Here is a 55,268-nt window from a genome sequence, read left to right as displayed (position 1 = left end):
GCTCGAGGTGACGCCGACCAGCCTGCACCAGCGCGTGCCGGTGTTCCTCGGTTCCAGGAACGAGGTCGAGACCGCCACCCGCTACCACCTCGAGCACGACGCCGCGACCTTGCCGGCGGCGGTGGGCTGAGGCCGTGGACGCGCGCGTCGGCGACTTCATCGAGGTCTACCCCGACGCGCTGTCGCCCGCGCAGTGCGCGGCGCTGATCGAGCGCTTCGAGGCGAGCAGTCTCAAGGCGCCCGGCGCGGTCGGCGGCGGCGTCTACACCGAACTCAAGCACAGCAGCGACATCAGCATCGGCGGCCGGCCCGAATGGCAGGACGCCGAGGCCGCTCTCAACCAGGCCATGCTCGGCGGGCTGCTGCGCTACATCCGCACCTACCGCTACGCCCTGATCGCGCCGCTGATGCTGCAGATCGCCGATCCCGAGACCGGCGCGCCGAAACGCCTGGAGGCCGAGGACTTCGACCGCCTCGACGACGCGCGGCTCGCGCCCATCGTGCAGCACATCTTCCGCCCGGGCGCGATCAACCTGCAGCGCTACACCGCCGGCGAGGGTGGATATCCGTACTGGCACTGCGAGCTGTATCCGCGCGACCCGCAGGCCGAGACCCTGCACCGCACCCTGCTGTGGACGATCTACCTCAACGACGGCTTCGACGCCGGCGAGACGGAGTTCCTCTACCAGGCCCGGAAGATCGCGCCGCGCACCGGCAGCCTGCTGATCGCCCCGGCCGCCTTCACCCACACCCACCGCGGCAACCGCCCCGAGGGCGGCGACAAGTACATCGCCACCAGCTGGGTGCTGTTCCAGCGCGCGGAGCGGTTGTATGGGGGAGGGGGTTAGGGCTAGGGCTAGGGCTTGGGCTTGGGGCTTAGGGCTTAGGGCTTGGGGTTAGGGGCTTGGGGTTAGGGCCTGGGGCCTGGGGCCTGGGAGAGTGAGGGAGCCCTCGTGCCCAGTGCCCAGTGCCCTCTGCCCAGTGCCCTCTGCTCTCTAGCCTGAGCCCTCTGCCCTGTGCCCCCTCCTCCTAGAACAACTCCCCCTGCGGCGTCTCCGGTCGCGGCGGCACGAACCGGCTGCAGTCCAGGGGCGGGGAGCCGGGGAAGCCGAGCCGACGGCGGGCGACGTGGAAGCGTCGGGCCAGCAGGTCGGCGAAGGGGCCCTGGCCGCGCAGGCGGGTGCCGAAGGCGCTGTCGTAGTCCTTTCCGCCGCGCATCTGCTGCACGACGCTCATGACGTGGGCCGCGCGCGCGGGCATGTGCAGGTCCAGCCATTCGCGGAACAGGCCGGCGACCTCGTGCGGGAGACGCAGCAGCACGTAGCCGGCGGAGGTCGCGCCGGCCTCGCGCGCGGCCGCGAGGATGGCCTCGAGCTCGCGGTCGGTGACCACCGGGATCACCGGCGCCACGATCACGCCGACCGGAATGCCTGCCTCACTCAGACGGCGGATCGCGCGCAGGCGCGCGTGCGGCGCCGACGCGCGCGGCTCCAGGCCGGCGGCCAGGCGGTTGTCGAGGGTGGTCACCGAGAGCGCGACCTCGGCCAGGCCCTGTGCGGCCATCGGGGCGAGAAGATCGATGTCGCGTTCGATCAGCGCGCTCTTGGTGACGATGGAGACCGGATGCCGGGTGTCGTGCAGCAGCTGCAGCAGGTCGCGGCTCAGGCCGAGGCGGCGCTCGGTCGGCTGCCAGCCGTCGGTGTTGATGCCGAGCGTGATCGGCGAACAGCGGTAGCCGCGCGCCGACAGCTCGGCGCGCAGGCGCTCGACCGCGTTGGTCTTGGCGTAGAGGCGGGTCTCGAAGTCCAGCCCGGGCGAGAGGTTCAGGTAGGCGTGCGAGGGCCGCGCGAAGCAGTACACGCAGCCGTGCTCGCAGCCCCGGTACGGGTTGACCGACTGCTGGAACGGGATGTCGGGCGACTGGTTGCGGCTGATGATGCTGCGCGCGCGCTCTTCGGTGACCGTGGTGCGCGGATGCGGCGGCGCCTCGCCATCGTCGCGGAACCAGCCGTCGTCGACATGCTCGACCGTGGTCGATTCGAACCGGCCCTCGCGGTTGGAGCCGGCGCCTCGGCCCTTGAGGCGTTCGGGGGCGGGACGGGGTTCGCGCATGGCGCGATGCTGGCACGGCGTCGTCTCAGGCGCTGCGACTGCGGCCGCGCGGGCAGGGCCGGGGGAACGGCCGGTGAGGTCGCCCCCGGGCCGCATCCGCGCCGCGCTCACCTCGAAGTCCGTGGCGCGCTCTAGACTCGGCCGCATGCTCGACGCGCTCGCCGCAGTCCCCTGGTGGCAACTGCTCTCCATCGCCTGGGCGATCCACATCGCCGGCATCGTGGTCTGGATCGTGCTGCAGAAGCGCGATCCCGCCGCGACCCTGAGCTGGATCTTCGCCCTGGCCCTGCTGCCGGTGCTGGGCTTCCTGGTGTTCTACCTGGTCGGGCCGCAGCGCATCCGCAGGCAGCGCCAGCGCCGCCTGCGCAGCCGCAACGCCACCCAGCACGGGTTGCCGGAATCGCAGCTCGACGCCCACGACGGCCTGCCGCGGCTGGCTTTCGCCTCGGGCGAGTTCCCGCCCAGCAGCTGCACGCAGGTCGATTTCCTGCAGGGCGGCGGCAGCAAGTTCGACCACCTGCTCGAGGCGATCGCGAGCGCCGAGCACCACGTGCACATGGAGTACTACATCTTCGAACCCGACGACACCGGCCGGCTGGTGCGCGACGCACTGGTGGCCCGGGCGCGGGCGGGCGTGCGCGTGCGCCTGCTGCTCGACGGCGTGGGTTCCGCGCGGCTCGGGCGGCGCTTCCTCCGGCCGCTGCGCGAGGCCGGCGGCGAGGTCGCATGGTTCCACTCCCTGCGCCACGGCCGCATCCGGCGCCGGCCGCGGATCAACCTGCGGACCCATCGCAAGATCGCCGTGATCGACGGCCGGATCGGCTTCACCGGCGGGGTCAACATCTGCGACGACGGCAACGAGCGCCTCAGCACGACGGCCTACCACGACCTTCACGTACGCATGGAGGGGCGCGTCGTGCACTGGCTGCAGCAGGCCTTCTGCGAGGACTGGCACTACGCGACCCGCCAGGCCATCAACGGCAAGGGCTACTGGCCGGAGCTGCCGCCGGGGCCGCATCTCGCCCAGGTGGTGCCCTCCGGGCCGGACACGGTGTGGGAGCCCCTGCATCGCCTGCACGTCGACGCCATCGCCCGGGCGGACCGCCGCGTGTGGCTGGTGACGCCCTACTTCGTGCCCACCGCGGCGGCGCGCATGGCGCTGACGTCGGCCGCGCTGCGCGGACTGGACGTGCGCCTGCTGGTCCCGCGCATGAGCGACTCGCGGCTGGTGACCTGGTGCGCGCGCTCGTACTACGACGAGCTGCTGGACGCCGGCGTGCGCATCTTCGAGTTCGGCCCGAACATGCTGCACACCAAGGCCCTGCTGGTGGACGAGGAGATCGCCCTGGTCGGCAGCGCCAACTTCGACCCGCGCAGCTTCCGGCTCAACTTCGAGCTCAGCACCCTGTGGTGCGACCGCACCATCGCCGCCCGCCTGGCGGAGCTGGTCCTGGCCGACCAGCAGGCCGCCGCGGAGCTGCCGCGGCGGCGACCGCACCAGCCCCTCCGCTGGCGGCTGGCCGAGGCCGGGGCGCGGCTGCTCTCGCCGCTGCTGTAGGCCATTGGCGGCCGTCCCTGCGGGCGTGCACGGAGGCGTGCGCGCCGGCGTCGGCCGTCGGCGACCGGGCGCGCGTCACATCATCCGGCGCCCGCAGGCGCTTAGACTTCGCCGGACTCCCTCCGCCGGCACCGCCATGCCCTGGATCCTGCTCCTGCTCGCCCTGCTCTGCCTCGCCGTGGGCCTCACCACGACCTCCATCGCCCTGGCGTGGATCGGGCTGCTCGCCGCCCTCGTCCTGATCGTGGTCGGGGTGCTGATGCTGGCGGACCGGCGCATCGCGGCCCGCAGCCGGGACGCCTCGACGATGTTCGACGCCGACGCGCTGCAACGCTTCCGCGCCCAGGCGCAGGCGGCCCGCAATGGCGATCGCGATGGCGCCGGCGCACGGCCCGACCCGTCGGCCGGCGAGGGCCCGCAACCCTGACCCGCCTCCATCGCCCCGCGCGGTCGGCGTGCTAGTGTCGCGGCGCCGGCTTCCGCCGGATGCCGCGGACTGCCCGGCGCCCTGCCGACGCCGGGGCGGACGCGGCCGACGGGCGACCGGCCGCCACGTCCGTTTCCGCCGACCTCACGAAGGATCCGCGCATGTCCCTCGAAACCCTGCTCGTCATCCTCCTGATCGGCGGCGTCGCCGGCTGGCTCGCGGCGCTGCTGGTCCGGGGCGCCGGTCTGGGCATCCTCGGCAACATCGTCGTCGGGATCCTCGGGGCCTTCCTCGCCTCCTGGCTGCTGCCGCGGCTTGGCGTGCCTGCGCTGGCGGGCGGCATCGGTGGCGCCATCCTCCACGCCTTCATCGGCGCGGCGATCCTCCTCGTCCTGATCGGCCTGATCCGCCGCCTGTGAGGGCTCCGGAACCCCCCTGGCCGCGGCTCGCGCCCGAGGACGCCTCGCGTCCCGCGCTGGACGCGGGCGACATCCAGCTCTGGTGGTGGCCCGAGTCGGCGATGCCGGAGCTGCCCCGACGCGAGCGCATCGGGCAGTTGCTGCGCCGGACGCTTGCGCCCTGCCTCGGCGTCGCGCCGGAGGCGCTGGCGTTCGGCCGCGAGCCGCGTGGGCGGCCCTTCCTGGCCCATGCGGACGCACCCGACTTCAACCTCACGGACACCGGAGGCGGCACGCTGGTCGCCGTCAGCCGCGCAGGGCGGGTGGGCGTGGACATCGAGCGCCACGACCGCCGGGTGCGTGCAGCGGCGCTGGCGCGCCGCTGGTTCTCCGCGGACGAGGCCGCCGCCGTGGCGGCGCTCCCGGACGAGGCCGCGTCCCGCCTCTTCCTGCACCTGTGGACCGCGAAGGAGGCCGCCTGCAAGGCGACCGGCACCGGCATCTTCGACAACCGCCTGGCGCAGTGGCGCTTCGCGCCGGCGGAGGGAGACCCGCAGGTGCGTGCCCTGCCCCCGGAGGCGGGCGGCATGGCGGCGTGGCGTTTCCTGCGTCTCGCGCCGACGGCCGCGCATACCGCGGTGGTCGCGCTGCGCGGCGACGCACGCGCGCTGCACGCCTTCCACGCGCTCTACCGGGGCCCGTGGCCGTCGCGGTAGGCTGCGGGAGCACCGGGGCACGGCGGTTCCGCCCACACGGGCGCCGACGGCGTGCCACACTCCGGCTGCGACGCGGATGGCCGTTCGTCCGTAGTGGAAACCGATGCAAGCGGACGGCGTAGCGCACGACGAAGCAGACCTGCTCCGGCGCGCGCGACGCGGCGACGGCGAGGCGTTCGCGGCCCTGTACCGTGCCCATGCGGACGCGGTCTATGGGCTGGCGCTGCGGCTGACGGCACAGCCGGCGGCGGCCGAGGACGTGACCCAGGAGACCTTCCTGAAGGCCTTCCAGGCCATGCCCCGGTTCCGCGAAGGCGCGCCCATGCGGCCGTGGCTGAAGCGGATGGCGGCGAACGCCGCGATCGACCGCCTGCGCGCGGAGCGGCGCCTGCGCCCGCTGGACGACGCGGGTGCGGACCCGGGCGAGGCGGCCGGCACGCCGGCCGATCTCGCGGAGGCGCTCGGCCTGCTCTCGCGCCTGTCGCCGGAGGCGCGGGCGCTGGTCTGGCTGCAGCAGATGGAAGGCTGGACCCATTCCGAACTCGCCGAGCGCTTCGGGCGCAGCGAGAGCTGGTCGAAGTCCCTGCTTTCACGCGCGCTGCAGAAGCTGCGCTCGGATCTTGATGGAAACGACGACGATGGCTGACATCGACACGCCCCCTTCCGATGCGCGTCTTCGCGCCTACCTGGCGTCGCTGCCGGCGCCGGCCGCCCCGCCCATCGCCGAGCGCATCCTCGGGCTCCACAGGCGCCGTCAACGCCGACGGCGCCTCGCCTGGGTCGGAAGCGCGGCGGCCTGCGCGCTGGCCGTCGCCGTCGTGCTGCCGCTCGTGCAGCAGACCGCGCCCGCGGCAGGCGACCTGTCCGCGGAGGCGACCGCTCCGCCCCAGGCAGTGCCGACGCCCGCCGCGCTGCGCCAGCTCGACCGCGCGCTCCAGGCGGCCTATGCGCGCGACGCCGATCCCGCCGAGCTCGAGGCGCTGTGGCGTGCGCGCGAGGCCGCACTCGCCGCCGCGGACGCCGTTCCTCCTGCGCCGGTGCGCATCTAGGAGACGCACCATGCTTCGACACAGCCTCTTCCTGCTCGCCGCCGTCCTCCTGGCCCCCCTCGCAGTGGCGGACGAGCGCCCGGCCGCCGCCCTGCTGCGCAGCGAGATCGACGCGGCGCTGCTGCGGGTCGCCGATGCCCATGCGCTCGCCGACGACGCCGACGGTCCCTTGTTGATCGAACAGCCGGCGCGTACCCGCTACGAGCTCGGCGCGGTGATCGACGTGCGTGAACGCACTGGCGACGGCCTGCCCGTGCTCGCTGTGACACCGGGCGGCGCGGCAGAGCGCATGGGCCTGCGCACCGGCGATCGCCTGCTCGCGATCAACGGGCACCGGCTCGCCGGAGGCGTGGACGCGGAGGCGCTGGCGGACGCGGTCGGTGCGGACGGCGGCCCGCTGGATGTCGAGGTGCGCCGCGACGGTGCGGCGCTGCGCCTGCACGGCGCGGCCGAGCGGGTCGAACTCCCGGCCTATCGCCTGAGCGTCGGCGGCGCCTCCGGCGGCGATTCGCGCTGCGGGCGCATCAATACCTTCGACGTGGCGCCCCGTGGCCGCCACATCTATCCCGCCATCCTGATCGCCGTCGACGGCCGCTCGCCCGGACCGACGACCGCGGACAGCTTCCGCGTGGAGCCCGGCCGCCGCACCCTCACCGTCGCCGAGAACATCGACGTCCGGCAGCTCTCGACGCTCACCCAGCAGCTGCGGAGCCGCGGCGGGCGCGCCCGGTACAAGACGCTGGAGGTGGACGTCGAGGCCGGCACGACCTATCTGCTCGGCGCGCGCTTCGATCCCAGCCGCGGCGGTTCCACCCGCAACGACTACTGGGAGCCGGTGATCTGGCGCCAGGTCGCCGAACGCTGCCGTTGAAGGCCGCCGCGGTGCGCACCGCTGCTACCCTGCGCGGATGACCCGTCTCAGCGTCAACCTCAACAAGATCGCCGTGCTGCGCAATTCGCGCGGCGGCGACGAGCCCTCGGTGCTCCGTGCCGCGGACGCCGTCATCGGCGCCGGCTGCGCCGGCATCACCGTGCATCCGCGCCCGGATCGCCGCCACGTCCGCGAGGACGACGTGCGGGCGCTGGCGGCGCTGACCCGCGAGCGCGGCGTGGAACTCAACATCGAGGGCAATCCGTTCGCGCCGCCACGTGGCGCCTATCCCGGCCTGCTCGCGCTGTGTGCAGAGGCGCGCCCGCAGCAGGTGACCCTGGTTCCCGATGCGGACGGCCAGCTGACCTCCGACCACGGCTTCGACATGGCGCGCGACGCGGCACGTCTGCGGCCTCTGGTGTCCGAGTTCGCGGCCCTCGGCTGCCGCGTCTCCCTGTTCATGGATGCCGGCAGCGATGGCGTCGACGACGTCGCCGCCATCGGCGCCCACCGCATCGAGATCTACACCGGCCCCTTCGCCGACGCCCACGCCCGCGGCGACGCGACAAGAGCCCTGGCGCTGTGCCGCGCGACGGCGCTGCGGGCGCAGGCGGTCGGCCTGCAGGTGAACGCCGGCCACGACCTCTCGCTGACCAATCTTGCGGCCCTGCTCCAGGCCGTGCCGGACGTGGCGGAGGTCTCCATCGGGCACGCCCTGGTCGGGGAAGCCCTCTACCTCGGCCTGGACACAACCGTGCGCCGCTACCTCGAACTCATCGACGGGGTTCGGGGGCCGGGCTAGCGCTTTCGGACGGGCCGGGGAAGAAGAGGAGGGCTCGGAGTTTAGGGCTTGGGCTTGGGGCTTAGGGCTTAGGGCTGGGGCTGGGCCGGCTCGCGAATGTCGCCGCGTGCTTCCGGTTCGTCCGCGCCCGGCCCGGCGAATCCGTCCGTCGCTGGAGCCTTCGACGCCGTCGCCAGCCGCCATCGGTGTTCCGGAAACGGAAACGCCGCCCGGAGGCGGCGTTCCGTGAGCTGCGATGCCCCTTCCTCTACATGTTGTCGAGGAAGGCCACCTTTTCCATGCCGATGTTCTTGGCCGCGGCAAGGACGGTGGTGAGGGTCTCGTAGCTGGCGTCCCGATCGATGTCGAGCTCGAGCGTCGGCTGGTCGGCCGGCTCGACCGCCTGGCCATCCTGCATCGCCGGCGGCAGCAGGTTGAGGAGGTTGGCCTCCACCTGACGCGTCGCGACCGGATTGTTGTTCACGAAGACCTGCCCGTTGGCGTCCACGCGCAGCCGGATCGGCGGCGGCGGATCGTTCGACGGAGGCGGCGGGTTGACCGACTTCTGCGGCAGGTCGATCGGCACCCGCATGGTCATCGCCGGGGCGGTAACGATGAAGATGATCAGAAGAACCAGCAGGACGTCGATCAACGGCGTGACGTTGATGTCCGCCATCGAGCCGCCGCTGTCACCCGAGGAAAAAGCCATGGTGAATCCTCTCTACTTACCGTTCCGGCGTGGCGACGAAGTTGACCTTGCGGATGCCCTGCAGGCGCACCGTGCGAAGGACTCCGGAGATGACGCTGTACCGGGTGGTGTTGTCCGCGCGCACGTCGACCTGGGGCTGCGGGGTCTGCTGGGCGGCCGTCGAGAGACGGCTTTCCAGCAGATCCTGCGAGACCGGCTCGTCGTCGTAGTACACGCTGCCGTCCTGGGTGATCGCCAGGGTGATCGGCGTGGGCGGCGCCTCCACCTTGTTGGTGATCACGGCAGTCGGAAGCTCGACCTGGACCTTATGCGACATCAGGGGCGCCGTGATCATGAAGATGATCAGGAGCACCAGCATCACGTCGACGAGCGGCGTGACGTTGATGTTCGCCATCGTGGAGCCTGGCTTGTTGGAGGTGAAGGCCATGATCGGTCTCCGTCAGAACGTGCGGTACTTGACCGACAGCAGGATCAGCGCTTGGTCGCCGGCGGTGCGGTCTCGCCGACGCGGGCGCCGGTGGCGAAGAAGTCGTGCAGGTCGTGCGCGAAGACGTCGAACTTGGCGTTGATCTCGTAGTTCTGGCGGGTGAAGAAGTTGAAGAAGAACACCGCCGGAATCGCCACGCCCAGACCGATCGCGGTCATGTACAGCGCCTCACCCACCGGACCCGCGACCGCGTCGATCGACGCGTTGCCGGTCTGGCCGATGGTGATGAGCGCCATCAGGATGCCCCACACCGTACCGAGCAGACCGATGAACGGCGCGGTCGCACCGGTGGACGCGAGGAAGGTCTGGCCGTTCTCGAGCTTGGAGCTCTCGCGGGTCACCGCCTGACGCAGGGCACGGTCGATGAACTCCGAGCGGCTCATGGTCTCGGTCAGGCGCGAGCCTTCCGAACGCTGGTGGTGAGCGGCGGCCTGGGCGGCGTCGAGCGCGATCTTGGAGAACGGCTCGTTCTTGGGCTGCTCTTCCATGAAGCGGATCGCGTCGGCGGCGTTCGGGGTCTCCCAGAAGGTGCGGGTGACCTTGTCGGCGCGCGACTTGATGACGCTGTTGCGGATCAGCTTGGTGACGAAGAGGTACCAGGAGCCGATGGACATGATGATCAGGATGATCAGCATGGTCCAGTTGACCCAGTGCGCATGCGACATGGCTTCGATGAAGCCGAACTGCTGCATGGCCTCCGCATCGCTGGTCGGCGTGCCGAGGGTGGTCGAGGTGTTGGCCGGATTGACCGGCGCGGGCGCCTGGGTGGCGACCGAGCTCAGGTCCGGATTGCTAGCCGGCGCCTGCGCGGGAGCCTGGGCGTTGGTGGTGTCCTGCAGCATACGGGTACCCTTCTGAAAATTAACGGCCAAGAGTGAAGTTGATGGGAACCAGGACGACGCCGCCGATCGGCTGGCCGTTCTGCATGCCCGGATTGAATCGGTAGCGGCGGACCGCCTCGATCGCCGCGCGGTCGAGATCGCGGCTGCGGCTGGAACGCTCCACTGCCACGTCGGTCACCGCGCCGGTGGCGTCGATGGTCACGCGCAACAGGACTTCGCCTTCCTCACCGCGTCGCAGCGCCTGGGGCGGGTAGCGCGGCTGGATCTGCTGGTTGTACGAGATGTCCTGGCCCGGCGCGAAGTCCTGGACCGGCGGCGCGGGCGGCGCGGGCGGGGCCGGCTCGGCCGCGACGTCCATCGGCGCGGGGTCGTCGAAGATGACCGGCGCGGGCTCCGGCGGCGGAGGCGTCGGCGTGGGACGCACGACGTTCTCGATGACCTTCGGCGGCGCCTGCTTCGGGGGCTCCGGCGGCGGAGGCGGCGGAGGCGGAGGCGGAGGCGGCGGTTCGACGAAGGTCACCTGGACGATGTCCTCTTCCTCGCGCACCTCGGACTGGCTGTCGGCGGGTGCCATCAGCATCATGAAGCCCGCGATGTGCAGCGAGATGGCGCAGGCGATGCCGAGGACGCGGGCCCAGCTGAGCTTGTCGACCTCTGGTTCGGAATAGTTGGTCTGTCGTGTCATGCGGAGGCCGGCTACTCACTCAAGTCCGGCGCGCGGAGCGCGCCATGGCTTCCCGCCCATGGAGCGGGCGGGAACTGTCAAGCTTATACGAATTCTTCGCGCTGTATATGGCGCTAAAGTCACGTGTGGATCAGCGGCGGGACGATGCCGCCTGGATGATCTGGTCGATATCGGCCGGGTTCCGGACGCCTTTAGCGCGGGCCTGGTTGGCGGCCTCGACCGCCTCGTTCCAGCGATCCTCCTGCGCCAGGAGCTTGGCGGCATTGAGATAGCTCTCGCCGGTCTCCGCGAGGGGACCCGCCTTCAGATAGGCGTCGATGGCCTGCCCCACCTGGTCGCTGTAGTAGTAGGACTGGCCGAGCGCGGTGTAGACCTCCGCGTTCTCGGTGAGGATGCCCTTGGCGAGACCGTCCTGGATGACCTCCACGACCTTGGCCTCCTGGCCCTCCATGTTGGCGAAGAGGGCGTAGAGCTGGCGGTACTCGTTCGCCGTGGTCAGCCGACCGCTCTGGCGCGCCTGGTCCAGCAGCGCGGCGGCCTGGTCCACCTGGTCGGCCTGGCTGTACACGGCGGCGAGGTTGAACAGCAGCCGGTTGTCCTCGGGGTTGGCCTGGTGGAGCTGCTCGGCGAGGGCCACCGCCTGCTGCGTCTGCCCGGTCTCGGCGTAGGCGGCCATGAGCAGCTGGATGGCGCCGCTGTTGGGGCTTTCGGCGCCGCTCGTCGCGGCCTGCAGAACCTCGATGGCCTCGGGGTAGCGCTCGAGGCGGTACAGCACGTTGCCGCGGGTGATCAGGTAGTCCGCATCGGTGGTGCGGGTCTCCGCGATCAGGCGGTCGATGGTCGCCAGCGACTGCGCGTAGTTCTCGTCCTGCATCTGCAGCTGCGCGAGCTGGTACATCAGCTGGTAGTGCGTGTCGTTCGGCAGCGCGTCGCTGTCGATGGCCCGCTGCAGGTAGGGCTGCGCCGCCGCGTAGTCGCCCTTGCTCAGGAGGGCCGACGCCGCGGCCTGCTGTGCGAAGGCGCGCTCGTAGTCGTTGGCGCGCGTGTCGGCGGCGAGGGCATCGGCGGCCTCGACGGCGGCGTCGAACTCGTCCTCCTCGATGTGCTTCTGGATCGCGTCGAGCTGGCGCGCGAAGCGGGAGGTCGCCTGCGCCCGGGGCTCGTCGCGGGTCGCATCGGGGAACAGCGCGGCCTGGGCCTGCTGGTTGCCCTGCCGCTGCTGCCGACGCTCCTCGCGCTCGCGCTTGCGGTCGGCGAAGCGGTCCGCACTCTGCCCGTAGGCCGGAGCGATGGCCGGAAGCGCGGCGGCGATGGCGGAGGCGATCAGCAGGGAGCGGAGCAGGTGGGAGGTCTTCATGGCGAACCTGGCAGCAGGCAGGCGCGGACGCCTGCGATCGAAGGGGGCGGGCACACTAAACGCAAACGACGATGCGGCTCAAGCACCGTCACCCGCAGCGGGGTGTCCTGCCTTCCTGGCGGGCCTGTTGGTAATCGGCGGCGAGCGACGGGGCGCGCGCGGCGAGTTCGCGGATGCGGTTCTGCGGATCCGGGTGGGTCGAGAGCAGCTGCGGCACGCCTGCACGGCCGGAGGCGGCGATCATGTTCTCCCACAGCGCCGCGGCCGCGGCGGGGTCGAAGCCCGCGCGGGCCATGAGCTGCTGGCCGACCACGTCGGCCTCCGTCTCCTGCACGCGCGAGAACGGGAGCAGGTAACCCACCTGGACGCCGGCGCCGAGGGCGGACATCAGCGCCTGGGTGTTCTGCGGAGTGGCCCCGCGCGTACCGGCGTAGGCCTGCACGGCGGTCATGCCGGTCTGCGCCAGGGCGGTGTGGGAGACGCGCTCGTTGGAATGCTGGGCGACGACGTGCCCGATCTCGTGGCCGATCACGGCGGCGAGCTGGTCCTGGTTGCGGGCCACCTGGAACATGCCGGTGTTCACGCCGACCTTGCCGCCCGGCAGCGCGAAGGCGTTGGCCTGTTCGTTCTGGAAGACCTGGGCTTCCCACGGCAGCTGCTGCCAGTCGGGCGGCAGCACGCGCACGAGCGCCTCGACCACGCACTGCACGTAGCGGGACTGCTGCGGATTGTTCGCGAGCGGGTCCTTGGCCTTCATCTCGTCGAAGGCGGCGATGCCCATCTGGTTCATCTCGCTGCCGGAGAACAGGCGCAGCTGGGTGCGACCGGTGGGGGAGGTGGCACAGGCGACGAGCGCCGCGGCGAGCGCGGCCGCAAAGAGGGCGTGCTTCATCGGAACCTCTGACTTGGCCGACCGGAGGAAACGCGGCAGGCGATACCGAACAGGAGCTTAGCGGCTGCCTGTGCAGGCTGTGTTACGAAACCGTAAGCCGTCATCCGAGCGTCGGGAAGTGCTCGCGGGCGAAGGCGACGCGCTCGTCGGGGTCGGCGCTCAGGGTGCCGGCGCGTTCGAGCGCCTCCACCCGGCGCAGGCGGTGGTGGAGCCCGTTGCCGTTGGCGATCTGGATCGACAGGCCGGGGCGCGCGTTGAGTTCGAGGATCATCGGGCCGCGGTCGCGGTCGAGCACGAAGTCGACGCCGACGTAGCCCAGGCCCGACAGCTCGTAGCAGCGCGCGGCCATGCTGAGCAGCTCGGCCCAGCGCGGGATCGCCAAGCCCACGATGCTCTGCTCCGTGTCCGGGTGCTCGCGCACCACCTCGGAACCCCACACGCCGCGCTTGGTGGTTCCGCTGGGGATGTCGATGCCGACGCCGATCGCGCCCTGGTGCAGGTTGGCCTTGCCGTCGGACAGCCGCGTCGGCAGGCGCAGCATGGCCATGACCGGATAGCCGAGGAACACGATGATCCGGATGTCGGGCACGCCCTTGAAGCTGACCTGCTCGAACACCGGATCGAACTGCACGCAGTACTCGACCAGCAGGTGGTCGGGCTGGCCGCCCAGGGAGAACAGCCCGGCGAGGCCGTTCGAGAGGTGATGCTCGAACTCGTCGCGCGGCATCAGATGCCCGTTCGACCGGCGGTACTTGTCGCCGCGGCGGCCGGTGACGACCAGGATGCCGTCGCCGCCCGAACCGTGGGCGGGCTTCACCACGAACTGCTCGCGCGCGGCCAGGGTCGCGTGCAGGTCGTGGATCTCGTGCTCCTCGCGGACGACCGCGTAGAGATCCGGGACCGGCAATCCCGCCTTGATGGCAAGCTTCTTGGTCAGCAGCTTGTCGTCCACGCGCGGATAGAACCTGCGCGGGTTGTACATCAGCACGTAGTCGGCGTTGCGCTGTCCGATGCCGATCAAGCCGAGGCGGCGCAGGCGCCGGGCGATGGAGAAGGGGTTGAACACGTCAGCCGCGCGCCGCGTCGCCGGGTTGCTGCGCCGCCGGCGGCTGGGGCGGCGGGACGATGGGGTCCGGCTCGCGCGCCAGCGCACGGAACCGGACCAGCTCGCTGAGGCGGTAGCCGGAGTAGCGGCCCAGCACCAGGGTCAGGGCGAACAGCACCAGCAGCACCTCGGGGAACACGAACACGATGTGCTCCAGCGGTGGCCAGCTCATCACGACATAGGCGAGCGCGGCGACGACGAGGGTGCCCACGCCTTCCTTGATCGCGGTGCCGGCGCCGCGCTCGTCCCACGCCACCGACATGCGCTCGATGGTCATCGCCAGGATCACCATCGGGAACAGGGCCACCGAAAGGCCGACCTCGATGCCCAGTCGGTTGGTGAGGATGCTCAGGGCCGCCATCAGCAGGACGACCATGATGAGGATCGCGGTGAGGCGCGGCACCAGCAGCAGGCGCAGGCGCTCCAGGTAGAAGCGCACCAGCAGGCCCGCGCCGACCACCACCACGAACAGCACGATGCCGGCCACCAGGCCGGTCTCGCGGAAGGCGAGCGCGACCAGCACCGGCATGAAGGTGCCGAAGGTCTTCACGCCGACGATGTTGCGCAGGAGCAGCATGATGAAGGCGCCCAGCGGCACCATCAGCAGCACCTGGTAGACCTGCTGGGACTGCAGCGGCAGGCTGAGCAGCGAGTAGCGCACGAGGTTGGCGTTGGCCACCTCCAGCCGCTGTTCCGCGACCGCCATGGCGTCGGCGAGGTTGCGGCTCACCGTGAACTCGATGCCGCCCGGCCGCGGTTCGCCGCCGATCGTGAGGAGCGGCGCGTTGCGCGCGCTCCACAGGAACAGGTCGCGCGGCCAGCCGGTGGCGCCGGTGCGGGGGTCGATCGTGACCCAGCCGGTGCCGTCGTGCACCAGCAGCCAGGTCTGCATCTGCGGCACCGTCCCGTCGACGCCGTCCAGGCGCATGCCGTGGATCACCCGCGAGGGGATCTGGCGGATAGCGAGCAGCTGCGAGAGGAACCGGGCGCGGCTCTCGTCGTCGCTGAAGAGCTCGGAGAGCAGGGCGGCATCGTCCGTCGGGCGGTCGTTGAAGCGCGCGATCAGGGCGCGGGCGTAGGTCACGATGCCGGCCGAGCCCTCGCGGACCTGGTCGAGCACGGTCTGCGCCGCGGTCGCGTAGGGCTCCTCCAGCGGAGGCGGCGGCTCGATCTCGGGCTCGAGCGCGAGGTCCTCGGGACGCAGGTCGTCGGCGCGCACGACCGTGGCGCGGTAGTAGAGCGTCTGCGGCCCGACCGCGCGGCGCCGCGCCCACTGCACCTCGCGGCCGCCGTCGCGCGCCTCCTCGAGGCGCGAATAGTCGCGGGCGATGAAGCGCTCGTCGATCACCGACCAGCCCGGGGTGCGGTCCGGGACCTGCAGCGTGACCGTGTTCGGGCCGCGCGCGGGCTGGAAGGCCACCCGCGCCTGCAGGGTCCAGACCTCGACCTCGGACGCCGGCTGCAGCGGGAACTTCAGGACCTGCCACTTGTAGCCGATGGCGGCGAGGGCGAGCGCGGCGATCGCCAGGGCGAGCAGGTAAAGGTGGGTCTTTCTCATCGACGACGCAGCTGGCCGCGCTCCCCGCGCAGTGGGCTGGCGAGTGTACATGAGGGCCTGCGCGGGCTCGCGCTCCGCGGTGGGCTCAGCCGGGCAGGGCGACCAGCGCCAGGAGGAGGGTCAGGGCGTTGTGGAGCCCGTGCGCGGCGATCGGTGCGAGCAGGCTGCGCGTGCGGCGGTAGAGCATGCACAGCAGCACGCCCATGCCCGCGTAGACCGCGAGCAGCAGCAGCCACTGCGCGAGTTCCGGGCGCCACGGCTCGTGCGCGACGGCGAAGGCGAGCGCCGACAGCGCGGCACCGGTGCGCGGCCAGCCGGCCGCCCACAGGCGCCCGAAGACCACGCGGCGGAACAGCGTCTCCTCGACCACGGGCGCGACGACGATCACGAAGAGCGCCAGGAGCAGGGTGTGCTCGCTGACCAGGGCGTTGAGGAGCGGATTGTTGCCCGGCGTCGCGTCCAGACCCAGGGCGTTCGCGCCGAGGAGGACCACGTGCGTCAGCAGGAAGGTGGTGCAGGCGGTGGCCGCGACCGCGCCCCAGAAGCCCGCGCGCGCGGCTGCGCCCAGGGCGGCCTGCACGTCGCGTCGCGAGGGCGGCCGCCGCAGCAGGGTGACGGCGGCGGCGATCCCGAGGCCCGCACCGCTGGCGACCAGGGCGAAGACCACGGCATCGAGCCGGCTCGCGTCGGGCACCAGGCGCTGCCACGCCAGCGAGGCCGCGACGATGGTGCCGAGCGCCAGCCCGGCGGCGAGGACCAGATCGACCGCGACGCGGCCGAACAGGCCGGCGGTGCCGCCGGCGCCCGCGGCGCTCATACGTCGAGGTTGCTGACCCGCAGCGCGTTGTCCTCGATGAAGTCGCGGCGCGGTTCCACCACGTCGCCCATCAGCGTGGTGAAGATCTGGTCCGCTGCGACCGCGTCCTCGACCCGCACCCGGAGCAGGCGGCGGGTCTCGGGATTCACCGTGGTCTCCCAGAGCTGGTCGGGATTCATCTCGCCCAGGCCCTTGAAGCGCTGGATGGTGCGGCCCTTCTTGGCCTCGTCCATCAGCCAGGTCTGGGCCTGGGCGAAGCTCGTCACGAGCTGCGACTTGCCCCCGCGCACCACCTGCGCACCGGCCTGGACCAGGCCATGGAGCTGGCCAGCGGCGTCCGCCAGCGGCTTGAGCTCGCCCGACTCGAAGATGGAGGCCGGCAGGGTCTGCACCTGCACCAGCCCGTGCAGGCGCTTCTCGATCACCAGGGCGCCCGACTGCCCGTCCTCGCTGCGCTGCACCTGGATCGCGAAGCGGGCGCGCCCGGTTCCCGCGGCGTTGAGGCGCGCGGTGAGGGCCTCGGCCACGCCTTCCGCCGCACCGGGTTCGCGGAACTGCGCCGCGCGCAGCGGCGGCATCTCGATCAGGGACTCGAGCAGGTTCGCGTCGAACCGGTAGGCGACGCGCGCGATCGCCTCGCGCGCGGCCACGTAGGCGAGCATGAGGGCCTCGAGCCCGGCCCCGGCGATGGCGGGGGCGTCGCCGCCCGGGCGCAGCTCCGCGCCCTCGACCGCGTTGTTGACCAGGTAGGCGTTGAGCGCGGCGTCGTCCTTGAGGTAGAGCTCGTTCTTGCCCTGCTTGATCTTGTAGAGCGGCGGCAGGCCGATGTAGACGTGCCCGCGCTCGATCAGCTCCGGCATCTGCCGGTAGAAGAAGGTCAGCAGCAGGGTGCGGATGTGGGAGCCGTCCACGTCCGCGTCGGTCATGATGATGATGCGGTGGTACCGCAGCTTGTCCGGGTTGTACTCGTCCTTGCCGATGCCGGTGCCCAGGGCGGTGATCAGGGTGCCGACCTCGGCGGAGGACAGCATGCGGTCGAAGCGGGCGCGCTCGACGTTGAGGATCTTGCCCTTGAGCGGGAGGATGGCCTGGGTCCTGCGGTTGCGGCCCTGCTTGGCCGAGCCGCCGGCGGAGTCGCCCTCCACCAGGAACAGCTCGGAGAGTGCGGGATCCTTCTCCTGGCAGTCGGCCAGCTTGCCGGGCAGGCCGGCGATGTCCAGCGCGCCCTTGCGACGGGTCAGCTCGCGCGCCTTGCGCGCCGCGTCGCGGGCCCGGGCCGCCTCGACCACCTTCTCGGCGATGGCGCGCGCCTCGGCCGGGTGTTCCTGGAGGAAGGCGCCCAGCTTGTCGGCGACCACCGACTCGACCACCGGTTTGACCTCGGAGCTGACCAGCTTCTCCTTGGTCTGCGAGGAGAAGCTGGGATCCGGCACCTTCACGGACAGCACCGCGATCATGCCCTCGCGCATGTCGTCGCCGGCCAGCCCCATCTTGGCCTGCTTGGCCAGGCCGTTCTGCTCGATGTACTGCGTCAGGGTGCGGGTGAGCGCGGCGCGGAAGCCGGCCAGATGGGTGCCGCCGTCCTTCTGCGGGATGTTGTTGGTGAAGCAGAACATCGTTTCCTGATACGCGTCCGTCCACTGGAGCGCGATATCGACGGAGATCCCTGCACTTTCGCCGGCGATGGCGATGACGTGCGGGTGCAGCGGAGTCTTCAGCTGCGCCAGGTGCTCGACGAAGCTGCGGATCCCGCCCTCGTACTCGAAGACGTCGTGCTTGCCCTCGCCACGCTCGTCCACCAGCTCGACACGCACGCCGGAGTTGAGGAAGGACAGCTCGCGCAGGCGCTTGGCCAGGATGTCGTAGTGGAACTCGATGTCGCTGAAGGTGCTCCTGGCCGGCAGGAAGCGCAGGCGGGTGCCGCGCTGCTCGGTCGGCCCCACGACCTTGATGGGATAGAGCGGCTCGCCGTGGGCGTACTCCTGGAGGTGATGCTGGCCATCGCGCCAGACCTCGAGCCACAGGTGCTCGGACAGCGCGTTGACCACGGAGACGCCGACGCCGTGCAGACCGCCGGAAACCTTGTAGCTGTTGTCGTCGAACTTGCCGCCCGCGTGCAGCACCGTGAGGATGACTTCGGCCGCAGACCGGCCTTCCTCCTTGTGGATGTCCACGGGCATGCCGCGGCCGTTGTCCAGCACCGACACCGAACCGTCCGCATGCAGGGTCACGACGACCTTGTCGCAGTGGCCGGCGAGGGCCTCGTCGATCGAGTTGTCGACGACCTCGAACACCATGTGGTGCAGGCCGGTGCCATCGTGCACGTCGCCGATGTACATGCCCGGACGCTTGCGGACGGCCTCGAGGCCGCGCAGCACGGTGATCTTGCTGGAATCGTAGGTGCCGCCTGCGTTCGCCGCGGAGCCCTGCTCGTCGTGTTCGCTCATGCTCATCCTGTCGGAGAGGTGCGTGTGGCGCGCGGCCGTCGCCGCGGCAAGACAATCGATTATAGCCGTTCGCGGTCTGCGACGCCGGTCAGTCCAAGCGCCGGACCTGCGAATGTTCCACGTGGAACAGGCTCGCGTTCACGTTCAGAGCCTCGACCGAAGCGGGAGGCTCGGTGGCCGTGACGATGACCTGGGTGCCCGAGGCCAGCACGTGCTCGAGAACGCGGCGCTGGTGCTCCAGGTCCAGCTCGGACGCGAGGTCGTCGAACAGCACGACCGGCCATTCGCCACGTGCCTGGGCGTAGTGCTGCGCCTGCCCGAGCACCGCGCTCAGGGCGATCAGCTTCTCCTGCCCGCGCGACGGCGCGGCGCGGCCCGGCAGCCCCTCGAACTGCAGGCGCCAGTCCGCACGGTGCGGACCCACGCCGCTGAAGCCCTGCGCGAGGTCCGTCTCCCGCGAGAGGAGCAACGCGTCCACAAGGGCCATCTGCTCGCGCCGCCAGCCGGGGCGGAACTGGAGGCGGGCCGCCCCGAGTTCGGGCACGAAGGCCGCCGCCACCTCGCGTACCACCGGCTCCAACTGCTCCAGGTACGTGCTCCTGATCCGCGTGAGCAGGGCGCCGGCATCGGCCAGCTCCGCGTCCCAGGGATCGAGCGCATTGGGCCCAGGACGCGCCTTCAACAGCGCGTTCCGTTGCTTCAGCGCCCGGGCGTAACGCCGCCATGCCGGAAGGAAATCATGTTCCACGTGGAACAACGCCCAGTCCATGAAGCGTCGGCGCTCCTCGGCGGCACCGGAGATCAGCGCGTGGCTTCCTGGCTCGAAGGTCACCACGGCCAGCGCGGCGCAGAGGTCGGCAAGCGTGGCGGCCGGAGCCCCGTCGACACGCCCCTCCCACTCCGTACCCGAATGCCGCAGCCCTACCCGTCGGCCGCCCTTGGCCTCCTCCCATTCGAGAAAGACTTCCAGCGCCGCAGCGCCGTCGCGCACCAGCCCATCCCGAACACGGCCACGGAAGCTCCGGCCATAGGCGAGCAGATGGATGGCCTCCAGCAGGCTGGTCTTGCCGGCGCCGTTGCCGCCAGTGATCAGGTTGAGACCCGGGCCGGGCTCCAGTTCCGCGCGCTCGAACGCGCGAAGCTGCGCGACGCGCACGAGGTTCAGGCGCATGCCGGGCTCCGAAAACGGAACCGCCCGACACGAGGTCGGGCGGCGACGTGTTCCACGTGGAACATCCGGGATCAGAGGCGCAGGGGCATCACGACGTGCCGGCAGGCGTCGCTGTCGGCCGCACGCACCAGCGCGGACGAGTTGGCATCGCGCAGGTTGATGGTCACCTCCTCGCTCTTCAGCGAAGACAGCGCATCCAGCAGGTAGGTGACGTTGAAGCCGACCGCCAGATTGTCGACCTGGGTCTGGGCCTCGACCTCCTCCTGGGCCTCCTCCTGTTCCGGGTTGTGCGCGACGATGCGCAGCTGCCCCGGGCTGAGCTCCAGCTTCACGCCCCGGTACTTCTCGTTCGACAGGATCGCGGCGCGTTGCAGCGAGGCGCGCAGCAGCTCGCGGTCGATCCGCAGTTCCTTGTCGGCGCCGATCGGGATCACCGCTTCGTAATCGGGGAAGCGGCCGTCGATGAGCTTGGAGGTGAAGGTGACGTCCGCGCGCCGCACCCGCAGGTGGTTGCGGCCGAGTTCGAGCTCGATGGTGCGGTCGCCGCCCTCCAGCAGACGCTGCAGTTCGAGCACGCCCTTGCGCGGCAGGATGATCTGCTTGCGCGTCTGCACGCCGTTCTCCAGCGCGGTCTCGCACAGCGCCAGACGGTGCCCGTCCGTCGCCACGCAGCGCAGGGAATCCTCGCGCAGGTCGAGCAGCAGGCCATTGAGGTAGTAGCGGACGTCCTGCTGCGCCATCGCGAACGCGGTGCGTTCGATCAGCTCCTTCAGCCCGGCCTCCGGAAGCTGCAGCCGCTCGACGAGTTCCAGGTCCTCGATCGCCGGGAACTCGTTGAAGGGCAGGGTAGCCAGGGTGAAGCGGCTGCGTCCGGCCTGGACGGTCACACGCTCGTTGTTGAGCGTGAGCGTCACCTGGCTGCCGTCGGGCAGGGCGCGGACGATCTCGAACAGCTTGCGCGCCGGGATGGTGGTCTCGCCGGGCTGCGCATCGGCGACGTCCGCCCGCGCGGTCATCTCGACCTCGAGGTCGGTGCCGGTCATCGACAGGCGCCCGTCCTTCACCGACACCAGCAGGTTCGCCAGGACGGGGAGGGTCTGTCGCCGTTCCACCACGTTGACGACCTGGGCCAGTGGTTTGAGAAGGACCTCGCGCGGAAGGCTGAAGCGCATGCGTAACCCCTAGATGCTTTTGGATAAGTCTAAATAGGTGATGATGATGGTGTCGCCGGAATCCGTGGATTCACCATTCAACCGTTTGAATCTGAAGCGTTTTGTTTCGTTACAGGGCTGTGAATGCCGTTGCGTGGAGCTGGGGACGACCTGTGGACAGATTCTGCGCCTGCGCATCGTCCCCCGGATATCCACAGCCCGTCCACCTATTCGGTGAGCTTCCGGATGAGTTTCTCCCAATCCTCGCGCTGCTTGCCATCCGTCTCCACCAGATCGCGGATGACCCGCGTGGCATGCAGGACGGTCGTGTGGTCGCGTCCGCCGAAGGCATCGCCGATCTCGGGCAGGCTGTGCTCGGTGAGCTCCTTGGCGAGCGCCATGGCCATCTGGCGGGGACGCGCGAGCGAGCGCGTGCGCTTCTTGCCGAGCAGGTCCGCCACGCGCAGCTGGTAGTAGTCCGCCACGGTCTTCTGGATGTTGGTGATGCTGATCGCCTGCTGCTGCGCGCGGAGGAGGTCGCGCAGGGTCTCCTGGGCGAACTCCACCGTGATCGCGCGGCCCATGAAGTTGCCGCGGGCGGCCAGCGTGTTGAGCGCGCCCTCGAGGTCGCGCACGTTCGAGCGCATCTTCTTGGCGATGAGGTAGGCCACGTCCTCGGGCAAGGCGACCCCGCGCTGGCGGGCCTTGGCCAGCACGATCGCGGCGCGCGTCTCGAAGTCCGGCGGCTCGATGGCGACCGACAGGCCCCAGGCAAGCCGGGACTTCAGCCGCGGCTCCATGCCGTCGACCTCGCGCGGGTAGCGGTCGCAGGTGAGGATGATCTGCCGGTTGAAGTCGAACAGCGCGTTGAAGGTGTGGAAGAACTCCTCCTGCGTGCGGTCCTTGCCGGCGAAGAACTGGATGTCGTCGATCAGGAGCGCGTCCACCGACTGGAACTGGCGCTTGAACTGATCCATGGACTTGTCCTGGAAGGCCCGCATCATCGCACTGAAGAACTGCTCGGAGCGCAGGTAGAGCACCCGCGCCTGCGGGTCGTTCTGCCGGATCAGGTTGCCGGCGGCCATCATCAGGTGGGTCTTGCCGAGACCCGTGCCGCCGTAGAGCAGCAAGGGATTGTGGGCGCGGTCGCCCGGCTTCTGCGCCGCCTGCAGCGCCGCGATGCGCCCCAGCTGGTTGCTGCGGCCCTCGACGAAGTTGTCGAAGCTGTAGTGGCTGTCCAGGTTCGAGGGCAGCGGCGGGGCGGCGTTGGCTCGCGGCTGCGCGTTCGACGCCCCGGCCAGCGCCGCCGCCGCAGTGGGCGCGCGCCGCAGCGAGCCGACTTCCAGCGACAGCGTCACGCCCTGGGCGTAATGCGCGAGCAGCTCGCGGATGCGCGCCAGGTACCGGTCGCGCACCGTCTCCACCACGAAGGCGTTCGGTGCGTAGAGCCGCAGTTGCCCGTCGGCCGCCTCGGCCTGAAGGGGCTTCAACCAGGTGTGGATCTCGTCGGCCGGGAGTTCGGCTTCGAGACGGGCGAGGCACTGCGGCCAGACTGAATCCATGAGGTGCGCGTGCAAGACGAGGCCCGACGTCGCTGGCGGCAGGCGGGAATCGGAAGCGACCGCGCAGTTTAGCGGCATTGGGGGGAGGACGCGTGGCGCGGCGGGACGCGCAGGCGGAGGGCGAGAGGGCACAGGGCACAGGGCACAGGGCGAGGGGCGAAGGGCGAAGGGGCATGGAATGCTCTGCCGTGCCCCGTGCCCCGTGCCCCGGCCCCTCCAGCCAACCATTGACACCCCCCACCCCCACCCCCTACCATCCCGCCTCTTTTTTCCACCAGTCCGTCCGCCGCCATGGCCACCAAGCGCACCTACCAGCCCAGCAATCTCAAGCGCAAGCGCGACCACGGGTTCCGCGCGCGCATGAAGACCGCCGACGGCCGCAAGATCCTTGCTCGCCGCCGCGCCAAGGGCCGCAAGCGTCTCACCGTTTCCGGCTGAGCGCGTTCCGGCTGAGCGCGCCGTTCCGGTGCCGCAGCCGATCGACGTCGCCACGCGGCGTCCCGAAGCAATGAACTCCCCGCACCCGTCCGTCGCGTTTCCCCGCGACGCGCGGGTGCGCGCGTCTGCGGAGTACGCGCGCGTCTTCGCCGACTGCCGGCGGATCCATGGCGATGCGTTCCGGCTGCACGTCCACGTGCACGAGGCGGGTGCGCCGGCGCGCCTGGGGATCGCGGTGTCGCGCCGGGTGTCCAAGCGCGCGGTCGAACGCAACCGCATCAAGCGCTGCGTGCGCGAGAGTTTCCGCCACGTCCGGGCGCGGTTGCCCGCCGCCGACTACGTTCTGGTGGCCCGGCCCGAGGCCGCAGGCCGCGACGGCGCGACCCTCCGCGCGGATCTCGAGCGCCTGTGGACGCGCGCCGCGGCGTTGAAGGCCCCGGGCGCGGGCGGCACAATGCCGCGCGCCGCTGCGGCCGTCCCGGCCGCGCCCACCTCCGATTCCTGACGCGCACGTCCTCCGGACGCCGCCGCTGCCGCGCGCGACCGGCTCCCCTTCGTCTCCCGATTCCGTCCCGATGAACCAAACCCGAGTCCTGCTGCTGTTCGCCTGGCTGTTCGTGGCCGCCATGCTGTGGATGAACTGGAACCGGGAGATGGCCACGCCGCCCGCGCCCGCGGTCGTCGCCGACGTTCCGGGTGCGCCGGCGCTGGACGGCGCCATCCCCGAGGCGCGCGCGCCGGATGCACTGCCCGCCGCGCCGGGCAGTGCGGCGGCGGTGCCCGATGCCGCTCCGTCCGACGCCGCCCAGGCCGCCCCGGTGACGCTCGCCAACGACGTGCTGCGCCTGTCCATCGACGGCCGCGGGGGCACCGTCCTCGCCGCCGAACTGCTCGACTACGCCCAGACCACCGACGAGGGTTCGCCGCCGGTGCGCCTGCTCGACACCGCGCCGGCCAGCTACTACGTGGCCCAGATGGGCCTGGTCAGCAGTGCCGGCCCGGCGCCGAACCACGAGAGCGCCTTCCGCCTCGAGCCGGGCAGCGCCCGCGAGGTCGACGGCCGCAGCGAGGTCGCGTTCGTCTGGGAGGACGGCAGCGGCCTGCGCGTGCGCCGCGTGTTCGCCCTGACGCCCGGCAGCTATGTGCTCGACGTGCACGACGAGATCAGCAACACGGGCGCCGCCGCCTGGTCGGGCAGCGTCTACCGCCAGTTGATGCGCGTGCCGCCGGTGCGCCGCTCCGGCGCCTTCGCCTTCAACGATCCCGAGACCTTCAGCTTCGCCGGCGCGGCCTGGTACAGCCCGGAGGACAAGTACGAGAAGCGCAAGTTCGGCGACTTCTCCGACGGCCCGCTCAACAAGACGGTGACCGGCGGCTGGATCGCGATGTCGCAGCACCACTTCATCTCCGCCTGGATTCCCGACCCGGCGGTCCCGACCCAGTTCCAGCTCGGCCAGGTCGGCAGCGTGCCCTACTACGTGGCGCGCGAGGTCGGACCGGCGCTGGCGCTCGCCCCCGGCGAAACCGCCACCAGCAGCGCCCGGCTGTGGATCGGTCCCAAGCTGCAGGGCCCGATGGAAGCCGTCGCGCCGGGCCTGCGCCTGTCGATCGACTACGGCGTGTTCACCTTCATCGCGCAGCCGATCTACTGGCTGCTGTCGTGGTTCCACAGCCTGGTCGGCAACTGGGGCTGGGCGATCGTCCTGCTCGTGCTGACCATCAAGCTGATCCTCTACAAGCTCTCGGAGACGCAGTACAAGAGCTTCGCCAAGATGCGCCGCCTGCAGCCGAAGATGGAGGCGCTCAAGGAGCGCTACGGCGAGGACAAGCAGAAGTTCCAGATGGCGGTCATGGAGCTCTACAAGAAGGAGAAGGTGAACCCCGCCGCCGGCTGCCTTCCCATCCTCGTGCAGATGCCGGTGTTCCTGGCGCTGTACTGGGTCCTGCTGGAGGCGCCCGAGCTGCGCCACGCCGTGTGGATTCCGGGCTGGATCGACAACCTGACCGCCCGCGACCCGTGGTTCATCCTGCCGCTCCTCAACGCAGCGACGATGTACGCCACCCAGCGCCTGTCGCCGATGGCGACCGACCCGCTGCAGCGCAAGATGATGAACGCGATGCCGATCATCTTCGGCGTGATGTTCGCCTTCTTCCCGGCCGGCCTGGTGCTCTACTGGTTCACCAACGGCCTGCTCGGCCTGCTCCAGCAGTGGTGGCTGCTCCGCCGCCACGGCGACAAGCCGGCCACGGCCAAGGGCTGAGGAACGGACACGGGAATCGGGAACAGGAACTGCAGGTCGCGAGGACGGGTCGGCCTTGACGGTGTCGGCGCCGGCATGACGTCGGACGCCGCGCCGGGACGATAGCCTTCCGTTCCCGACTCCCCACTCCCGAGTCCCGTCCGCGCCGTGGCCACCCCCGACACCATCGTCGCCATCGCCACCGCCGCGGGTCCCGCGGGCGTCGGCATCGTGCGTCTCTCGGGGCCGCGGGCGGCGGCCATCGCGGACGCCGTCTGCGGTCCGCTGCCGCCGGTGCGACAGGCGCGGCACGTGCGCTTCCGCGGCGCCGACGGCGAGGTGCTCGACGACGGCCTGGTGCTGCGTTTCGCGGCGCCGGCGAGCTTCACCGGCGAGGACGTGGTCGAGTTCCAGGGCCATGGCAGCCCGGTCCTGCTCACCGCCCTCGTCGCCCGCTGCGTGGCGCTGGGCGCGCGGGCAGCGCGGCCGGGCGAGTTCAGCGAACGCGCCTTCCTCAACGGCAAGCTCGACCTCGCGCAGGCCGAGGCCGTGGCCGATCTCATCGGGGCCTCCAGCCTCGCCGCCGCCCGCGCCGCCCGGCGCTCGCTGGAAGGGGCCTTCTCGCGCCGGGTGGAGGCGCTGGCCGAAGCGCTGACCGCGCTGCGGGTGTGGATCGAGGCGGCCATCGATTTCCCCGAGGAGGAGATCGACTTCCTCGCCGACGCCGAGCTCCTCCGCCGCCGCGCCGCGGTGGCGCAGGACTGCAGGGCCCTGCTCGCGGACGCGGAGCGGGGACGACGCCTGGTGGACGGACTGCACGCGGTGATCGTCGGCGCGCCGAACGCAGGCAAGAGCTCCCTGCTCAACGTCGTCGCCGGCCACGACCGCGCCATCGTCACCGAGATCGCCGGGACCACCCGCGACGTGCTGCGCGAGGCCGTATCGCTCGGCGGCGTCGGCCTGACCCTGGTGGACACCGCCGGCCTGCGCGAGAGCGACGACCCGGTCGAGCGCGAAGGCATCCGACGCGCGCACCGGGAGGTCGGGAAGGCGGATCTCGTGCTGGCCGTCGTGGACGAGAGCGCTCCGGACCCGCAGGCCCTCGCCGACGCCCTGCGCGAGGCCGCGACGGTGCTGTGGGTGCACACCAAGATCGACCTCGCCGGCGCCCCCGCGCGCACGGAGTGGATCGACGGCGTGCGCCACGTCTGGCTCTCGGCCCGCACCGGGGAGGGTCTCGACCTGCTCGCGGCGGCCCTGGCCGAACACGCCGGGCAGGGCGACGCCCAGGCCGGCACCTTCAGCGCACGCGCGCGCCATGTGGAGGCCCTGCGCGACACCTCCGCCCACGTCGATGCGGCGGGCGCGCGGTTGGCCGAGGGACACGGCGAACTCGCTGCCGAGGAGCTGCGTCTCGCCCAGGACGCGCTGGGCGGCATCACCGGACGCGTCAGCAGCGACGCGCTGCTCGGGCGCGTCTTCGCGAGCTTCTGCATCGGCAAGTGAACGAGCGCCATACGCGCTCCGGAATGTCGTTCGCCTGCCGCGCAACCGTCATCCGCCCCACCTAGACTTCGCGGCCTTTCAACGGCCGCCAGGGGGGCGGGATGAGCGGTATCGACAGGCGCAGGGTGGCGGCCGCGGCAGCGATGGCCGCGATGCTGCTTGCCGGCTGCGAGCAACAGCCAGCGCAGGCGCCGAATGCTCCGGTCGCGCAGGCACCCGACGCGGCGCCCTTGCCGGAGCGCGCTGCGCCGGCACCGGCGGCGCAGGTGGAACAGGCGGACGAACCGCTGCTGGAACGCGCGCGCCGCGCCCGCGCCGAGCAGCGCCTGTACGCGCCCGCCGGCGACAACGCGGTCGAGCACTACCTCGCGCTGCGCGCGGAGTCGCCGGAGGAGGCCCGCTTCGATGCCGCCCTGCAGGACCTCTTCCCCTACGTCCTGATCGCCACCGAGCAGGCCGTGGTGCGCGAGGACCTCGCAGAGGCGCAGCGGTTGGCCGCACTGCTTGCGCGGATCGATGCGCAGGCCCGCGCCCTGCCACGCATCGGCGAGGCCATCGCCGAGAACGGGGCCGAGCTGCGCGAGCGCGAGCGCGAGCGGCAGCTGGCGGCCGCCGCACGTGCGGCCGCGCCGTCGCCCAGCCCGGCCGCCGCGGCGCCGGCACCGCCCCCTGCGCCGGCGCCGCAACCGGTCGTGGCGGCCGCGCCGTCGGTCGAGGACGCGCCGGTGCGGCCCGAGCCGACGCCGGCCCCGGCCCCTCCGCCGGCCCCCGTGGCCGCTGCGCCGGCCCCGGCTCCGGTCGCGGCCCCGGTGCTGCTGCACAGGGTGGAGCCCCGGTACCCGGCCGTGGCGCGCGCGCGCCGGATCGAAGGGCGCGTCGAACTGGCCTACGTGGTCCGCGGCGACGGCACCGTGGACGAGGTCGAGGTGCTGTCCGCCCATCCGGAGGGCATCTTCGAGCGCGAGGCGATCGGCAGCGTCCGGCGCTGGCGCTACAGCGCGACGGGGGTCGATACCCCGATGCGCGGGCGCGTGGAGTTCCTCCTCGACACCTCGTCCTGAGCCCTGCGCGCCCTGCGGGCGCGCACACGACCTCCCCCTCGGGCGCGCGGCGGCTTGACACGCCGCGTGTTCTGCCTTGTTGTTGCGTGGATAATCATCACGTCGTAACGACAGGGGAGACGGACATGACGGATGCAAAGGGGACGGCAGGCGTCGGAGGAGGCCTGCGGGTGCTGGCGGTGGCCCTCGGGCTGGCGCTGGTGGGGTGTGGAAGCGAGCCGGCCGCACCGCCGGCCGCCGAGCAGGAACCGACGGCCGCGACGCCCGCGCAGGCGGAGCCCGCCGTGGTGGCGCCGCCCAGCGCCGAGGAACGCGACGCCCAGGCCGCGGGGGCGGTGCAGGCGGCCGCCGATGCGCTGGCCGCGCGCCCGGCCGAGGAACTGCGCGAGAGCGCGCGGATCGCGCAGGGCGAGCAGCGCCTGTACGCGCCGAGCGGCGACAACGCCGCCGAGTACTACCTCGCCCTGCGCGAGAAGACGCCCGACGATCCGCTGGTGGAGAACGCGCTTGGGGACCTGTTCCCCTACATCCTCATCGCGGCGGAGCAGAACATCGCGCGCAGCAACCTGGTCGAGGCCCAGCGCCTGCTGACCCTGATGACCCGCATCGATCCCAATGCCCCGGCGCTGCGCCGGGTCCAGGGCGCGATCGAGGAGACCCAGCTCGCCGCCGAGCGTCGTGCCGAGGCGGAGGCCCAGCGCCTCGCCCAGGCCGAGGCCCAGCGCCAGGCCCAGCAGGCGGCCGCCGCCGCACAGGCCCAGCAGCAGGCCCAGCAGGCGCAGCAGAGCGAGGCCGCGCGCCTGGCGGAACAGCTGGCGGAAGCCCAGCGCGAGATCGAGGCCGCCCGTGCCGAGGCCGCGCGTCTGGCCGAGGAGCGCGCGGCCGCCGAGGCCCGCGCGCGCGAGCTCGCCGCGCAGGGTGGCGGTTCGAGCGCGCCGGCGGCACCGTCGCGCCCGGCACCGGCAGTGGTCAGCGCCCCGGCGCCCGACTACCCGCGCGAGGCGCTGCGGGCGGGCATCACCGGCGAGGTCACGGTGGAGTTCACCGTGCAGCCGGATGGCAGCGTGTCGGACGCGCGGGTGGTCTCGGCCAACCCGACCCGGACGTTCGACCGCGAGGCGATCTCGGCGGTGCGGCGCTGGCAGTTCGAGAGCACCGACGAGCCGGTGGTCCTGCGCCGCACGATCGCGTTCCGGCCCTGAGGGCTGCGGACGCCGCCCCGGACCGTTCCGGATCGTGCATGGGAAGGCCGCTGCAGCGATGCAGCGGCCTTCCTTCGTTCCGGTGCCGGCGGGTCAGGCCGAGACGGCCAGCTTCTCGCGGTGATAGAGGCGTGCCGCGACCAGCCAGAGCACCGCGGCGACCGCCGACCCCGCCGTGAGGTAGACCAGCCACTCCTGCAGCGTCACCGCCTCGCCGCGCAGGATCTTGGTCAGCATCTGGTTCTGCGACAGCAGCGGAACCGCGAACATCCAGAGCTGGTTCCTGACGGGGTTCACCATCAGCACGATGGTCGGGACGATGGGCAGGAACATCAGCAGGCTCAGGTAGCTTTGTGCCTCCTTGACCGACTTCACGCTGGCCGAGATCAGCGTGATCAGGGTGCAGCCCAGCAGCACCAGCGGCACCAGCACCACCAGCATCTTGAGCATGGCCGGCAGCGACACGTCGAGCATGCGGCCCAGGCCCGGCGCGACCTGCGCGCCGAGCTTGAACGCGATCAGCGTGAGCGCCAGCGAGGCAAGCCCGAAGACCACCGCCGCCGCGATCTTTCCGCTCATGATCGCGCCGCGTGCGGCCGGCGTGGCGAGCAGCGGTTCGAGCGACTGGCGCTCGCGTTCGCCCGCGGTCACGTCGATGACCAGGTAGGCGCCGCCGAGGAAGGCCGACAGGATCAGGAGGTAGGGCAGGAAGGACAGCGCCATGCCGCGCCGCGACTCCGGCGTGGACAGGTCGCTGCGCGAGACCAGCAACGGACGTCCGACCGCGGGATTGATCCCGCGCGCGAGCAGGCGCAGCGTGCCGGTGGTGTCGCCGTAGGCGCGCAGCAGGGCCTCGACGCGCGCGACCGGGATGTTCGAGTCCTGCCGCGAGGCGTCGTGCACCACCTCGACCAGGGCGGGGCGCCCCGCCCGCCAGTCGTCGGCGTAGGTCTCCGAGATGCGCAGGATCACCTCTTCCGCCTGGTCGCGGATCGCGGCTTCCGGGTCCTCGGGCGCGGGCTTCGGGCGCACGTTCTGGCCTTCGAGCCAGGCCACGAGGTTGGGGGCGCGCTCGGCGCCGACGATGGGCAGCTCGAGCGGCTTCTCCATCTGCGCGGTCATGCGCTTGGCCATCATGCCGCCGATGCCGAGCATCAGCGCGGGCATGACCAGGGGGCCGAGCAGGAGGGCGATGACCACCGTGCGGCGGTCGCGCATCAGGTCGCGCAGTTCCTTCAGGGTGACGGCCGCCAGCGCGGCCAGGACTCCGGTACGGCGCGCGCTCATGCGGTCAGGCCCTCTTCCGAACCGATCAGGTGGACGAAGGCGTCCTCGAGGTTGTCGCGGCCGGCCTGCGCACGCAGTTCGTCGGGCGTGCCCTGGGCGACCACGCGCCCGTGCGCGATCACCACGATGCGGTCACACAGCGCCGCCACCTCCTGCATGATGTGGCTCGAGAAGATCACGCAGCGGCCTTCGGCGCGCAGCGACTGCAGGAAGGCGCGCAACGCGCGCGTGGTCATCACGTCCAGGCCGTTGGTCGGCTCGTCGAGGATGACGTTGCGCGGATCGTGCACCAGCGCACGGGCGATCGCGGTCTTGGTGCGCTGGCCCTGGGAGAAGCCCTCGGTGGGGCGGTCGGCCACGTCCTCCATGCCCAGCGCGGCGATCAGCGCCTCGATGCGCGCGTCCAGCTCCCGCGCCGGCATGCCGTGCAGGCGCCCGAAGTAGGCGATGTTCTCGCGCGCGGTCAGGCGCTTGTACACGCCGCGCGCGTCCGGCAGCACCCCGAGACGGCGCCGGACCTCGTCGGCCTGGGTGCGCGCGTCGAAGCCGTCCACCCGCACCGCGCCCTGGTCGGGCGCCATCAGGGTGTAGAGCATCCGCAGGGTGGTGGTCTTGCCGGCGCCGTTCGGCCCGAGCAGGCCGGTGATCTCGCCGTCCGCGGCCGTGAAGCTCACGCCGTCCACGGCCTTGACCGGGCCGCCGCGCGTCCTGAAGGTCTTGTGCAGGTCGTCGACCTCGATCATGCGGGCATCCCCGCGCTGTTGTGGCGATGGCGCATCAGGGTTCCCATCCGTAGAAGCCGGTGAACGGCGGTGCGGGCCTGAGCCCGTCCAGGCAGCCGGCGTCGAGGCCAGCCGCGTCGGTGGTGTCGAGGAAGCGCGCCAGCAGGCGCGGCGTGCAGCCGACCGGCAGGACGTTGTGGCCCTGCCCGCCGAGCACCAGGTGACGGCCCGCGGACAGGCCGCGCAGCACCTCCTCGCCATAGCGCGGCGGCGTGACCGGATCGAACTCGCCGGACAGCAGCAGCGCAGGCACGTCGCTGACCACGGCGGCGTGGAAGTCCTCGGGCATCCGCCCGCGGGGCCAGACGGCGCACTGCGCCTTGAGGAAGTCGACCAGGACCCCGCCCAGCAGGGTGTCGCCGTCCTCGCCCGCGTCGGCCAGGCCGTCCGCGTCCTCCGCGCAGCTCACCGACAGCTGCATGCCGTGCATGATGGATTCGCCGAGCTGGTCGATGAGGAGGCGGGCCTGGGCGGCCAGCGGCTCGTACCGGCCCGCCGCGGCCTCGGACAGCACGAGCGGCAGCATGGCCGCGGCGGCCGGCTGGTAGGCGTACATGCGGACCACCGTCTGCAGGTGGGCGAGGGCGAGGCGCTCCTCGCGCGGCGCCGCGGTGGTGGGGTCGCGGTAGGCGACCGGGGCGCCGTCGGCGCTCAGGCGCGCGCGCAGGATGTCGAGGTGCGCCCGCGGCGACCCGAGTTCGTCGCGGCAGGCGGCCACGGCCTCGCACTGCGCGAACTGCAGGGCCAGCGCGTCCTCGAGGTTGCGCGCGTGCTCGCTGCCGAGGAACAGGGTGTTGGGCACCACGCCGTCGAGCACCATGCTGCGGACCTGCCCCGGGAAGGCGCGCAGGTACTGCTGCGCGACGCGCGTGCCGTAGGACACGCCGACCAGATTGACGCGCTCGGCACCGAGCGCGGCGCGCACCGCGTCGAGATCCTCCACCGCGTCGGTGGTGGTGTAGTGGTGCGGGTCGGCCCGGCCCTCGAGCGCGCGCAGGCAGTCCTGGGCGGCGCGCCGCGCCACCTCGGGCGAGTCGAGCTCGGCGTTGAGCACCGCGTCCTCGCCCTGCACCTCGGCGCAGGGCAGCGGATTGGAGCCGCCGGTGCCGCGCTGGTCGACGAGGACCACGTTGCGCTTGCGCAGGACCTCGCGGAACACCGGCGCGATCTGCGGATAGCTCTCGCGCGCCGACTGGCCGGGGCCGCCGGCCAGGAAGAACACCGGGTCCGGCTCCGCGACGTTGTCGCCGCTGACCACGGCGACCGCGAGGTCGATGCGCCGTCCGTCGGGGGCGGAGCGGTCCTCGGGAACGGAGTAGGTGGTGCAGTGGGCCTCGACCGAGATCGGCAGGCCCTCGGCGGTCAGGGTGCAGGGCTCGAAGGCCAGGCTGCCGATGCGCAGTTGCGCGGCGGCCGGCGTCGCCAGCGACGCGCCGAGGGCGAGAACGGCCAGGCCTGCGGCGCGGACCAGCTGCTGGCGTGCGGACATGCGGGCGACCTGCGCGTGGATGGCAGCGCAGTGTGGGCGGGTGCCGCGGGCGGGGACATGTGTCATCAGCCACGCCGGCGGGCGGAGGCCGCCGCGTCCGCGGGTCGGCGCATCGTTTCGTTCCATGACGGAAGTTCTCCTGCCGCAGGGAGCCGCGGCGGCGGCCGATATACTAGGCGGCTTGCAGAACGGCCGCGCGGCCTCCATTGAAGAGCCGGCCTGCCTGCGTCCGACGACGCCACGAGTCCCATGTCCGCATCCGAACCGCATCCCGCGCTGGAGATCGCCGATCTCCGCAAGACGTACGCCAACGGCGTCGAGGCGCTCAAGGGCGTCTCGCTGTCGGTCGCGGACGGCGACTTCTTCGCCCTGCTGGGGCCGAACGGCGCCGGCAAGTCCACCCTCATCGGCATCGTGAGCAGCCTGGTCAACGCCTCGTCCGGCGGCGTGCGCGTGCACGGCGTCGACCTGCTGCGCAGCCGCAGCGACGCGATGCGGATGATCGGGCTGGTCCCCCAGGAGATCAATTTCAACCTGTTCGAGAAGCCGTTCGACATCCTGGTCAACTACGCGGGCTTCTACGGGGTGCCGCGCGCCGAGGCGGTCGTGCGCGCGAGGGAGGAACTGGCGCGCGCGCAGCTCTCGGGCAAGGCCGAGGTGATGAGCCGCACGCTGTCCGGCGGCATGAAGCGCAGGCTGATGATCGCGCGCGCCCTGATGACGCGGCCGCGCCTGCTGATCCTCGACGAGCCCACCGCCGGCGTCGACATCGAGATCCGCCGCGACATGTGGCGGCAGCTCCGCGAGATCAACGCGGGCGGCACGACGGTGATCCTCACCACCCACTACCTGGAGGAGGCCGAGAGCCTCTGCCGCAACCTCGCCATCATCGACCACGGCCGCATCATCGAGCACGGGCCGATGCGCGCGCTGCTCGCCAAGCTGGACGTCGAGGGCTTCCTGCTCGACGTCGAGGGCGGCCTGCCGGCGACGCTGCCGACGCTCGAGAACGTCAGCCTCGCGGCCGTCGACGCCCATACGCTGGACCTGGAGATGCCGCGCGCGCGCGACCTCAACAGCGTCTTCGCCGCGCTCGACGCGAGCGGGATCCGGGTGCGCTCGATGCGGCCCAAGTCCAACCGCCTGGAGGAACTCTTCGTGCGCCTCACCACCCGCGACGGCGCGGAGGCGCAGCGATGAGCGCGCATCCCAACCTCACCGCCCTCGTCACCGTCACCCGCCGCGAGGTGATGCGCATCCTGCGCATCTGGGGCCAGACCCTGGTGCCGCCGGTCATCACGATGACGCTGTACTTCCTGATCTTCGGCCAGCTGATCGGCCGTCGCATCGGCGACATGGGCGGCTTCGACTACATCGACTACATCGTCCCGGGGCTGGTGATGATGTCGGTCATCACCAACAGCTACGGCAACATCAGCTCCTCGTTCTTCGGCGCCAAGTTCGGCCGCCACGTCGAGGAGCTGCTGGTGAGCCCGATGCCGAACTGGGTGATCCTCACCGGCTACGTCGCCGGCGGCGTGCTGCGCGGACTGATGGTGGGCGCCCTGGTGCTGGGGGTGGCGATGTTCTTCACCCACGTGCGCATCCCGCACCCGCTGGTGACCCTGTCGACCGTGCTGCTCGGCGCGACGGTGTTCTCGCTGGCCGGCTTCGTCAACGCGGTCTACGCCAAGAAGTTCGACGACATCGCCATCGTCCCGACCTTCGTGCTCACGCCGCTGACCTACCTGGGCGGGGTGTTCTACTCGGTGCAGATGCTGCCGCCGATGGCCGAGGCCGCCACCCACGCCAACCCGATCTTCTACATCGTCAACGCCTTCCGCTACGGCCTGCTCGGCACCAGCGACGTGTCCCTCTGGGTGGCCTACGCGGTGATGCTGGGGCTGGCGGGCGGGTTAGCCGCCCTTGCCCTGTGGTTGCTGCGGCGCGGCGTGGGAATGCGCAGCTAAGTGCGTGCTGCTGCTTGAACATTGCGTAAATATTGCGGTAGCTTGACCGCTTCCGGCGGAAGGACGCCGGTGCCGGTTTGAGTTCAGTTTGACTGGCGGTCGAGGGACCCACGGGTTCCAGGGCAGGGTGGTTCCTGCCTCCACGCGACCGCCGCCGACGGGTTCCGTCGGTGCATGGAAGGGGCTTGTTGGCTTCAAGGCGTCACCGCAGTACCTCCCGGCGGCTCGCGCAGTCGACCTGCCGGAAGCCCGCAGCCACCCACGCCCCCGCGGCGGAGAAGGCAGCGCGGCTTCGAGGCCGGTAGGCGCGCGACACTGCACAGGACGGGCAGTGACCGCTGTCGACGACGACAGACGTGGGCGCGCACGCGCCAGCCTCGCCACCGCCGCATCCCCCTTCCGGCCCCAGCACCAGCAGGAAACCATCGATGTACGTCAACCACACGCGGCTGCGTCGCAGCCGTCTGGCTGCGGCTCTCTTCGCCGCGGTCGCCGCCCCCGTCGGTCTCGTCGCGGTCGCCCAGGAGTCCGCGTCGACCCAGGCGACCACCCTCGACCGCGTCACCGTCACCGGCTCCCTGATCCCCCAGACGCAGCTGGAGACCTACGCCCCGGTCACCACCATCACCGCCGAGGACATCCAGACCCGCGGCTTCACCAGCATCGCCGACGTGCTGCAGCAGAACAGCATGTCCACCGGCGGCTTCCAGGGCGGCCAGACGTCCGCGTCCTTCACCCAGGGCGCCGAGGCGGTCAGCATGTTCAGCCTCGATCCGGGCTACACCAAGTACCTGATCAACGGGCGCCCGATGTCGAACTACCCGGCGCTGTACAACGGCAGCGACGCGTTCAACAACATCAGCGGCATCCCGATCGACCTGGTCGAGCGCGTGGAGATCCTCCCGGGCGGCCAGTCCTCGCTGTACGGCTCCGACGCGATCGCCGGCGTGGTCAACGTCATCCTCAAGAAGAGCGTCGACAGCGCCACGCTCAGCATTCGTGGCGGCACCTTCACCGAAGGCGGCGGAAGCAGCTTCCGCGCAGCGTTCTCCGACGGCATCAGCGGCTTCGACGGCCGCCTCAACGTGCTCTACGGCCTGCAGTACGAGACCCGCAACCCGATCTGGGGCTACCAGCGCGACCTGACCAGCCGCTACAACACCCGCGGCTACACGCCGGCGGTGGCCGGCCGCGACTTCCTCGTCTACGACGGCAACGGCGACTACTACTTCCTGGATCCGGCCAACTGCGGCAACGTCAGCGGCCTGTTCGGCGGCACCGTCGGTCGCCAGACCCGCGAGGGCTACGGCGACTACTGCGGCACCTTCACCTCGCCGGGTCAGCGCACCCTGCGCAACGGCAAGGACAGCAGCCAGGCCTACACCCACGTCACCTTCGACGTGAACGACAACCTGCAGCTCTACGCCGACTACCTCTTCAGCCACGAGAGCGTCGACTACGCGACCGGTTCCTCGTACACGTGGTGGGGCACCGGCAGCGGATACGGCGCCTACTACGATCCGGACCTCGGCACCCTGGTCAACCTGCAGCGCAGCTTCGCGCCCGAGGACATCGGCGGGCAGGGCTTCCGCGACATCATGAACACCGACCGAAGCAACTCCTACATGGTGACCTTCGGCGGCCAGGGCGTCTTCGGCGACAGCGACTGGGAATACGACTTCAGCGTCACCCGCAGCTTCTATCGCCTGAAGGAGCACGGCTTCGCGCGCTTCAACAACGCGATCAACAACTACTTCGAGCGCACGGTGCTGGGCCCGCAGCTCGGCACGACCGCCGACGGCTACGCGATCTTCCGTCCGGACTACGCGGCGTTCTACCAGCCGGTCTCCCCGCAGGACTTCGCGTCCTTCACCGGCTACACCCAGAGCAGCAGCAAGACCTGGGACAACATGGCCCGTGCGCAGATCACCAACGGCGCCCTGTTCGGTCTGCCCGGCGGCGACGCCGGCCTGGCGGTCGTCCTGGAAGGCGGCAACCAGGGCTGGGACTACTCGCCCGACGCGCGCCTGCTTCCCGAGACCAGCGACGTCTGGGGCACGACCGCCGTCAGCGGCGCCGGCCACCGCAGCCGCTACGCCGTCACCAGCGAACTGCGTCTCCCGGTGCTCGACCAGCTGACCGTCAGCCTCTCGGGCCGTTACGACGAGTTCGACGCCTACGGCACCAAGACCGACAAGCCGACCTACAGCATCGGCCTGGAGTACCGCCCGGTCGAGAGCCTGCTGTTCCGCGGCAAGTACGGCACCGCGTTCCGTGCGCCGACGCTGGCCGACCAGTTCCAGGGCGAGAGCGGCTTCTACAGCCGCAACGTCGACTACTGGCGCTGCTCGCAGGAGGGCTTCGACCCGGCCGACACCGAGGGCTGCCGCTTCGAGAACGCGCAGTTCTACGGCGTGCAGGAAGGCAACGTCGACCTGGAGCCGATCGAGGCCGACGTGTGGAGCGCGGGCGTGGTCTGGGCACCGACCAACGACCTGTCGATCGCGGTGGACTACTACTCCTGGGACATCCGCAACGAAGTCGACACCCAGAGCACCACGCAGCTCCTGCTGCAGGAATACGCCTGCCGCAGCGGCCAGCAGGACCTGAACTCGGCGGTCTGCCAGCAGGCCCTGGCCTGGATCACGCGCGATGCGCAGGGCGCGCTCGAGCAGATCTACACGCCGAAGGTCAACGTGGCCCAGCAGACGCTCGAAGCGCTGACCGTCGCCCTCAACTACCGCCTGGACATCGGCCAGTACGGCGCACTGCGGTTCAACGGCAACTACACGAACATGCTCTCGCACTTCGTGCAGCCGCTGCCGGACGCGGACAAGTACGACCTGCTGCGCGATCCCTACTACATGTGGATCTACGACGCCTACGCGAAGACGCGTGCGGACGCCTCGGTGGCCTGGGACATCGGCAACTGGACGACCACCCTCTACGCCAACCGCATCGGCAAGACCCCGAACTACCTCGCCTACTACGCGGGCAGCTTCGACTACGAGCACAGCTCCGGTGCGACCGCGGGGATGTGGAAGCCGTACGTCACCTACAACGCGAGCGTGAACTGGCGGGCGACGGACGACATCCAGTTCTCGCTGATGGTCAACAACCTGCTGAACAAGATGCCGGAAGACCAGGCAAGCGGCTTCCCGGGCACCGAGAGCACGCCGTACAACAACTACCTGTACGACGTGTACGGCCGCTCGGTCATGGCGGAGATGCGCTTCAACTTCAACTGATCGAGGCAGCAGCCTCCTTCGGTTCGCTTGGACCCCGCTTCGGCGGGGTCTTTTTTTGCGCGTCAGGAGCGTCCTCCACGGGCCGGTAGCGAATCCTCGAAGCGTGGCGATGCGCCGCAGCCTCGGCGTGCGCGGTCCCGCGTCGGCCCCGACGCAGGTTCGGGCTCAGGCAGCGGAAGGCCCCAGCCGGAAGAACGCCTCCGCCGTGGCGGTGGTCGCGGCGGCGACGGCGTCCGCGGGTTCGCGGCGGTCGCGGGCGAGTTCCTCGACGATGTGGGCGAGGAAGGCGGGTTCGTTGCGGCGCGACTTCGGAGCGGGCCTCAGCGTGCGCGGGAGCAGGTAGGGCGCGTCGGTCTCGATCATCAGGCGGGCAGCGGGAATGTGTGCGACCAGCTCGCGCAGGTGCGCGCCGCGGCGTTCGTCGCACAGCCAACCGGTGATGCCGATGTACCAGTCGCGGTCGAGGCAGTCGAACAGCTCCTCGCGGGTGCCGGTGAAGCAATGCACCACCGCGGGACCGATGCGGCCCTCGAAGTCCTTCATCACCGCGAGGAAGTCCGCATGGGCATCGCGCTGGTGCAGGAACAGCGGCTTGCCGGTGTCGGCGGCGATCTCGAGCTGGCGTTCGAAGGCGCGCCGCTGCGCCGGGCGCGGCGAGAAGTCGCGGAAGTAGTCGAGACCGCATTCGCCCACCGCCACCACCTCGGGCGCGGCGACCAGCGCGCGCATTTCCGCGTCGCACTCCGCGGTGTACTCGACCGCATGATGCGGATGCACGCCCGCCGTCGCGTAGAGCACGCCGGGATGCGCACGCGCCAGTTCAAGGGCCCTGGGCGAGTGCTCGCGGCTGGCGCCGGTGACGACCATCCGCCCGACGCCGGCGGCGCGGGCGCGCGCCAGCACCGCGTCGCGGTCGGGGTCGAAACTCTCGTGGGTCAGGTTGGCGCCGATGTCGATGAGCTGCATGCGGAAGGTGGCACTGGGCGACGTGGGGGCCGCAGGATAACGGCAAGTTCCCGTCGCGCCCGCAACCGCGGGCGGCGGCATGGGATCATGTGCGGCTCGCCGGCGCGGTGCCGGCACCGTGCGAAGGGACACCCATGCGACTTCTCCTGGCCCTGCTTCTGCCCTGGCTCCAGTTCTTCACCATCGGCAGGCCGTTCGCGGGCATCGCCTGCCTGATCCTGCAGTTGACCGTGATCGGCTGGCTCCCGGCGGCGATCTGGTCGGTCTACGCGCTCAGCCAGTACAAGACCGACCGCAAGATCGCGGCGGCGCTGGAACGCGCGCAGCGCTGAGCAGCGTCCCAGGGTGCAGGCGCCGCGCTTCCCGATCGAGCCCCTGCTGCCGGCGATCCTGCGATCGCTGGCGGCGCATCCCCGCCTCGTCCTCGAGGCGCCGCCCGGTGCCGGCAAGACCACCCAGGTGCCGCCGGCGCTGCTGGATGCGCCGTGGCTGGCGGGGCGCAGGGTGATCGTGCTCGAACCCCGCCGCGTCGCCGCGCGCGCGGCCGCGCGGTTCATGGCGCAGGCCCTGGGCGAGGAGGTCGGCGGCACGGTCGGCTACCGCATCCGCTTCGAGAACCGCGTCTCCGCGCGCACCCGCATCGAGGTGGTGACCGAGGGCATCCTCACCCGCATGATCCAGGACGACCCGATGCTCGAAGGCGTCGGCGCGATCCTGTTCGACGAGTTCCACGAGCGGCACCTGAGCGGCGACCTCGGCCTCGCGCTGGCGCTCGATGTCCAGGCGCAGGTGCGCGAGGACCTGCGCGTGGTGGCGATGTCGGCGACGCTCGACGGTGCGCGCCTCGCGCGGTTTCTCGATGCGCCGCGCCTGACCGCGGAAGGCCGCGCCTTCCCGGTCGCCATCGCACATGTTCCGGCCCGTCGCGACGAGGCGCTGGAAGCGCAGGTGCGGCGCTGCGTGCTCGACGCGCTGGCCGCGCATCCGGGCGACGTGCTGGTGTTCCTGCCGGGCGCGCGCGAGATCGCCCGCGTCGAGGCCCTGCTCGCGGACGCGGGCCGCGACGTGGACGTCCTCCCCCTGCACGGCGACCTCCCGCTCGAGCGGCAGGCCGCGGCGCTCGCGCCGGCGGACGACGCGCGGCGGCGGGTGATCCTCGCCACCAATGTCGCCGAATCCTCGGTCACCGCGCCGGGCGTGCGCGTGGTCGTGGACAGCGGACTGGCGCGCGAACCGCGCCAGGACCCGAACTCCGGCTTCGCGCGGCTGGCGACGGTCGCCATCGCCCAGGCCTCGGCCGACCAGCGTGCCGGCCGCGCCGGCCGCGTCGCGGAAGGCTGGTGCTACCGCCTGTGGCCGGCCTCGCAGCGCCTGGAGCCGCAGCGCCGCCCCGAGATCGCGCAGGTCGATCTCGCCGGGCTGGCGCTGGAGATGGCCGGCTGGGGCAGCAGCGACCTGCGCCTGCCGGACCCACCTCCGCCGGGCGCGCTGGCGGCGGCGCGCGAGCTGCTGCAGCGGCTCGGCGCGCTGGACGCCGCACAGGCGATCACGCCCTTCGGGCGCCGCGTGCTCGCGCTCGGCGTCCATCCCCGTCTGGGCGCGATGCTGCTGGCGGCCGAGGATGCACCCGCGCGCGCCCTCGCCTGCGACCTCGTCGCCCTGGTCGAGGCGCGCGATCCCCTGCGTGGCGGGAGTGGTCTGCGCGACGACTGGCAGAGCCGGCACCGCGCGCTCGCCGCGCTGCGCGGCGGCCGTGGCGACCCCGAGGCGCACCGCAGCGCGCTGCAGGCCATCGACCAGGCCGCACGCAACTGGCGCCGTCGCCTGCGGGTGGACGCGGAGCCGCCGCGGGAGGTGCCGGCGCACGCGCTGGGCGACCTGCTCGCGCACGCGTTCCCCGATCGCATCGCACGCCAGCATCCCGACGACCCGCGCCGCTACCAGCTCGCCAACGGCCGCAGCGCACGCATCGTGGACGAGTCCGCCCTCTACGGAGAACCCTGGCTGGTCGTCAGCGAGCTGCGGGGCGATCCCCGCGGCGGCGACGGCCTGGTCCTGCGCGCGGCCCCGGTGGACGCGGCTGCGCTGGAACGCGACTTCGCCGCGCGCTTCGTCGAGGAGGACCGCGTCGTCTGGGACGCGCGCACCCGTGGCATCGCCGCCGTGCGCGAGCGCCGCTTCGACCGCATCGTGCTCGACGTGCGTCCGCTGCCCACGCCGGACCGCAGCCGCTTCGCCGACGCCCTGGTCGATGCGGTCCGCCAGCTCGGCCTCGACGCGCTGCCGTGGACGCCCGGGCTCGTGCAGTGGCGCGAGCGCGTGCGCTGCCTGCGCGACTGGATGCCGGAGCTGGGTCTGCCCGACCTGTCCGACGCGGCCTTGCTGGACACGCTCGACGACTGGCTGAAGCCCGCGCTGGCGGGCCTGACGCGCCTCGACGCGCTCGACGAAGCCGACTTCGGCGAAGCGCTGCGCAGCGGCATCGACTGGTCCCTCCGGCAGCGCATCGACGCCCTGGCGCCGGTGCGCATCGCCGTGCCGTCGGGGCTGGAGCGGACCATCGCCTATGCGCACGACGCGCCACCGGTGCTGGCGGTCAAGCTGCAGGAGCTGTTCGGCCTCGCCGAGACGCCACGCATCGCCGAGGGGCGCGTTCCGTTGACCCTGCACCTGCTCTCGCCCGCCGGCCGTCCGCTGCAGGTGACCCGGGATCTCGCGAGCTTCTGGGCCAACACCTATCCCGACGTGCGCAAGGAGATGAAGGGCCGCTACCCGCGCCATCCCTGGCCCGAGGACCCCTGGAGCGCGACCGCCACGCACCGCGCCAAGCCGCGCGGCACCTGAGCGCACGCACCCGCGGGCGGTCCGGCCGCGTCAGCGCGCGCCGCGCCGCGGGCCGCCGACGGGCACCTCGCGCCACGCGCCCGGCGCCAGGCCGTCGAGCGTGTGCGTGCCGATCGCCGTGCGCACCAGGCGCAGGGTCGGCAGCCCGACCGCCGCGGTCATGCGCCGCACCTGGCGGTTGCGGCCTTCGTGGATGGCCAGTTCGACGAAGCTGTCCGGCACGCTCCTGCGGAAGCGCACCGGCGGCTCGCGCGGCCACAGCCAGTCCGGCGGGGCGTCGAGGCGGCGCACGCGCGCAGGCAGGGTGGGCCCGTCCTTGAGCACCACCCCGCGCGCGAGCGCATCGAGCTGTGCCGTCGCGGGCACGCCCTCGACCTGCACGAGATAGGTCTTCCAGGTGCGCTGGCGTGGCTCGGCGATGCGCCGCTGCAGGCGCCCGTCGTCGGTGAGCAGCAACAGTCCCTCCGAATCGAAGTCGAGCCGCCCCGCGGCGTACACCCCTGGCGGCAGCCCGAACTCCGCCAACGTGCGCCGCGGCGGTTCGCTGCGGTCGGTGAACTGGCAGAGCACGCCGTAGGGCTTGTTGAAGGCGATCAGCATCTGGCGAGGAGCGAGTGGAGAGGAGTGGGAAACGGGAGCGGGTCCCGCGCGGCAGCAAAGAGTACGGTGCCTGCGACAATCGCCTCGCGTTCCCCACCCCTCCTCGTTACCTCCTCGGCACATGCATCCCCTCCGCCGCCTGTTCGCCTTCGCCCGTCCGCAGCGGCGCGATGCGGTGCTCGCCACCGTCTACTCCGTCGCCAACAAGATCCTCGACGTCCTCCCGGAAATCCTGATCGGGGTCGCGGTGGACGTGGTGGTCAACCGCCAGGACTCCTTCCTCGCGCGGATGGGCGTGGTCGATCCCATGCACCAGCTTCTCCTGCTGGCCGTGGCGACCGTGCTGGTCTGGGCGTTCGAGTCCCTGTTCGAGTACCTCTACGCACTGAAGTGGCGCGGGCTGGCGCAGGATCTCCAGCACACCCTGCGGCAGTCCGCCTACGCGCACCTGCAGGCGCTGCCGCCGGATGCCATCGCCACGGCCCGCTCGGGGCGGCTGATGGCGCTGCTGAACGAGGACGTCAACCAGGTCGAGCGCTTCCTCAACACCGGCGCCAACGACCTGATCCAGGTGTTCGTCTCCTCGCTGCTGATCGGTGCGGTGTTCTTCGTGCTGACCGCCGACCTGGCCCTGCTCGCCATCCTGCCGATCCCGCTGATCCTGGTCGGCGCCTTCTGGTTCCAGCGCCGGCTCGCGCCGCGCTACGCCGCCGCGCGCGAGGCGGCGGCCACGCTGTCGGCGCGGCTGGGCAACAACCTGCGCGGCATGGCCACCATCCAGGCCTACACCGCGGAGGACGTGGAGGCCGAGCACCTGCGCACCGCCTCCGACGGCTACCGCGCGCGCAATGCCGAGGCCATCCGCTACTCGGCGGCGATCACGCCGGTGATCCGGCTGGCGATCCTGGTCGGCTTCATCGCGACCCTGCTCTACGGCGGCTGGCTGACCCTGCAGGGCGAGCTCGGCGTCGGCAGCTACTCGGCGCTGGTCTACCTGACCCAGCGCCTGCTGTGGCCGATGACGCGCCTGGCCGACATGACCGACCTCTACAACCGCGCCATGGCCTCGGTGAACCGGATCATGGACCTGCTCGACGCGCCCCTGCCGGCGCGGCCCGCACGGCGGATCGAGGCACGTCCGGCGGGCGCCATCGCGGTGGAGGGCCTCGCCTTCGCCTACGACGGTCGGCCGGCGCTGCGGGGCGTGGACCTGGACGTGCCTGCCGGGCGCACGGTGGCGCTGGTCGGGGGGACCGGCAGCGGCAAGAGCACCCTGCTCAAGCTGCTGCTCGGCTTCCTGCGGCCGGACGCGGGACGCATCCTGCTCGACGGCGCGGATCTCACCGACATCGATCCGCGTTCGCTGCGCGCGCACCTGGCCTACGTCGCGCAGGAGCCCTTCCTCACCGACGGCAGCGTGCTCGAGAACATCGCCTACGGCGAGCGCGCGCCGGACCGGGCGCGCGCCGAGGCGGCCGCCCGCGCGGCCGAGGCGCATGCCTTCATCGCCGCGCTGCCCACGGGCTACGACAGCCCCGTCGGCGAGGGAGGCGCAGCACTCTCGGGCGGGCAGCGGCAGCGCATCGCGCTCGCCCGCGCGCTCTATCGCGATCCCGCCATCCTGATCCTCGACGAGGCCACCTCGGCGGTGGACAACGAGACCGAGGCGGCCATCCAGCGTTCCCTCGCACGGGCCGCGCAGGGGCGGACCGTGCTGGTGGTCGCGCACCGGCTGTCGACGGTGCGGCACGCCGACGCCATCCACGTGATGGAGGCCGGCCGCATCGTCGAATCGGGCACCCACGAAGCGCTGCTGGCGCGCGGCGGCGTCTACGCCGGACTGTGGCGGCTGCAGACCGGAGAGCTTCAGGCGTGAGCGGGGAGGCGCGAGCAGTGCGTGGAGAGAAGCGAGGATGCGCAGTGGCCTGCTCCTTTCGTTTCTCGCGGCTGATGTCTCGCTTCTCGCCGGGAAGCGCCCCCTCCCCAACCCTCCCCCGCTGTCCGCGGGGGAGGGGGCTTGTGGGGCTTCTTGAGGAGTGAGTGGGGAGGAGTGAGAAACGAGTGCGGGCATCGTTGCTTCTCTCCCACACCTCATCTCTTGCTTCTGCCGCATTGCGCCCTCCCCCGCTGTCGCAGGGGAGGGGGCTTGTAGGGCTTCTTGAGGAGGGAGTGGGGAGGAGCGAGGAACGAGGGCGAAGCAGCCGCGCTTCCCTACGTTTCTCATTCCTCGAACCTCCCACTTCTCGCTGCCAAGCCCCTTCCCCCGCCTGCGGGGAAAGGCCGGGATGGGGGTGAGCGCGGAGCGTCGAGGAGTGAGTGGGAAGGAGTGAGAAACGAGTGCGGGGGCATCGTTGCTTCTCTCCCACACCTCATCTCTTGCTTCCACCGCAATGCGCCCCCTCCCCAACCCTCCCCCGCTGTCGCAGGGGAGGGGGCTTGTAGGGCTTCTTGAGGAGGGAGTGGGGAGGAGCGAGGAACGAGGGCGAAGCAGCCGCGCTTCTCTCGTTTGTCATTCCTCGAACCTCCCACTTCTCGCTGCCAGGCCCCTTCCCCCGCCTTCGGGGGAAGGCCGGGATAGGGGTGAGCGCGCAGCGCGCGCCGCTTGAGGAGCGAGTGGAGAAGCGTGGGAGCGGAGGCGTGGGCGGCCGCTTCTCCTCGTTCCGTGCTCCGCGTGTCCCGCTCTCGACTACTCCGCGGGCTTGACGAACTTGAGCGTCATGCGGTCGCTCTCGCCGATGGCGCGGTAGCGCTCGCGGTCCTCGCCCTCGGGGACGTTGAGGGTCGGCGGCAGCGTCCATACGCCGTTGGGATGGTCGGTGGTGTCGGCCGGGTTGGCGTTGATCTCGCTCGATTCGACCAGGCGGAAGCCGGCACGCTCGGCCAGGCCGATCACGTAGTCCTGGTGGAGGTAGCCGCTGTCGTGCGGTGCGTCCGCGCGGCGCGCGCGATGATCGACCACGCCGAGCACGCCGCCGGGCTTCAGCACCGCGAAGAAGGCCTCGAACATGGCCGCGTCGGTGCCCGCCATGGTCCAGTTGTGCACGTTGCGGAAGGTCAGCACCAGGTCTGCGCTGCCGGCCGGGCCGAGCACCGGCGCGGCCGGGTCGTAGGTGACGATGGCGGGGCGGCCGTAGACCGACGGGTCCTCGGCGAACTTGGTGCGCAGCCGCTCGATGCCGCGCTGGCGACCCTCGCGTCCCTGCGGCGTGTCGGCGCGCGCCGGGTCCGGCAGGGCGGCGATGTAGCGGCCGTCCTCGCGCAGCAGCGGCGCCAGGATCTCCGCGTACCAGCCGGCGCCGGGGGTGATCTCGATGACGGTCTGGCCGGGCGCGATGCCGAAGAAGCCGAGCGTCTCGCGCGGGTTGCGCCAGGCATCGCGGGCGCGGTGTTCGGCGCTGCGCCAGGTGCCTTCCAGCACGCCGTCGAGGCGCGCGGCGAAGGTGTCCTCGACGCTGGCGAGGTCGGCGGGCGGCGCGGGCTCGGAGAGATCGTCCACTGCCGGTGCCGTGCCGGGCGAGGTGGTGCAGCCGGCCGCGAGCGCGGCGGCGAGGATCGAGGCCAGAAGCGTAGGACGGGGACCCATGCGCGACTCCATGAACGAATGGCGCCGCAATCTAGCACGCCGCCGCGACAGGCCGGCCCTCGCGATGGAGGCGACGGTGGTCCGGATAGGGCGGCACGTCGAGCGGGCGCCCATGCGCCAGCTCGGCCTGCACGGCCTGCCACCAGGCGGGATCGAAGAGCTCGCCGTGGGTCTCCAGCAGTGCGCGGTGGAGCGCGGGGCGCAGGCCGAGGAACTGCGGGAACTGCGCCGGGAACACGTCGCCCGGCGCGGCGTAGACCGCCTCGTCCAGCGGCAGCAGCACGGCGTCCTCGTCGAGTTCGGGCAGCGCGCGGAAGCGGCAGCGCTCCAGCTCGCACAGCTCGTCGTAGTCGTAGAAGATCGCGCGACCGTTGCGGCTGATGCCGAAGTTCTTGAGCAGCAGGTCGCCGGCGAAGATGCCGCTGCGCGCGAGGTCCTTGATCGCCTGCCCGTAGTCGAGCACGGCGGCGCGCGCGGCGTCGTCGTCGACCTCCTTCAGGTAGAGGTTCAACGGGCGCAGCCGGCGCTCGATGTAGCAGTGCCGGATCAGCACGTCCTCGCCGTCCAGCTCCACCGTCTGCGCGCAGGCCTCCAGCAGGCCCGCCAGCAGGCCGGGCTCGAAGCGCGCGCGCGGGAAGCGCAGGGTGCGGAACTCCTGTGCATCCACCAGGCGCCCGACGCGGTCGTGGCGCTGCACCAGGCGGTAGCGACCGATGACGTCGGCGCGCGACATCGGCTTGTTCGGCCCGAAGCGGTCGCGGATCAGCTTGAACACCAGCGGGTGGCCCGGCAGGGTGAACACCATCATGACCAGGCCGGGCGTGCCCTCGGCGATCACGAAGCGCTCGTCCGGATTCCGCTCCAGGTGGCGCATCAGGCGGCGGAAGCGCTCGGTCTTGGCCTGCTTGGCGCGGCCCAGCGAGGCGTAGATCTCGTCCACCGGCTTGCGCGGCAGCAGCGAGCGCAGGAACACCACCGCGTCGCCCACGGTCGGCAGGTCCGCGTGGAACCAGCTGCGCGCATAGCCGAACAGCATCGACACCTCGTCGCGCACGGTGAGCGCCGCGTCCGCGCGGACGCCGCCGGGTCCGTTGGTCAGCGCGATCACCAGCGGGCACCAGCCGGTCTCGGAGAAGGTGCGGCCGACCAGGTAGGCGCGCTGCTCGCGGTAGAACACCGTGCGCAGCAGCTCGATCGAGCGCAGTGGGTCCTGGCCGGGCGCCGGTGCCAGCGCCCGCGCCAGCGCGGCGGCGTCCGCGTCCGCATCGGCGAAGCCGCCGACGAAGGCGAAGTCGCCCAGGAGCAGGCGGCAGGTGGCCTCCAGGTCGTCGCCGATCGCGTACACGTGGCGGGGCGCCGGATGGGTGATGTGGTCCGTCGGCTCGATGCCGGCGGCCTCGAACTCGATGGCCGGATCCACGCCGCGGGTGTTGAACAGCCGTCGCGTCAGCGAGTTGAAGAAGGTCTTGTTGAGTTCGCTGTCGAGGAAGCCGGCGATGGCCTCGGCGTAGGCGGTGCGCACCTGCCGCCACAGCATGTGCGACCGGATGCGCTCGCCGAAGCGCGCGTCGAGGCGCGCCAGGGTCTCGGCCAGACACTCCTCGTAGAGGTCGATGCGCGCCACCGCGTCGGCGCGCGCACCGGCCCAGTCGCACTGCGCGAAACGCCGCTGCGCCCGCCGCGTGATGTCGCCGAAGCGCGCGTCGTAGTCGGCGAAGGCGTCGACGAGGAGCGCGGCGATGGCGGCGGCGGTGGTCATTGGGGTGGAGCGGGAATCGGGAATCGGGAATGGGGACCTGGAGGGCGATCCGGCCCTACGGTAGCGCCCCGGGGTGGAGCGGGAGTCGGGAATCGGGAATGGGGACCCGGGGGGGCGATCCGGCCCTGCCGTAGCGCTACGTTGCCAACGCTGCGCAACGACCGAAGAGCGCTGCTTCGGGCCGCAGCAGCCCGCCTCCCGTTCCCGATTCCCCATTCCCGCTTCCCGCCTCACCCCCTGTGCGGCAACGTCAGCACGGTCCCCGGCTTCAGCGCCCGCGGGTCGCCGATCACCTCGCGGTTGGCGGTGAGGATGTGCTGGGCGGCGTCGGGATCGCCGTAGTGCGCGCGAGCGATGCCTTCGAGCGTGTCGCCTTCCACCACCGTGTAGCCCACGCCGGTGTAGGCGGAGCCCTGGTCCTTGAGGTTGTCGCTCGACAGCACGTCGGACTTGTCCGGGATCTGCTCGGGCTTGTCGGGGTCGGGCATGGCGGCCTCCGGTCGGGCGTCTGCGGATGCCCGACTTTAGGCGCCGTCCGGGCCAATGCGACGTGACGGCGCCGCCGCTCGGTCCGCGGCCGCCGTGGGCTGGCGGATCGGCAGCACGATGCGGAAGGTGGTGCCGGCGCCCGGCGTCGAGGCGACCTCGATGCGGCCGTGGTGCTTGGCGACGATGCCGTAGGAGATCGACAACCCCAGCCCCGTCCCGTGGCCGACCGGCTTGGTCGTGAAGAAGGGATCGAACACCCGCGGCAGGGCGTCCTCGGGGATGCCCTCGCCGCTGTCCCTGACGCTCACCCACACCTCGTCGCCGTCGACCCCGGTGGTCAGCGCGATGGTGCCGCGGTCCTTGATCGCCTGGCCGGCGTTGACCAGCACGTTCATGAACACCTGGTTGAGCTCCGACGGCAGGCATTCGACCGGCGGCAGGCTGCCGTAGTGCTTCTCCAGCGTGACCTTGTACTTCAGCTCGTTCCAGACGATGTTGAGGGTCGACTCCAGGCCCTTGTGCAGGTCCACCGCCCGGAAGGGCTCGTTGCGCCCGGAGTACGAGAAGTCCTTGAGGTCCTGGACGATCTTGGTGACCCGCTCGATCCCCTCGCGCGACTCGGCCAGCAGCTCGGGCAGGTCCTGGGCGAGGAAGTCGATGTCGAGTTTCTGGCGCAGCTCGGCGATCTCGGCGCGCCAGGCGCGGGGGTCGGCATCGCCGAGCGCGCGCTCGTAGTTCTCGATGAGGCTGAACACCCGGCGCAGATAGTCCTGCAGGGTGCCGAGGTTGGAGTGGACGTAGCCGATGGGGTTGTTGATCTCGTGCGCGACGCCGGCGGCGAGCTGGCCGATGGAGGCCATCTTCTCCGACTGCAGGAGGATCTCCTGGGCGCCGGCGACCTGCAGGTAGTTGCGGCTGAGTTCGGCGTGGCGGCGTTCGAGGTCGGCCTGGCGGGCGGTGTCCTCGCTGACGTCGCGCACCATCAGCGCCAGTCCTTCGACGTCTGTGCGCAGGTGGGCGGCGACCCGGAGCGTCAGCGGACCGTCGCCGGTGCCGAGCGCCGAGACCCGGACGCAGGGCGCGGCGCCGGGTTCCGGGACCAGGCTGGCGAGCGGCGCGAGATCGCCGTCGGCGGCGCCGAGCCGGCGCGCCAGCGCGTGCGCGGCGGGATTGGCGTAGTCGCAGCGGTGGTCCGCGTCGAAGAGGACGACGGCGTCGTCGAGCGATTCGACGAAGGCGTGCAGGGCAGGAACGAGGGCGGGCGTGCTCATTCCCCGGAGTCTAGCCTCCGATTGCGGCACCGGCCCCGCGTGCGGCCTCAGACGACGGCGAGCGCGCGCGGCAGGCTGCCGCCGCCGGCGACGCCGCGGGCGTCGTAGCCCGGCGCGGCATCGACCCGGCCCAGGTGGCGCAGCGCCCAGGTGACCTCGCGCCGGCGCCGCGCGAGCAGCGCGCCGTTGGCGCGGTTGAGCTCGGCCAGGGCGCGGACGCGTTCCCCGGCGTCGGCCGGCTGCGGCTCGGCCTCCACCGCGCGCAGCGCGGCCAGCTTGGCCTCCGTGGCGCGCAGCAGGGCGTCCACGTCGTGCTCCAGCAGGGCCCGACGCTCGGCCGCGAGGGCCTCGGCCAGCCGATCGAGGCTGGCCGCGCTGGCGATGCCGGCCTCCATCAGGTCCTGCCTTCGAACGCCAGCATGGCGTCGGCGATCCGGCGCGGGTTCACGGTGTAGCTGCCGTCGTCGATCGACGCGCGCAGCGCCGCGACGCGGGTGCCGTCGAACGGGGCGCCGACATCCTGACGCTGCAGCGACTGCAGGCTGCTGCCTTCGCTGCTCAGGCGCACGCTGTCGGCATCGGGCCTGGCGGCCACCGGTGCGTCGCGGTTGGCGCCGGCACGCTCGACGCCCGGGCCGGCGACCGAGGCGAGACGGTAGATGTTCGGCATCCCGGCGCCTTCGATTTTGTTGCTCATGATCGTTGATCCTCTGGCGAGGTGAACCGGGTATCGGCGGCCTGCGTCAAGACTTTAGCGCGACGTGCCCGCATCAACGACCCACCATGATCTCACCCGACGGCGAGACGCGACCCTGCACCACGCGCCGGCTCGAGCTGTTCTCGACCGCGACGCGGTCGTCGATGCCGGCGTCGCCCAGCGCCTTGCCCTGCATGCGGATCTCGATCGGGCCGTCGCGCGAGACCAGCACCACCTGGTCGCCGCGGCGCACCAGGCGCGGGGCGACGAGGTCGTTGCTGCCGATCACGCTGCCGGCGGCCAGGGTCCGGCGCGCGCTGCGGCCGATGGCGGCCGACGGATCGGCGAGGGCAGCACCGACGATGCGCGCGGCGTCGCGGCGCTCCACCACGAAGTCGCGCTCGGTCACCACCTCGCCCGCGCCGACGCTGCGGGTGAGCACGAGGACGTCCTGGCTGCGGCGCACGCGCACGGGCACGAACAGGCGCCAGCCGCTGGCGTCGCCGCAGCGCACCTCGACGGTGCCGGCGCTCGCCGCCTCGCCGCTCAGGCCGCTGGCGCAGCGCGGCAGGCGGAGGGCCGGATCGACCTGCGCCTCCGCATCGGCGCCGCCGGCGACCGCGGCCAGCGCCGCCGCGCGGATCGACGCGACCGGCTCGAACTCCATGGCCGCCGCCGGCAGGGCCAGCAGGAAGAGGGCTGCGAGGAATGCGGTACGGAACATCGGATGCCTGCCGTGGACGGGACGGCAGGCAGGGTGCAAGCCGCGTGCCGCGGCACCGCCCGCGCCCCGCTCAAGTTGCGCGCGCCCGGGCCGATCTTGCCGGACATGCGCCACGACCTGCTCGACCGAATCGACCAGCGGACCCGGCTCGCCGGCCACAACCGGCTGGCCCTGCTGCTGTTCCGCCTGGGCGGCTGCCAGCTGTTCGGCATCAACGTGTTCAAGGTGCAGGAAGTGCTGCGCCGGCCGCCGCTGTTCGGGCTGCCGCGCCTGCCGCCGCAGTTCGTGGGCGTGGCCGACGTGCGCCAGCGCTCGGTGCCCGTGCTCGACCTGGGCGCGTCGATCTCGCACCCCGAGCGGCTCGCGTCCGCCGAGGAACCCAGCTACCTCATCGTCACCGAGTTCAACCGCTCGGTGCAGGGCTTCCTGGTCAGCGCGGTGGACCGCATCGTCAACATCGCGGTGGAGGACGTCTCGCCGCCGCCGGAGATCGGCGGCGACCAGACCTACCTGACCGCGGTGGCGCGCTACGGCAGCGAGCTGATCCAGGTCATCGACGTCGAGCGCGTGCTCGCCGAACTCTCCGACAACCGCCTGGTGACCCAGCTCGCCGAGCCGGTCGCGCTGCCCGAGGGCCACGACCTGCAGATCCTGGTGGTGGACGACTCGCGCGTCGCCTGCAGCCAGATCCGCCAGGTGCTCGAACACCTCGGCGTGGCCGCGACCGTGATGTCCGACGGCCGCCAGGCGCTCGACCACCTCAAGCGGATGGTCGCCGCCGGCGAGGATCCCGTGGCGCACTACGCCATGGTCATCTCCGACATCGAGATGCCGGTGATGGACGGCTACACCCTCACCACCGAGATCCGCCGCGACCCTGCCCTCGCCGGTCTCTACGTGCTCCTGCACACCTCGCTGTCGGGCGTGTTCAACAACGCCATGGTCGAGCGCGTCGGCGCGGACGCCTTCGTCGCCAAGTACTCGGCCAGCGAACTCGGCGCGCACGTGATGCAGAGGTTGATGACGGTGCTGGAGGCGGCGTAGGGGGCTGGGGGCTGAAGCGGGAAGGGGGAATCGGGAAGCGGGACCTGGAGGTCGTTCCGGTCTGCGGTCGCCCTTCTTCGCAGCGCGTCGCAACGGCGCTGCGACACCCTTCGTTGCCGTTCCGTCGCGCGCTTCGACCGGTCGCGACTGAAGTCGCTCCTACGGGGAACTTTGGTGGGGACGCGGTTCCGATATCGATCTCCGATTGGCGACCCCACTTCATGGGAGCTGTCGCTGTAGGAGCGACTTCAGTCCCGATGGCGCGGCCTGGATGTGGCGGAGCGTCCGAGCCGCCTCGACAGACGCGCTCTTCTCCGTAGCGCCTCATGCGGGCCGCAGCCGTCAGCGCCCGTGGCCCCTCCCATTCCCGATTCCCGCCTCCCCCTTCCCGCTCCACCCAAAGCTGGCACGCCCCTTGCCTCATCCGGGCCACCACTGGTCCAACCCGAGGGGGCGACATGGCGATTCCCTTTTCATCGGCGTACGGAGTGCACGGCGAGGCGCTGGGCCTGCGCGAGCAGCGCCTGAAGCTGATCGCGTCGAACCTCGCGAACGCCGACACGCCGAACTACAAGGCGCGCGATCTCGACTTCACCCGCGCGCTGCAGAGCGCGATGGCCGGCACGCAGCCGGCCGGCGGGCTGGAGAAGACCCGCGCGCTGCACCTCGACCCGCTCGGCATGCCGGCGGGGAGCGCGGTGTTCGAGCGCGCGCCGCTGCAGCCCAGCCTCGACGGCAACACGGTCGACACCGGCGTCGAACAGGCCGCCTACGGCCGCGCCGCGCTGGAATACCGCGCCAGCCTGTCGTTCTTCGAGGGCAAGGTGCGCGGCCTGCTGACCGCCATCACCGGCCAGTGAGCGCGCGCGCCGTGACCGCTGCCTTCCGCATCCACCGCGACCCGCACCAGGGAGCCCGTCCATGAGTTCGCTGCCCATCTTCGACGTCGCCGGTTCGGCGATGTCGGCGCAGTCGATGCGCCTCAACACCATCGCCTCGAACCTCGCCAACGCCGAATCGGTCGCCTCGACCGCCGAGGGCGCCTACCGCCCGCGCCAGCCGGTGTTCGCCGCGGTGGCCATGGCCCAGCAGCCGTCGCTGACCGGGGTGCAGGTGACCCGTGTCGAGGAGAGCAAGGCCGAGGCGGTCAAGCGCTACGAGCCCGGCCATCCGCTCGCCGACGCCGACGGCTACGTGTACGCCCCGAACATCGACCCGGTCGCCGAGATGGTCGACCTGATCTCCGCCTCGCGCGGCTACCAGGCCGGCGTCGAGGTGCTCAATACCGCCAAGGAATTGGCGCTGGCCACCCTGAACGTCGGCCGCTGACGGACCCTCCTGCCATGACCACGGTCGATACTTCCAATCCCTACGCCAGCCTCGGGCTCGGCGCGCCGCCGAATGCGGGCAACAGCAAGAGCATGGGCCAGGCCGACTTCCTGCGGCTGCTCACCGAGCAGCTCCGGAACCAGGACCCGCTGAACCCCGTGAGCAACCAGGACTTCGTCGCGCAGATGGCGCAGTTCGCGCAGGTCCAGGGCACGCAGGAGATGCAGGTCGCCCTCGGCGCCATGGCGAGCGTGATGGAATCGGACCAGGCGCTGCGCGCCGCATCCCTCGTCGGCCACGAGGCCCTGGTCGACGGCAGCACCGTGACCACGCCGGCCCGGCCGGACATCGCCGGCGAGCTGACCGCCACCGGCGCCGGCCCGATCACCATCGACATCGCCGACGGCACCGGCCGGCTCGTGCGTCGCCTGAACATCGAGGCCACCGGCGCGGGCCAGGTGCCCTTCGCCTGGGACGGCCTCGGCGACGACGGCCAGCCGGCGGGCGCGGGCACCTACACCATCACCGCCACCCAGGGCAGCGGCGACGCGGCCACGATGCTCGCGCCCACGCTCTCGGCCAAGGTCGAGAGCGTGTCCATCACCTCGCAGGGGCTGTCGCTCAACCTCGCCGGCATCGGCGCGGTGAAGCTGGCGGCCGTCCGCAAGATCGGCTGATCCGCAGCCGCCAGCACACCAGGAGAACCCATGAGCTTCCGCACCTCGCTGTCGGGTATGAATGCGGCGAACGCCGACCTGGGCGTCACCGCCAACAACATCGCCAACGTCAACACCACCGGTTTCAAGCAGTCGCGCGCCGAGTTCGGCGACGTGTTCGCGGTGTCCACGTACGGCCTGTCGCAGAATGCCATCGGCGCCGGCGTGCGCCTGCTGAACGTGGCGCAGCAGTTCGCCCAGGGCAGCGTCGAGTTCACCGACCGCAACCTCGACCTGGCCATCAGCGGGCAGGGCTTCTTCACCCTGTCCGACAACGGCGCCACCACCTACACCCGTGCCGGCAACTTCCAGGCGGACAAGGACGGCTACGTCGTCACCCCGACCGGGCAGCGCCTGCAGGCCTTCCCCCCGAACGCCCAGGGCGGCTTCGATGCCGCGCGCATGGGCGACCTGCGCCTGTCCACCGACGACAGCGCGCCCCGCACCACCGACCTCGTCACCGTCGGCACCAACCTGCCGGCCAACGCGGACGCGCCCTCGGTCGCGCCCTTCGACCCGACCGACGCCAACACCTTCAACGAGGCGCGCTCGCTGACCGTCTACGACTCGCTGGGCGTCGCGCACATCCAGACGCTCTACTACGTCAAGACCGACACCGCCAACGAGTGGCAGATCTACACCACCATCGACGACCAGCAGGTCGGCGGCGCCACCACGCTCAGCTACTCCGACAGCGGCGCCCTGGTCGAGCCCGCCGACGGGCGCATCGTCCTGCCGGCCTACACCCCGACCAACGGCGCCGGCGCGCTGAACCTCACCCTGGACGTCGGCGCCTCGACCCAGTTCGGAGAAAAGTTCGCGCTCAACGAACTGCGCCAGAACGGCTACGGCGCCGGCCGCCTGATCAGCATCGACGTCGGCCAGGACGGGGTCGTCTTCGCGCGCTACACCAACGGCGCCGCGAACCCGATCGGCCAGGTCGCCATGACCACCTTCGCCAATCCGCAGGGCCTCCAGCAGCTCGGCGACAACATGTGGGCGGAGACCTCGGAGTCCGGCATCGCGCGCCGCGGCGCCGCCGGCACGTCGGACATCGGCCTGATCCAGTCGGGTGCGCTCGAAGCGTCGAACGTCGACCTCACCGAGCAGCTCGTCAACATGATCACCGCGCAGCGCAACTTCCAGGCCAATGCGCAGATGGTCAGCACGCAGGACCAGATCACCCAGACGGTGATCAACATCCGCTGACGTGGAGGAGTGAGTGGGGAGGAGTGAGAAACGAGTGCGGCACACCGCTGCTGCTCTCCCACGCCTCACTCCTGATCTTTCGCTTCTTCCGCAAAGCGCCCCCTCCCCAACCCTCCCCC

The 55,268-nt window shown here is 71.4% G+C and carries 53 protein-coding genes (1 of these 53 running past the window's edge); 27 read left to right on the top strand and 26 right to left on the bottom strand.

Annotated elements, in window-relative coordinates; translation table 11 throughout:
• Together ACFO3Q_RS13405 and ACFO3Q_RS13400 are read left to right on the top strand one after the other, a co-directional pair.
• On the top strand, window positions 1-130 hold the 3' portion of the coding sequence (locus ACFO3Q_RS13405) for a class 1 fructose-bisphosphatase (RefSeq protein WP_377005235.1). It extends 914 nt beyond the left edge of the window; 130 of the gene's 1,044 nt are visible here — the last part of the coding sequence; its start codon lies beyond the left edge, outside the window; it ends in the stop codon at window positions 128-130.
• A gap of 4 nt (window positions 131-134) precedes the next feature.
• Window positions 135-848 (top strand): 2OG-Fe(II) oxygenase, encoded by a 714-nt coding sequence (locus ACFO3Q_RS13400; RefSeq protein WP_377005234.1) that lies wholly within the window; start codon window positions 135-137, stop codon window positions 846-848.
• Window positions 849-1,029: 181 nt separating this feature from the next.
• On the opposite strand, the gene ACFO3Q_RS13395 is transcribed toward ACFO3Q_RS13400, so the two are convergent.
• Entirely contained in the window at window positions 1,030-2,112 is a 1,083-nt protein-coding gene (locus tag ACFO3Q_RS13395) for a PA0069 family radical SAM protein (protein WP_377005233.1), read from the bottom strand.
• Window positions 2,113-2,257: 145 nt separating this feature from the next.
• On the opposite strand from ACFO3Q_RS13395, the gene cls reads away from it, so the two are divergent.
• The 8 genes from cls (at window position 2,258) to ACFO3Q_RS13355 (ending at window position 7,933) form a co-directional block, all read left to right on the top strand.
• Complete coding sequence (cls, locus tag ACFO3Q_RS13390) at window positions 2,258-3,670, top strand: cardiolipin synthase (protein WP_377005232.1); 1,413 nt, start codon at window positions 2,258-2,260, stop codon at window positions 3,668-3,670.
• Window positions 3,671-3,806: 136 nt separating this feature from the next.
• Window positions 3,807-4,097, top strand: a complete 291-nt coding sequence (locus ACFO3Q_RS13385; protein ID WP_377005231.1) for a hypothetical protein — start codon at window positions 3,807-3,809, stop codon at window positions 4,095-4,097.
• Between the two features lie 161 nt (window positions 4,098-4,258).
• A complete protein-coding gene (locus tag ACFO3Q_RS13380) occupies window positions 4,259-4,516 on the top strand; it encodes a GlsB/YeaQ/YmgE family stress response membrane protein (protein WP_377005230.1) in 258 nt (85 codons plus the stop codon).
• Complete coding sequence (locus tag ACFO3Q_RS13375; protein WP_377005229.1) at window positions 4,513-5,211, top strand: 4'-phosphopantetheinyl transferase family protein; 699 nt, start codon at window positions 4,513-4,515, stop codon at window positions 5,209-5,211. Before ACFO3Q_RS13380 ends, ACFO3Q_RS13375 begins: the two co-directional genes overlap by 4 nt.
• A gap of 103 nt (window positions 5,212-5,314) precedes the next feature.
• Window positions 5,315-5,857 (top strand): RNA polymerase sigma factor, encoded by a 543-nt coding sequence (locus ACFO3Q_RS13370; protein WP_377005228.1) that lies wholly within the window; start codon window positions 5,315-5,317, stop codon window positions 5,855-5,857.
• Window positions 5,850-6,260: a hypothetical protein gene (locus ACFO3Q_RS13365; RefSeq protein ID WP_377005227.1), complete on the top strand. Its 411-nt coding sequence runs from the start codon at window positions 5,850-5,852 to the stop codon at window positions 6,258-6,260. Before ACFO3Q_RS13370 ends, ACFO3Q_RS13365 begins: the two co-directional genes overlap by 8 nt.
• 10 nt (window positions 6,261-6,270) lie before the next feature.
• A complete protein-coding gene (locus ACFO3Q_RS13360) occupies window positions 6,271-7,131 on the top strand; it encodes a PDZ domain-containing protein (protein ID WP_377005226.1) in 861 nt (286 codons plus the stop codon).
• 37 nt (window positions 7,132-7,168) lie between these two features.
• Window positions 7,169-7,933 carry a pyridoxine 5'-phosphate synthase gene (locus ACFO3Q_RS13355; RefSeq protein ID WP_377005225.1) on the top strand — a complete coding sequence of 255 codons (765 nt, stop codon included), beginning with the start codon at window positions 7,169-7,171 and terminating at the stop codon, window positions 7,931-7,933.
• Between the two features lie 247 nt (window positions 7,934-8,180).
• Here ACFO3Q_RS13355 and ACFO3Q_RS13350 read toward each other — a convergent pair whose 3' ends face one another.
• From ACFO3Q_RS13350 to dnaA, 13 genes are all read right to left on the bottom strand, one after another.
• Window positions 8,181-8,621, bottom strand: a complete 441-nt coding sequence (locus tag ACFO3Q_RS13350; protein WP_377005224.1) for an ExbD/TolR family protein — start codon at window positions 8,619-8,621, stop codon at window positions 8,181-8,183.
• 16 nt (window positions 8,622-8,637) lie between these two features.
• Window positions 8,638-9,048, bottom strand: coding sequence for an ExbD/TolR family protein (locus tag ACFO3Q_RS13345; RefSeq protein WP_377005223.1), 411 nt, complete (start codon window positions 9,046-9,048; stop codon window positions 8,638-8,640).
• Window positions 9,049-9,092: 44 nt separating this feature from the next.
• Window positions 9,093-9,800, bottom strand: coding sequence for a MotA/TolQ/ExbB proton channel family protein (locus tag ACFO3Q_RS13340; RefSeq protein WP_377005259.1), 708 nt, complete (start codon window positions 9,798-9,800; stop codon window positions 9,093-9,095).
• A gap of 169 nt (window positions 9,801-9,969) precedes the next feature.
• Window positions 9,970-10,635, bottom strand: coding sequence for an energy transducer TonB (locus ACFO3Q_RS13335; RefSeq protein ID WP_377005222.1), 666 nt, complete (start codon window positions 10,633-10,635; stop codon window positions 9,970-9,972).
• A 130-nt stretch (window positions 10,636-10,765) separates the two neighbouring features.
• A complete protein-coding gene (locus ACFO3Q_RS13330; protein ID WP_377005221.1) occupies window positions 10,766-11,992 on the bottom strand; it encodes a tetratricopeptide repeat protein in 1,227 nt (408 codons plus the stop codon).
• An 88-nt stretch (window positions 11,993-12,080) separates the two neighbouring features.
• Window positions 12,081-12,884: a M48 family metallopeptidase gene (locus ACFO3Q_RS13325; protein ID WP_377005220.1), complete on the bottom strand. Its 804-nt coding sequence runs from the start codon at window positions 12,882-12,884 to the stop codon at window positions 12,081-12,083.
• Window positions 12,885-12,984: 100 nt separating this feature from the next.
• Window positions 12,985-13,950 (bottom strand): alpha-L-glutamate ligase-like protein, encoded by a 966-nt coding sequence (locus ACFO3Q_RS13320; RefSeq protein WP_377005219.1) that lies wholly within the window; start codon window positions 13,948-13,950, stop codon window positions 12,985-12,987.
• 1 nt (window position 13,951) lies between these two features.
• Window positions 13,952-15,547, bottom strand: coding sequence for a UUP1 family membrane protein (locus tag ACFO3Q_RS13315; RefSeq protein ID WP_377005218.1), 1,596 nt, complete (start codon window positions 15,545-15,547; stop codon window positions 13,952-13,954).
• Between the two features lie 85 nt (window positions 15,548-15,632).
• Window positions 15,633-16,364 (bottom strand): CPBP family intramembrane glutamic endopeptidase, encoded by a 732-nt coding sequence (locus ACFO3Q_RS13310; RefSeq protein WP_377005217.1) that lies wholly within the window; start codon window positions 16,362-16,364, stop codon window positions 15,633-15,635.
• The gene (gene gyrB, locus ACFO3Q_RS13305; protein WP_377005216.1) at window positions 16,361-18,811 is read right to left on the bottom strand and encodes a DNA topoisomerase (ATP-hydrolyzing) subunit B; all 2,451 of its coding nucleotides are present in this window, start codon (window positions 18,809-18,811) and stop codon (window positions 16,361-16,363) included. Before gyrB ends, ACFO3Q_RS13310 begins: the two co-directional genes overlap by 4 nt.
• Window positions 18,812-18,899: 88 nt before the next feature.
• A complete protein-coding gene (gene recF / locus ACFO3Q_RS13300; protein ID WP_377005215.1) occupies window positions 18,900-19,982 on the bottom strand; it encodes a DNA replication/repair protein RecF in 1,083 nt (360 codons plus the stop codon).
• A 71-nt stretch (window positions 19,983-20,053) separates the two neighbouring features.
• The gene (dnaN, locus tag ACFO3Q_RS13295) at window positions 20,054-21,154 is read right to left on the bottom strand and encodes a DNA polymerase III subunit beta (RefSeq protein WP_377005214.1); all 1,101 of its coding nucleotides are present in this window, start codon (window positions 21,152-21,154) and stop codon (window positions 20,054-20,056) included.
• A 206-nt stretch (window positions 21,155-21,360) separates the two neighbouring features.
• Window positions 21,361-22,695, bottom strand: a complete 1,335-nt coding sequence (gene dnaA, locus ACFO3Q_RS13290) for a chromosomal replication initiator protein DnaA (RefSeq protein ID WP_377005213.1) — start codon at window positions 22,693-22,695, stop codon at window positions 21,361-21,363.
• A 291-nt stretch (window positions 22,696-22,986) separates the two neighbouring features.
• Here dnaA and rpmH point away from each other — a divergent pair, with 291 nt between their 5' ends.
• The 6 genes from rpmH (at window position 22,987) to ACFO3Q_RS13260 (ending at window position 29,142) form a co-directional block, all read left to right on the top strand.
• Window positions 22,987-23,133: a 50S ribosomal protein L34 gene (gene rpmH / locus ACFO3Q_RS13285; protein ID WP_377005212.1), complete on the top strand. Its 147-nt coding sequence runs from the start codon at window positions 22,987-22,989 to the stop codon at window positions 23,131-23,133.
• Window positions 23,084-23,638 carry a ribonuclease P protein component gene (rnpA, locus tag ACFO3Q_RS13280; protein ID WP_377005211.1) on the top strand — a complete coding sequence of 185 codons (555 nt, stop codon included), beginning with the start codon at window positions 23,084-23,086 and terminating at the stop codon, window positions 23,636-23,638. The genes rpmH and rnpA overlap by 50 nt, the downstream gene beginning before the upstream one ends.
• Window positions 23,639-23,708: 70 nt before the next feature.
• Complete coding sequence (yidC, locus tag ACFO3Q_RS13275) at window positions 23,709-25,394, top strand: membrane protein insertase YidC (RefSeq protein ID WP_377005210.1); 1,686 nt, start codon at window positions 23,709-23,711, stop codon at window positions 25,392-25,394.
• 147 nt (window positions 25,395-25,541) lie between these two features.
• Window positions 25,542-26,879, top strand: coding sequence for a tRNA uridine-5-carboxymethylaminomethyl(34) synthesis GTPase MnmE (gene mnmE / locus ACFO3Q_RS13270; RefSeq protein WP_377005209.1), 1,338 nt, complete (start codon window positions 25,542-25,544; stop codon window positions 26,877-26,879).
• Between the two features lie 101 nt (window positions 26,880-26,980).
• Window positions 26,981-27,940, top strand: coding sequence for an energy transducer TonB (locus ACFO3Q_RS13265; protein ID WP_377005208.1), 960 nt, complete (start codon window positions 26,981-26,983; stop codon window positions 27,938-27,940).
• A gap of 125 nt (window positions 27,941-28,065) precedes the next feature.
• Window positions 28,066-29,142 carry an energy transducer TonB gene (locus ACFO3Q_RS13260; protein ID WP_377005207.1) on the top strand — a complete coding sequence of 359 codons (1,077 nt, stop codon included), beginning with the start codon at window positions 28,066-28,068 and terminating at the stop codon, window positions 29,140-29,142.
• 93 nt (window positions 29,143-29,235) lie between these two features.
• Here ACFO3Q_RS13260 and ACFO3Q_RS13255 read toward each other — a convergent pair whose 3' ends face one another.
• The 3 genes from ACFO3Q_RS13255 to ACFO3Q_RS13245 are packed head-to-tail and all read right to left on the bottom strand — an operon-like array spanning window position 29,236 to window position 32,700.
• A complete protein-coding gene (locus ACFO3Q_RS13255; protein ID WP_377005206.1) occupies window positions 29,236-30,429 on the bottom strand; it encodes an ABC transporter permease in 1,194 nt (397 codons plus the stop codon).
• Window positions 30,426-31,172 (bottom strand): ABC transporter ATP-binding protein, encoded by a 747-nt coding sequence (locus ACFO3Q_RS13250; RefSeq protein ID WP_377005205.1) that lies wholly within the window; start codon window positions 31,170-31,172, stop codon window positions 30,426-30,428. The genes ACFO3Q_RS13255 and ACFO3Q_RS13250 overlap by 4 nt, the downstream gene beginning before the upstream one ends.
• 34 nt (window positions 31,173-31,206) lie before the next feature.
• Window positions 31,207-32,700, bottom strand: coding sequence for an alpha/beta hydrolase (locus tag ACFO3Q_RS13245; protein WP_377005204.1), 1,494 nt, complete (start codon window positions 32,698-32,700; stop codon window positions 31,207-31,209).
• A 249-nt stretch (window positions 32,701-32,949) separates the two neighbouring features.
• On the opposite strand from ACFO3Q_RS13245, the gene ACFO3Q_RS13240 reads away from it, so the two are divergent.
• From ACFO3Q_RS13240 to ACFO3Q_RS13230, 3 genes are all read left to right on the top strand, one after another.
• Window positions 32,950-33,900: an ABC transporter ATP-binding protein gene (locus ACFO3Q_RS13240; protein ID WP_377005203.1), complete on the top strand. Its 951-nt coding sequence runs from the start codon at window positions 32,950-32,952 to the stop codon at window positions 33,898-33,900.
• Window positions 33,897-34,670 (top strand): ABC transporter permease, encoded by a 774-nt coding sequence (locus tag ACFO3Q_RS13235; protein ID WP_377005202.1) that lies wholly within the window; start codon window positions 33,897-33,899, stop codon window positions 34,668-34,670. The genes ACFO3Q_RS13240 and ACFO3Q_RS13235 overlap by 4 nt, the downstream gene beginning before the upstream one ends.
• A gap of 428 nt (window positions 34,671-35,098) precedes the next feature.
• A complete protein-coding gene (locus tag ACFO3Q_RS13230; protein WP_377005201.1) occupies window positions 35,099-37,918 on the top strand; it encodes a TonB-dependent receptor plug domain-containing protein in 2,820 nt (939 codons plus the stop codon).
• Between the two features lie 165 nt (window positions 37,919-38,083).
• On the opposite strand, the gene ACFO3Q_RS13225 is transcribed toward ACFO3Q_RS13230, so the two are convergent.
• Window positions 38,084-38,884: a TatD family hydrolase gene (locus ACFO3Q_RS13225; RefSeq protein WP_377005200.1), complete on the bottom strand. Its 801-nt coding sequence runs from the start codon at window positions 38,882-38,884 to the stop codon at window positions 38,084-38,086.
• A gap of 134 nt (window positions 38,885-39,018) precedes the next feature.
• Between ACFO3Q_RS13225 and ACFO3Q_RS13220 the strand changes: the two genes are divergently transcribed.
• A complete protein-coding gene (locus tag ACFO3Q_RS13220) occupies window positions 39,019-39,216 on the top strand; it encodes a YqaE/Pmp3 family membrane protein (RefSeq protein WP_377005199.1) in 198 nt (65 codons plus the stop codon).
• Window positions 39,217-39,229: 13 nt separating this feature from the next.
• Window positions 39,230-41,728 (top strand): ATP-dependent helicase HrpB, encoded by a 2,499-nt coding sequence (hrpB, locus tag ACFO3Q_RS13215; RefSeq protein ID WP_377005198.1) that lies wholly within the window; start codon window positions 39,230-39,232, stop codon window positions 41,726-41,728.
• A 30-nt stretch (window positions 41,729-41,758) separates the two neighbouring features.
• On the opposite strand, the gene ACFO3Q_RS13210 is transcribed toward hrpB, so the two are convergent.
• Window positions 41,759-42,328, bottom strand: a complete 570-nt coding sequence (locus tag ACFO3Q_RS13210; protein WP_377005197.1) for a pseudouridine synthase — start codon at window positions 42,326-42,328, stop codon at window positions 41,759-41,761.
• A 121-nt stretch (window positions 42,329-42,449) separates the two neighbouring features.
• Between ACFO3Q_RS13210 and ACFO3Q_RS13205 the strand changes: the two genes are divergently transcribed.
• Window positions 42,450-44,204 (top strand): ABC transporter ATP-binding protein, encoded by a 1,755-nt coding sequence (locus tag ACFO3Q_RS13205; RefSeq protein ID WP_377005196.1) that lies wholly within the window; start codon window positions 42,450-42,452, stop codon window positions 44,202-44,204.
• Between the two features lie 810 nt (window positions 44,205-45,014).
• Here ACFO3Q_RS13205 and ACFO3Q_RS13200 read toward each other — a convergent pair.
• The 7 genes from ACFO3Q_RS13200 to flgA all read right to left on the bottom strand — a co-directional run bounded on the left by ACFO3Q_RS13200 (window position 45,015) and on the right by flgA (window position 50,851).
• Window positions 45,015-45,911: a class I SAM-dependent methyltransferase gene (locus ACFO3Q_RS13200; protein ID WP_377005195.1), complete on the bottom strand. Its 897-nt coding sequence runs from the start codon at window positions 45,909-45,911 to the stop codon at window positions 45,015-45,017.
• 31 nt (window positions 45,912-45,942) lie between these two features.
• Entirely contained in the window at window positions 45,943-47,670 is a 1,728-nt protein-coding gene (gene aceK / locus ACFO3Q_RS13195) for a bifunctional isocitrate dehydrogenase kinase/phosphatase (RefSeq protein WP_377005194.1), read from the bottom strand.
• 230 nt (window positions 47,671-47,900) lie between these two features.
• Complete coding sequence (locus ACFO3Q_RS13190; protein WP_377005193.1) at window positions 47,901-48,158, bottom strand: LysM peptidoglycan-binding domain-containing protein; 258 nt, start codon at window positions 48,156-48,158, stop codon at window positions 47,901-47,903.
• 36 nt (window positions 48,159-48,194) lie between these two features.
• A complete protein-coding gene (locus ACFO3Q_RS13185; RefSeq protein ID WP_377005192.1) occupies window positions 48,195-49,430 on the bottom strand; it encodes an ATP-binding protein in 1,236 nt (411 codons plus the stop codon).
• 47 nt (window positions 49,431-49,477) lie between these two features.
• The gene (locus ACFO3Q_RS13180; RefSeq protein ID WP_377005191.1) at window positions 49,478-49,825 is read right to left on the bottom strand and encodes a flagellar protein FlgN; all 348 of its coding nucleotides are present in this window, start codon (window positions 49,823-49,825) and stop codon (window positions 49,478-49,480) included.
• The gene (gene flgM / locus ACFO3Q_RS13175; RefSeq protein ID WP_377005190.1) at window positions 49,825-50,127 is read right to left on the bottom strand and encodes a flagellar biosynthesis anti-sigma factor FlgM; all 303 of its coding nucleotides are present in this window, start codon (window positions 50,125-50,127) and stop codon (window positions 49,825-49,827) included. Before flgM ends, ACFO3Q_RS13180 begins: the two co-directional genes overlap by 1 nt.
• Before the next feature lie 73 nt (window positions 50,128-50,200).
• A complete protein-coding gene (gene flgA, locus ACFO3Q_RS13170) occupies window positions 50,201-50,851 on the bottom strand; it encodes a flagellar basal body P-ring formation chaperone FlgA (RefSeq protein WP_377005189.1) in 651 nt (216 codons plus the stop codon).
• A gap of 105 nt (window positions 50,852-50,956) precedes the next feature.
• On the opposite strand from flgA, the gene ACFO3Q_RS13165 reads away from it, so the two are divergent.
• The 5 genes from ACFO3Q_RS13165 to flgE all read left to right on the top strand — a co-directional run bounded on the left by ACFO3Q_RS13165 (window position 50,957) and on the right by flgE (window position 55,149).
• Window positions 50,957-51,895, top strand: coding sequence for a chemotaxis protein (locus ACFO3Q_RS13165; protein ID WP_377005188.1), 939 nt, complete (start codon window positions 50,957-50,959; stop codon window positions 51,893-51,895).
• A 458-nt stretch (window positions 51,896-52,353) separates the two neighbouring features.
• A complete protein-coding gene (gene flgB, locus ACFO3Q_RS13160; RefSeq protein ID WP_377005187.1) occupies window positions 52,354-52,755 on the top strand; it encodes a flagellar basal body rod protein FlgB in 402 nt (133 codons plus the stop codon).
• 61 nt (window positions 52,756-52,816) lie between these two features.
• Window positions 52,817-53,224 (top strand): flagellar basal body rod protein FlgC, encoded by a 408-nt coding sequence (flgC, locus tag ACFO3Q_RS13155; protein WP_377005186.1) that lies wholly within the window; start codon window positions 52,817-52,819, stop codon window positions 53,222-53,224.
• A gap of 14 nt (window positions 53,225-53,238) precedes the next feature.
• On the top strand, window positions 53,239-53,901 hold the full coding sequence (locus ACFO3Q_RS13150; RefSeq protein ID WP_377005185.1) for a flagellar hook assembly protein FlgD: 663 nt from the start codon (window positions 53,239-53,241) through the stop codon (window positions 53,899-53,901).
• Between the two features lie 30 nt (window positions 53,902-53,931).
• A complete protein-coding gene (gene flgE / locus ACFO3Q_RS13145; RefSeq protein WP_377005184.1) occupies window positions 53,932-55,149 on the top strand; it encodes a flagellar hook protein FlgE in 1,218 nt (405 codons plus the stop codon).
• Window positions 55,150-55,268: the final 119 nt, after the last annotated feature.

It is taken from the genome of Coralloluteibacterium thermophilum, from assembly GCF_042654365.1.
Classification (GTDB): Bacteria; Pseudomonadota; Gammaproteobacteria; order Xanthomonadales; family Xanthomonadaceae; genus Coralloluteibacterium; species Coralloluteibacterium thermophilum.
Note: the sequence above shows the minus strand (reverse complement) of the source record. Positions and strands in the feature narration are given on the sequence as shown.

Coding starts and splice junctions, on each gene's coding strand:
- ACFO3Q_RS13395 (WP_377005233.1), bottom strand. CDS start 2,112: ATGCGCGAACCCCGTCCCGCCCCCGAACGCCTCAAGGGCCGAGGCGCC.
- cls (WP_377005232.1), top strand. CDS start 2,258: ATGCTCGACGCGCTCGCCGCAGTCCCCTGGTGGCAACTGCTCTCCATC.
- ACFO3Q_RS13385 (WP_377005231.1), top strand. CDS start 3,807: ATGCCCTGGATCCTGCTCCTGCTCGCCCTGCTCTGCCTCGCCGTGGGC.
- ACFO3Q_RS13380 (WP_377005230.1), top strand. CDS start 4,259: ATGTCCCTCGAAACCCTGCTCGTCATCCTCCTGATCGGCGGCGTCGCC.
- ACFO3Q_RS13370 (WP_377005228.1), top strand. CDS start 5,315: ATGCAAGCGGACGGCGTAGCGCACGACGAAGCAGACCTGCTCCGGCGC.
- ACFO3Q_RS13365 (WP_377005227.1), top strand. CDS start 5,850: ATGGCTGACATCGACACGCCCCCTTCCGATGCGCGTCTTCGCGCCTAC.
- ACFO3Q_RS13360 (WP_377005226.1), top strand. CDS start 6,271: ATGCTTCGACACAGCCTCTTCCTGCTCGCCGCCGTCCTCCTGGCCCCC.
- ACFO3Q_RS13355 (WP_377005225.1), top strand. CDS start 7,169: ATGACCCGTCTCAGCGTCAACCTCAACAAGATCGCCGTGCTGCGCAAT.
- ACFO3Q_RS13350 (WP_377005224.1), bottom strand. CDS start 8,621: ATGGCTTTTTCCTCGGGTGACAGCGGCGGCTCGATGGCGGACATCAAC.
- ACFO3Q_RS13345 (WP_377005223.1), bottom strand. CDS start 9,048: ATGGCCTTCACCTCCAACAAGCCAGGCTCCACGATGGCGAACATCAAC.
- ACFO3Q_RS13340 (WP_377005259.1), bottom strand. CDS start 9,800: ATGCAGCAGTTCGGCTTCATCGAAGCCATGTCGCATGCGCACTGGGTC.
- ACFO3Q_RS13335 (WP_377005222.1), bottom strand. CDS start 10,635: ATGACACGACAGACCAACTATTCCGAACCAGAGGTCGACAAGCTCAGC.
- ACFO3Q_RS13330 (WP_377005221.1), bottom strand. CDS start 11,992: ATGAAGACCTCCCACCTGCTCCGCTCCCTGCTGATCGCCTCCGCCATC.
- ACFO3Q_RS13325 (WP_377005220.1), bottom strand. CDS start 12,884: ATGAAGCACGCCCTCTTTGCGGCCGCGCTCGCCGCGGCGCTCGTCGCC.
- ACFO3Q_RS13315 (WP_377005218.1), bottom strand. CDS start 15,547: ATGAGAAAGACCCACCTTTACCTGCTCGCCCTGGCGATCGCCGCGCTC.
- ACFO3Q_RS13310 (WP_377005217.1), bottom strand. CDS start 16,364: ATGAGCGCCGCGGGCGCCGGCGGCACCGCCGGCCTGTTCGGCCGCGTC.
- gyrB (WP_377005216.1), bottom strand. CDS start 18,811: ATGAGCGAACACGACGAGCAGGGCTCCGCGGCGAACGCAGGCGGCACC.
- recF (WP_377005215.1), bottom strand. CDS start 19,982: ATGCGCCTGAACCTCGTGCGCGTCGCGCAGCTTCGCGCGTTCGAGCGC.
- dnaN (WP_377005214.1), bottom strand. CDS start 21,154: ATGCGCTTCAGCCTTCCGCGCGAGGTCCTTCTCAAACCACTGGCCCAG.
- dnaA (WP_377005213.1), bottom strand. CDS start 22,695: ATGGATTCAGTCTGGCCGCAGTGCCTCGCCCGTCTCGAAGCCGAACTC.
- rpmH (WP_377005212.1), top strand. CDS start 22,987: ATGGCCACCAAGCGCACCTACCAGCCCAGCAATCTCAAGCGCAAGCGC.
- yidC (WP_377005210.1), top strand. CDS start 23,709: ATGAACCAAACCCGAGTCCTGCTGCTGTTCGCCTGGCTGTTCGTGGCC.
- ACFO3Q_RS13265 (WP_377005208.1), top strand. CDS start 26,981: ATGAGCGGTATCGACAGGCGCAGGGTGGCGGCCGCGGCAGCGATGGCC.
- ACFO3Q_RS13260 (WP_377005207.1), top strand. CDS start 28,066: ATGACGGATGCAAAGGGGACGGCAGGCGTCGGAGGAGGCCTGCGGGTG.
- ACFO3Q_RS13255 (WP_377005206.1), bottom strand. CDS start 30,429: ATGAGCGCGCGCCGTACCGGAGTCCTGGCCGCGCTGGCGGCCGTCACC.
- ACFO3Q_RS13250 (WP_377005205.1), bottom strand. CDS start 31,172: ATGATCGAGGTCGACGACCTGCACAAGACCTTCAGGACGCGCGGCGGC.
- ACFO3Q_RS13245 (WP_377005204.1), bottom strand. CDS start 32,700: ATGTCCGCACGCCAGCAGCTGGTCCGCGCCGCAGGCCTGGCCGTTCTC.
- ACFO3Q_RS13240 (WP_377005203.1), top strand. CDS start 32,950: ATGTCCGCATCCGAACCGCATCCCGCGCTGGAGATCGCCGATCTCCGC.
- ACFO3Q_RS13235 (WP_377005202.1), top strand. CDS start 33,897: ATGAGCGCGCATCCCAACCTCACCGCCCTCGTCACCGTCACCCGCCGC.
- ACFO3Q_RS13230 (WP_377005201.1), top strand. CDS start 35,099: ATGTACGTCAACCACACGCGGCTGCGTCGCAGCCGTCTGGCTGCGGCT.
- ACFO3Q_RS13225 (WP_377005200.1), bottom strand. CDS start 38,884: ATGCAGCTCATCGACATCGGCGCCAACCTGACCCACGAGAGTTTCGAC.
- ACFO3Q_RS13220 (WP_377005199.1), top strand. CDS start 39,019: ATGCGACTTCTCCTGGCCCTGCTTCTGCCCTGGCTCCAGTTCTTCACC.
- ACFO3Q_RS13210 (WP_377005197.1), bottom strand. CDS start 42,328: ATGCTGATCGCCTTCAACAAGCCCTACGGCGTGCTCTGCCAGTTCACC.
- ACFO3Q_RS13205 (WP_377005196.1), top strand. CDS start 42,450: ATGCATCCCCTCCGCCGCCTGTTCGCCTTCGCCCGTCCGCAGCGGCGC.
- ACFO3Q_RS13200 (WP_377005195.1), bottom strand. CDS start 45,911: ATGGGTCCCCGTCCTACGCTTCTGGCCTCGATCCTCGCCGCCGCGCTC.
- aceK (WP_377005194.1), bottom strand. CDS start 47,670: ATGACCACCGCCGCCGCCATCGCCGCGCTCCTCGTCGACGCCTTCGCC.
- ACFO3Q_RS13190 (WP_377005193.1), bottom strand. CDS start 48,158: ATGCCCGACCCCGACAAGCCCGAGCAGATCCCGGACAAGTCCGACGTG.
- ACFO3Q_RS13185 (WP_377005192.1), bottom strand. CDS start 49,430: ATGAGCACGCCCGCCCTCGTTCCTGCCCTGCACGCCTTCGTCGAATCG.
- ACFO3Q_RS13180 (WP_377005191.1), bottom strand. CDS start 49,825: ATGGAGGCCGGCATCGCCAGCGCGGCCAGCCTCGATCGGCTGGCCGAG.
- flgM (WP_377005190.1), bottom strand. CDS start 50,127: ATGAGCAACAAAATCGAAGGCGCCGGGATGCCGAACATCTACCGTCTC.
- flgA (WP_377005189.1), bottom strand. CDS start 50,851: ATGTTCCGTACCGCATTCCTCGCAGCCCTCTTCCTGCTGGCCCTGCCG.
- ACFO3Q_RS13165 (WP_377005188.1), top strand. CDS start 50,957: ATGCGCCACGACCTGCTCGACCGAATCGACCAGCGGACCCGGCTCGCC.
- flgB (WP_377005187.1), top strand. CDS start 52,354: ATGGCGATTCCCTTTTCATCGGCGTACGGAGTGCACGGCGAGGCGCTG.
- flgC (WP_377005186.1), top strand. CDS start 52,817: ATGAGTTCGCTGCCCATCTTCGACGTCGCCGGTTCGGCGATGTCGGCG.
- ACFO3Q_RS13150 (WP_377005185.1), top strand. CDS start 53,239: ATGACCACGGTCGATACTTCCAATCCCTACGCCAGCCTCGGGCTCGGC.
- flgE (WP_377005184.1), top strand. CDS start 53,932: ATGAGCTTCCGCACCTCGCTGTCGGGTATGAATGCGGCGAACGCCGAC.